Source organism: Pseudomonas sp. GW823-FHT04A03 (genome assembly GCF_058796615.1).
On sequence record NZ_JBXAIV010000003.1, the window covers coordinates 198,742 to 255,549 of the forward strand.

The window sequence follows — 56,808 nt, forward strand, 5'->3', positions numbered from 1 at the left end:
CGCCGCCACCGATCTGGCGTGGGTGCAGGGTCGGCTGATCTTCGAAAACTGCCCGCTGAATCAGGTGCTGGCCGAACTGCGTCGCTACTACCCGGGCTTCATCATCAACACCAACGAGCAGTTGGCCGACGTTGCCGTCACTGGCAATTACCGTCTCGACCAGCCGCTGGACGTGGTGCGTTCGCTCGCTCACATCACCTCGGCCAAGCTTCAGGAATTCCCGGCGCTGGTGATTTTGAACTAAATGAGAATTATTTTTACTCGATAGCCAAAGCTCGTTCGTCTCGTTATAGCCAATGCAATTGATTCGCATCTCGCGAGATCAATCAGCACCTATAAAGATTCGTGCGACACGGAGCGCTATCGATGTCCTCTCGCCTTACCCGCCAGACTTCTTCTCCTTCCCGCGTGCTGTCGCTGCTGACCGCCGCCATCCTGATGGCCGGCACCGCGCCGCTGATGGCCGCCACCGAACAGCCGACGCGCAACATTGGCGACTACTCGTTCGCCATCGCCCAGCAGCCGCTGGTGTCGGCGCTCAATGCGTTCACCGCTGTCACGGGCTGGCAGGTCGGTTTGCCGGCGGAACTGGGTCAGGACGTGTCGTCGCCGGGTGTGCGCGGTTCGCTGCCACCGGAAAAAGCCCTGGAGCGCCTGTTGGTGGGGACCAACTTGAGCTTCCGCAAACTGAGCAACAACAACGTCGTGCTGGAAAAACGCGCCAGCGGCGGCGCACTTAACCTCGATCAAGTGACCATCAGCGCCACCCGTCAGGAACAGTCGATCAACAGCGTGCCGGCCACCGTCACCGTGCAGACCCGTCAGGATCTGGATCGCAACAACGTCAACACCATCAAGGACTTGGTGCGCTATGAGCCGGGCGTGTCCGTCGGCGGCGCCGGCCAGCGCGGCGGGATCAGCGGCTACAACATTCGCGGCATCGACGGCGACCGCATCCTGACTCAGGTCGACGGTGTCGAAGTGCCGGACGGTTTCTTCAACGGCCCGTACGCCAAGACCCAGCGCAACTACGTCGACCCGGAAATCGTCAAACGCGTCGAAATCCTTCGCGGCCCGGCCTCGGTGCTGTACGGCAGCAACGCCATCGGCGGCGCCGTGAGTTACTACACCCTCGACCCGGACGACATCATCAAGCCCGGCAAAGACGTCGGTGCCCGCCTGAAAACCGGCTACAGCTCCGCCGACGAGAGCTGGTTGAAGTCCGCCACCGTCGCCGGTCGCGCCGACCAGTTCGACGGTTTGCTGCACTACAGCCAGCGCGACGGCCACGAAACCGATTCCTACGGCAGCAACAACGGCACCGGCCTTGAGCGCACCGCCGCCAACCCGGAAGACGTGAAAGCCACCAACGTGCTGGCCAAGATCGGCTGGAACTACAACGAAGGTTCGCGCCTGGGCCTGACCTACGAAAAGTACAAGGATGATCGCGACACCGATCAGAAAAGCGCCTACGGCGGCCCATACTTCAACGGTGCCCCGACGATCCCGAACAGCGTGCTGCCCGGCGGCATGTACCAGTGGCGTACCGGCAACGACACCATTACCCGCGAGCGTTTTGGCCTGGAGCACAGCTTCGAGTTGAACAGCCTGCTGGCGGACAACGTGAAATGGAGCCTCAACCACCAGACCGCCAAGACCGACCAGAGCACCGACGAGTTCTACTACCCGATCACCCGTAAAGTGCTGCGCACCCGCGACACGATCTACGAAGAGAAACAGTGGGTCTTCGACGCACAACTGGACAAGGCCTTCAGCATCGGCGCCACCGATCACGTGCTGACTTACGGCACCACCATCAAGCAGCAGAAAGTCACCGGCTCGCGCAGCGGCGACGGCACGTGCCTGGCAGTCGGTCGCGGCTGCACCGCCATCGGCGCCACCAGCGCGGCTGACGTGCTGAAAAAATCCAGCGACTTCCCGGACCCGACCATCAACACCTACAGCCTGTTCGCCCAGGATCAGATCAGCTGGAACAACTGGACCTTCTTGCCGGGCCTACGCTACGACTACACCCAGCTCAAGCCGCACATCACCCAGGAATTCCTCAACACCGTGGCCGCCGACGGCAACGGCACGGTCAGCGACGAGAACAAGACCTGGCATAAAGTCTCGCCGAAATTCGGCCTGACCTACGCCCTGACCGAAAACTACACCTGGTATGGTCAGTACGCCGAAGGCTTCCGCACCCCGACCGCGAAAGCGCTGTACGGCCGCTTCGAGAACAGCACCACCGGCTACAACGTGGCGCCGAACCCGGACCTGGAACCGGAAAAGAGCAAAAGCTATGAAACCGGCCTGCGCGGCAACTTCGAGCAAGGCTCGTTCGACGTGGCGGTCTTCTACAACAAGTACCGCGACTTCATCAACGAAGACGCCGTCACCCCGGGCTACAGCGAGCTGACGTTCCAGTCCAGCAACATCAAACACGCCACCATCAAGGGTGCCGAAGTCAAAGGTCGCCTGAACCTGGATTCCTTCGGCGCGCCGCAAGGCCTGTACACCCAGGGTTCGATCTCCTACGCCTACGGACGCAACAACGACAACGGCGAGCCGTTGAACAGCGTCAATCCGCTGACCGGCGTGTTCGGTCTGGGTTATGACCAGGACAACTACGGCGGCCTGCTGAGCTGGACCGTGGTCAAGAAAAAGGACCGCGTCGACGACAGCAACTTCAAGTCGCCGGACGGTGTGAGCAGCCAGTTCAAGTCGCCGGGCTTCGGCATTCTCGATCTGGCCGGTTATTACAAGGTCACCGACGACGTCACCGTCAGCGGCGGCATCTACAACCTGACCGACAAGAAATACTGGCTGTGGGATGACGTGCGCGGTTACGACAGCGTCGGCGAAGCATCGGTGACACAACCGGCCAACCTCGATCGCCTGACCCAGCCGGGTCGCAACTTCGCGATCAACCTGGTCTGGGATATCTGATCCGGATGACCTCACGGCGCGCATGCATTGCCGCGTCGTGAGGTTTTTTTACTGTCCGGCGCTTGCCCGTACGTCTCGTTATCAAGCGCCTCTTCTTTTCAAGGACATCTCATGAGCACCCCGGAAAAAGCCCTGCGTTCGCAACGCCTGAACCAGATCACCCACGAGCCGCACAGCAAGCTCGACGCACTGGTCAAGGCCCACGCGCCATTCGAGACCCGCGCCAATTTCGCCCGTTTCGTGGTCGCGCAGTACCTGTTCCAGTCGGAACTGGTGTCGCTGTACAACGACGCCGAACTGACCGCCATCGTCCCTGACCTGCCGGCCCGCTGCCGCGCCGAAGCGGCCAGGGCCGACCTCGCCGATCTCGACACCGAAGTGCCTGCGCCAGTCGCCGGCGCCGTTAAAAACCCGAGTAAGGCCCGCGCCCTGGGCTGGATCTTCGTCTCTGAAGGTTCCAAGCTCGGTGCTGCGTTCCTGATTAAGCGTGCGGTTGCGCTGGAGCTGAGCGAAACCTTCGGCGCCCGCCACCTGGGCGAGCCTGAGGGTGGTCGCGCTGAAGGCTGGAAGAGCTTTGTGCGTACCCTCGATTCGCTGCAATTCAGCGCTGAAGAGGAAGCCGAAGTGGAGCAAGGCGCGATTGACGCGTTCAACCGCTTCACCGTGTTGCTGGAACAGGCTTACTCGACTGAAGCCGAACCGGCCTGATTGCTGAATCCCTGTGGAAGCCTGGCTTCCACAGGGAACTGCATAAGCCTGTAAGATTCCCATCCCGCTTCATAAGCCTCTCGCTGAGCCCATGCCCCAACCCGCCTCCTCCCGACTCGCCCGCCTGCTGTTTGGTCTGCTCGCCTATGTCAGCCTTGGCATCGGTCTGATCGCCATCGTCGTGCCAGGCCTGCCGACCACCGAGTTCATCCTGCTCGCCGCCTGGGCCGCGACCCGCAGTTCGCCGCGCCTGAGTGCCTGGCTGGAAAACCATCGGCTGTTCGGCCCGATCCTGAGCAACTGGCGCAACGGCAAGATCATCGCCCGCAAGGCCAAGGTCAGCGCCACCGTCAGCATGCTGCTGTGTGCCACGCTGATGCTGGTGATGCTCGATCACGGCTGGCCGATTTATCTGGCGATTGCAGGGATGACGATGGGCAACCTGTGGATCTGGTCACGACCGGAAGCGTTGCCGAAGATTTCCTGATTTTTCCCTTGTTTTCAGGGCTTTTACCCGCGCAAACGTTTAGCCATGACCGTTCGTCGGCTTGCGCCTCATGCGCCCTCGCCCCGCGCCGATGTGCATTGAATGGCGCTGAATGGATTTGGCGAACCGGGCACTTCCCTGCCCCGTAGCCAACAGTTCATTCATTCGCGAGAACGTCCCATGTTCGACTCTCTGTCCATTCGCCTGAAAATCGTCCTGCTGTCCGGCCTGTGCCTGCTCGGCGTGGTTGCGCTGATCGTCGGCATCAACATCTACCAGACCAACCAGAACGACGAACTGGTCAGCCAGTCGAGCAGCAAGATGCTCACCGCCAGCGTGCAGGACCTGCTGCAGGCCAAGGCGGCCGAACAGGCGGTGCAAGTGCAGAAAACCTTCGGCGAAAGCCTGTTGGTGATCACCGCGCTGGCCGACCAGATAAAGGACATGCGCGTCATGGCCGCCAAGCGCTCGCTGGACGCCGGCGCCCTGCGTGAAGAGTTGAATCAGAGCCTGAAGACTGCGTTCGAGCGCAACAGCAAGGTGCTCGGCATCTGGCTGGCTTTCGAACCGAACGGGCTGGACGGCAAGGACAGCGAGTTCGTCAACGACGCCGCGCGCCAGTCCAACGAAGCCGGGCGCTTCGCCACCTACTGGAGCCGCGCCGCCGGTTCTGCGCTGAACACGATCATGGTCGAAGAGGACATGACCAAGACCACCCTCAGCCTCAGCGGCACGCCCTACAACAGCTGGTACACCTGCCCTCGCGACAACAAGCGCACCTGCCTGCTCGACCCGTACGCCGACACCGTGGGCACCAAGGAAATGCTCATGACCACCATTTCCGTGCCGCTGCTGGTGGACGGCAAGGCCATCGGCGTGGTCGGTATCGACATCGCACTCGATGCGCTGCAAGCGGCGGCCGTGGGTTCCCAACGCGAACTGTTCAACGGTGCCGGGCACATGCTGATTGTCTCCGGCAGCGGCGTGCTCGGCGCCTACAGCACCGACGCGACCAAGGTCGGCAAAGGCATCGCCGAAACCCTCGGCGCCGAAGGCAAGGACATCCTGCAACTGCTGAGCGCCGGCACGCCGAAAATTCTGGAACAGGGTGACCTGATCCGCGCCGTGTACCCGGTCGATCCAATCGGCAACTCCCGGGCCTGGGGCGTGGTCATCGACCTGCCGAAACAAGTGCTGCTGGCCGACTCGGTCAAGCTGCAAGCGGTGCTCGACGATGCGCAGGAAACCGGCACCATTACCGCCCTCGCCGTTGCAGTGATCGCCGGTCTGATCGGTCTGTTGCTGATCTGGCTCACTGCGTCTGGCGTGACTCGTCCGATCAACAGCGTCGCCGAGATGCTGAAGAACATCGCCAGCGGCGAAGGCGATCTGACCCAGCGCCTGAACTACACCAAGAAAGATGAACTGGGCGAACTGGTGAACTGGTTCAACCGCTTCCTCGACAAGCTGCAACCGACCATCGCCCAGATCAAACAGAGCATCACCGAAGCCCGTGGCACCGCCGATCAGTCGTCGGAAATCGCCCGCCAGACCAGCGAAGGCATGCAGGTGCAGTTCCGCGAGATCGATCAGGTGGCCACCGCCTCCAACGAAATGAGCGCCACCGCCCACGATGTGGCCAACAGTGCTTCGAACGCGGCCAACGCGGCGAAAGGCGCCGACCAGTCGGCCAAGGACGGGATGTCGATCATCGAACGCAGCACCCGCGACATCAATCAACTGGCCGACGAAGTCAGCAAAGCGGTGACCGAAGTCGAAGAGCTGGCGGTCAACAGCGAGCAGATCGGTTCGGTGCTGGAAGTGATCCGCAGCATCGCCGAACAGACCAACCTGCTGGCGCTGAACGCTGCGATCGAAGCGGCCCGTGCCGGTGAAAGCGGTCGTGGTTTTGCGGTGGTGGCCGACGAAGTCCGCAACCTGGCCAAGCGCACGCAGGATTCGGTGGAAGAAATCCGCGTGGTCATCGAACGCATCCAGACCGGCACCCGTGGCGTGGTCGCGACCATGCACTCGAGCCAGACCCAGGCCCACAACAACGCCGGGCAGATCCGCCAGGCCGTGGACGCCCTCGGCAAGATCAGCGACGCGGTCACCGTGATCAGCGACATGAACCTGCAGATCGCCAGCGCCGCCGAACAGCAAAGCGCCGTGGCCGAAGAGGTCAACCGCAACGTCTCGGCGATCCGCACCGTCACCGAAACCCTGACCGAACAGGCCACCGAATCGGCGGCGATCAGCAGCCAGCTGAATGCCCTGGCCAGTCAGCAGATGAAATTGATGGATCAGTTCCGCGTCTGATTTGATCTATGATCAGGCCCTCTTCCGGAGGGCCTTCGATGACTGATCTGCTCACGTCCATTCAAGCCGCACTCGGCTTGTCCCGCACGCCGATTCCGTTCACCGCCGAGGGCGCCCTGCCCTCGGCGTTTGCCGTCACCGACCTTGCCTGCGCGAGCATTGCCGCTGCCGGGCAAGCTGTCGCCGAACTCCTTCAGCAGCAAACCGGCGACTTGCCCACTGTAGAAGTCGACCGCCGCCTCGCCTCGTTCTGGTTCGCCACCTCGCTGCGACCGATCGACTGGGAAGTGCCGCCGCTGTGGGATCCGGTGGCCGGCGACTATGCAACCAGCGACGGCTGGATCCGCCTGCACACCAACGCCCCGCATCACCGCGCTGCCGCCGAAAGCGTGCTCGGCGCCTGTGCCGACCGCGCGGCGATGGCGGCGAAAGTCGTGCAATGGGCCAGTGCCGATCTGGAGCAAGCGGTAGTCGAGGCCAAGGGTTGTGCGGCTGAAATGCGCAGTTGGGAACAGTGGCAGAAACATCCGCAAGGGCTGGCGGTGAATGCCGAACCCTTGGTGCATTTCAGTGATGGGAAAGACGAAATCCATCAACCCTGGCAAGGCTCGGTGGCGCGGCCATTGGCCGGGCTCAAGGTGCTCGATCTGACTCGCATACTGGCCGGCCCGACCGCCAGCCGTTTTCTTGCAGGGCTGGGCGCCAATGTCCTGCGCATCGACCCGCCGACCTGGAACGAACCCGGCGTGGTGCCGGAAGTGACCCTCGGCAAACGTTGCGCACGACTGGATCTGCACGAGCCGGCAGATCGCGCAGTGTTCGAAAGTCTGCTCAAGGATGCCGACATTCTGCTGCACGGCTATCGCGCCGATGCCCTTGAACATCTCGGCTTCGGCGTAGAGTGTCGCCGACAACTGGCACCGGGGCTGATCGACGTTTGCCTCAACGCCTACGGCTGGAGCGGCCCGTGGCAGAACCGTCGGGGCTTCGACAGTCTGGTGCAGATGAGCAGCGGGATTGCCGAGGCCGGACAGCGCTGGAAGCAGGCGGACAAACCGACACCGCTGCCGGTGCAGGCGCTGGATCATGCGACGGGGTATCTGATGGCGGCGAGTGTGATTCGGTTGCTGGCTGAACGGTTATGCAGTGGTCGAGGTGGATCGGCACGGTTGTCGCTGTCGCGGACGGCGAAATTGTTGGTTGAGCATGGGGCCGGGACGGATGAAGCGTTGCGTCCGGAAAGTCCACAGGATCAAAGCTCGCTGGTGGAGCAGACGCCGTGGGGGCCGGCGCATCGGCTACAAGCGCCGCTGCGTATTGCTGGAACGCCGTTGGAGTGGTCTTTACCGGCGACCGAGTTGGGGTCGCATCCAGCGCAATGGTTTTGAAGGCGTGCGGATATCAATCCGCACGCCTCAAAGACGCCCACAACACCTGCGCCGCATACCCCCGAAACGGCCGCCAGGCTTCAGCCCGAACAGACAACTCCCGCGCCGTCATCCGCTCGCCTTCCAGCACCTCCAGCGCCCGCAGTAATCCCACATCGCCAGTCGGAAACCCGTCCATGTCCCGCAACTGCCGCAGCGCAATGTACTGCGCCGTCCAGTTGCCAATCCCGTTCAGCGCCAGCAACCTCCCCATCCCGGAGGCAAACAGCAACGGATCCTCCAGCGACGCCTGCGCCACCCCGCACAATGTGCGCCCGCGACTTTTCGGCATGCCCAGCGCCGCCAGATCAGCGCCCGCCAAAACCGCCGCTTCAGGAAATACGTGAGTCAGTCCTGACACTGAAGAACGCAAAGGCTCGCCATACTGCGCCACCAGTTTCCCCGCCAGCCGAATCGCCGCAACCACGGTGATCTGCTGTCCCAGCACCGCCCGAAACGCCAACTCCAAACCATCCCACGCCCCCGGCACCCGCAAGCCCGGACGCTCGGCGATGAGCCGCGCCAGCAGCGGATCCGCCGCCAGATGCCGCTGCATCGTCGGCAGATCCGCATCCAAATCGAACATCCGTCGCAAGCGCACAACAATCTCGGGAACCGCCGACGGATCCGGGAAATCCAGTTCCACCTCCAGCGCATCACCGTCACCGGGCCAGACCGAAACCGTGCCGTGAAACCCGTTCACCCCGATGCTGCGCGAATACACGCCATCGACCACCGTCTCCATTCCCGTCACCGCGCGCGCCGCGAGAAACCCGAGCATTGCCGGCCAGTCACAGGATCCGTGATAGCCGAGCCGCAATCTCACAGGGACAACACGCCGCTGTACAACCCGTAGGCCGCGAGCCCGGCGCCGGCGATGACGCAAGTGAAAATCCCCTTCTCGAGCGTGGTGAACAGCGGCTCGCCCTGCTCATGCTTGGCCTTGGCGAACAGGATCACCCCCGGCGCATACAGCAGCGCCGACAGCAACAGGTATTTCACCCCGCCGGCATACAACAGCCACACCGCGTAACACAACGCGATGCCGCCGATCAGCAGATCCTTGGTGCGTTCAGCGGAGGCATGTTCATAGGTTTCACCCCGTCCGCTGAGTAACACGGCATAGGCTGCCGACCACAGATACGGCACCAGAATCATCGACGAGGCGAGGTAAATCAGGCTGGTGTAAGTGCCGGCGGAAAACAGCGTGATCAGCAGGAAAATCTGGATCATCACGTTGGTCAGCCACAACGCATTGACCGGCACATGGTTGGCGTTTTCCTTTTTCAGGAACGCCGGCATCGTGTTGTCCTTGGCGGTGGCGAACAGGATCTCCGCGCACAGCAGCGCCCACGACAACAACGCACCGAGCAATGAAATGGCCAGGCCCACGCTGATCAGCAGCGCGCCCCATGGCCCGACAATGTGCTCCAGCACGGCGGCCAGCGACGGGTTCTGCAAGGTCGCCAGTTCCGGCTGACTCATGATCCCCAGCGACAACACATTGACCAGTACCAGCAGCGCCAGCACACCGATGAAACCGATCACCGTGGCGCGGCCAACGTCCGTGCGTTTCTCCGCCCGCGCCGAGTAAACGCTGGCGCCCTCGATACCGATGAACACGAACACGGTGACCAGCATCATGTTGCGCACCTGATCCATCACGCCGCCGAAATTCGGGTTGCTGCGGCCCCAGATATCGCGGGTAAACACGTCAGCCTTGAACGCCACGGCGGCAATGACCACAAACATGATCAGCGGAATGATCTTGGCCACGGTGGTCAACTGATTGATCAGCGCCGCTTCCTTGATCCCGCGCATCACCAGAAAGTGCACGGCCCACAGCAACACCGAAGCACAGCCAATGGCAATCGGCGTATTGCCCTGACCGAACACCGGAAAGAAGTAGCCGAGGGTGCTAAACAGCAACACGAAATACCCGACGTTCCCCAGCCAGGCGCTGATCCAGTATCCCCACGCGGAAGAAAAGCCCATGTAGTCGCCGAACCCGGCCTTGGCGTAGGCATACACGCCGGAATCCAGTTCCGGTTTGCGGTTGGCCAAGGTCTGAAACACGAAAGCCAGGGTGAGCATGCCGATCGCCGTGATGCCCCAGCCGATCAGGATGGCGCCGGCATCGGCGCGGGCCGCCATGTTCTGCGGCAGGGAAAAAATCCCCCCGCCAATCATCGACCCCACCACCAGGGCGATCAGTGCGCCAAGGCGCAGCTTTTGCGTCGGTTGCGACATTCCAGCGTCTCCAAGTTCCAGAGCGGCGAATGCCGCGAAACCGTTATGCAACCGGCTTTTAACTAAATGGATAAAGCGTAATGACGTTTATTGAATAACGCCAACTTACGCCTTTTATATATAGCCATTGGCGCTAACGCCCTAGCACGCTCAGACAGTTTTGTGCGCGAATCCTAATAAATCAATTCTGTACTGAAAACAGCGGTGAAAAATTTGCCAAAACCTGAAAAGGAACTAGCGTGATAATTCGAAAGTAATAGGATCCATTCTTAACCACTTCGGACAAAAGGCCTCTAGGACGGGCTTTCCAGACAATAGCCTTATGCCTCCAGACGTTTCATAAGTCATTCATTAACAATGGAATGTGACTATGCACTGATCTAAGTCAGCTGTTTGAAAAGCCAACAGAACTACGCTGTGAACTCTTCTCTCCTGCAATGGAGTCATGCAATGTCTGAAGCTCCCGGAAAACTACGACTAGGTGCACTGGTTGCATTGGTAGTCGGTTCAATGATCGGTGGCGGGATATTCTCTTTGCCACAAAACATGGCCGCCAGTGCCGACGTCGGCGCGGTACTGATTGGCTGGGCCATCACCGCTGTCGGCATGCTCACCCTCGCTTTCGTCTTTCAAACCCTCGCCAATCGCAAGCCTGACCTGGACGGCGGTGTCTACGCCTACGCCAAGGCCGGATTCGGCGATTACATGGGTTTCTCCTCGGCCTGGGGTTACTGGATCAGTGCCTGGCTGGGCAACGTGGGTTACTTCGTTCTGCTGTTCAGCACCCTCGGGTATTTCTTTCCGATTTTTGGGGAGGGCAACACCGTTGCAGCCGTGATCGGCGCCTCTGTCCTGCTGTGGGGCGTGCACTTCCTGGTACTGCGCGGGATCAAGGAAGCGGCGTTCATCAACCTCGTGACAACCGTCGCCAAGGTCGTGCCGCTGCTGCTGTTCGTGCTGATCGCGATCTTCGCCTTCAAACTGGACATCTTCACCGCCGACATCTGGGGCGTGAAAAACCCGGATCTGGGCAGCGTGATGAACCAGGTGCGCAACATGATGCTGGTCACCGTGTGGGTGTTCATCGGCATCGAAGGCGCGAGCATCTTCTCGGCCCGGGCGGAAAAACGTTCGGACGTCGGCAAGGCGACCGTGATCGGGTTCATCACCGTGCTGCTGTTCCTGGTGCTGGTGAACGTGCTGTCGCTGGGCATCATGACCCAGCCGGAACTGGCCAAACTACAGAATCCGTCGATGGCCGCCGTGCTGGAACACGTGGTCGGTCACTGGGGGGCGGTGCTGATCAGCGTCGGTCTGATCATCTCGCTGCTCGGGGCGCTGCTGTCGTGGGTGCTGTTGTGCGCGGAGATCATGTTCGCCGCCGCCAAGGACCACACCATGCCGGAGTTCCTGCGCAAGGAGAACGCCAACCACGTGCCGGTCAACGCCCTGTGGCTGACCAACGCGATGGTGCAGCTGTTCCTGATCATCACCCTGTTTTCGGCCAGCACTTACCTGTCGCTGATCTACCTCGCCACTTCGATGATTCTGGTGCCGTACCTGTGGTCGGCGGCCTACGCCCTGCTCCTGGCGGTGCGCGGCGAAAGCTACGAAGGCTTCGCGGCCGAACGGCGCAAGGATCTGATCATCGGCGCCATCGCCCTGATCTACGCGGTGTGGCTGCTCTACGCCGGTGGCGTGAAGTACCTGCTGCTCTCGGCCCTGCTCTATGCCCCCGGCGCGATCCTGTTCGCCAAGGCCAAGCTGGAACTCAAACAACCGGTTTTCACCAACGTCGAGAAGCTGATTTTCGCCGCAGTGGTCGTGGGCGCCCTGGTGGCAGCCTACGGACTGTATGACGGCTTCCTGACTCTGTAATTGCCCAACGTTTTCACTCTGGAGGATCACTGAAATGACCACGGAAAAAGCTAAGTACGGCGTCCATTCCGAAGCCGGCAAACTGCGCAAAGTCATGGTTTGCTCCCCAGGTCTGGCCCATCAGCGGCTGACCCCGAACAACTGCGATGAACTGCTGTTCGACGACGTGCTGTGGGTCGCCCAGGCCAAGCGCGACCACTTCGACTTCGTCACCAAAATGCGTGAGCGCGGGATCGAAGTACTGGAAATGCACAACCTGCTGACCGACATTGTCGCCATCCCCGAAGCGCTGGACTGGATCCTCGAGCGCAAGGTCACCGCCGATTCGGTGGGCCTGGGCCTGATCAACGAAGTCAAATCCTGGCTGAAAAGCCTGGAGCCGCGACACATCGCCGAGTTCCTGATCGGCGGCGTCTCCGCCGATGACCTGCCGGACAGCTTCGGTGGCAAGACCATCCAGATGTTCCGCGACTTCCTCGGCCACTCCAGCTTCATTCTGCCGCCGCTGCCGAACACCCAGTTCACCCGCGACACCACCTGCTGGATCTACGGTGGCGTGACGCTGAACCCGATGTACTGGCCGGCGCGTCGTCAGGAAACCCTGCTGGCCACCGCCATCTACAAATTCCATCCACAATTCACCAACGCCGATTTCGAGATCTGGTACGGCGACCCGGACAAGGATCACGGCAGCTCGACCCTCGAAGGGGGCGACGTCATGCCGATCGGCAACGGTGTGGTGCTGATCGGTATGGGCGAACGTTCGTCGCGTCAGGCCATCGGCCAACTGGCGCTGAACCTGTTCAAGAACAAGGCCGTGGAAAAAGTCATCGTCGCCGGCCTGCCGAAGTCTCGCGCCGCGATGCACCTCGATACAGTGTTCAGCTTCTGCGACCGCGACCTCGTCACGATCTTCCCGGAAGTGGTCAACCAGATCGTCGCCTTCACCCTGCGCCCTGACGAAAGCAAACAGGGCGGCATCGACATCCGTCGCGAAGAAGGCACGTTCCTCGACGTCGTGGCCAAAGCCCTCAACCTGCCGAAACTGCGGGTCGTCGAAACCGGCGGCAACAGCTTCGCCGCCGAACGCGAGCAATGGGATGACGGCAACAACGTGGTGGCGGTGGAGCCGGGCGTGGTCATCGGCTACGACCGCAACACCTACACCAACACCCTGCTGCGCAAGGCCGGGGTCGAGGTCATCACCATCAGCGCCGGCGAACTGGGCCGTGGCCGTGGCGGCGGCCACTGCATGACCTGCCCGATCGTGCGCGACCCAATCGACTACTAAACGACCATCTCCCCGGCCGCACTGACCCTGTCGCGGCCGGGCCGATTACCGAATCCAAGGAGAATCATCATGGCGTTCAACATTCACAACCGTAACCTGCTCAGCCTGGAACACCACACCCCACGTGAGCTGCGTTACCTGCTCGATCTGTCCCGCGACCTCAAGCGCGCCAAATACACCGGTACCGAGCAGCAACACCTGAAGGGCAACAACATCGCCCTGATCTTCGAAAAAACCTCGACCCGCACCCGTTGCGCGTTCGAAGTCGCCGCTTATGACCAGGGCGCCAACGTCACCTACATCGACCCGAACTCTTCGCAGATCGGCCACAAAGAAAGCATGAAAGACACAGCCCGCGTGCTGGGTCGCATGTACGACGCCATCGAGTACCGTGGCTTCAAGCAGGAAATCGTCGAAGAGCTGGCCAAGTTCGCTGGCGTGCCGGTGTTCAACGGCCTGACCGATGAATATCACCCGACCCAGATGATCGCCGACGTGCTGACCATGCGTGAGCACGCCGACAAGCCGATCCACGAGATCAGCTACGCCTACCTGGGCGACGCCCGCAACAACATGGGCAATTCGCTGCTGCTGGTCGGCGCCAAACTCGGCATGGACGTGCGCATCTGCGCGCCGAAAGCACTGTGGCCCCACGACGATCTGGTGGATCGCTGCAAAAAATACGCAGAGGAAAGCGGCGCCCGCATCACCCTGACCGAAGACCCGAAAGCTGCGGTCAAAGGCGTGGACTTCATCCACACCGACGTGTGGGTATCGATGGGCGAGCCGGTGGAAGCCTGGGCTGAGCGTATTCAGCAACTGCTGCCGTATCAGGTCAACGCCGAGCTGATGAAAGCCACCGGCAACCCGCGCACCAAGTTCATGCACTGCCTGCCGGCGTTCCACAACAGCGATACCAAGGTCGGCAAACAGATCGCCGAACAGTATCCGCACCTGAAAAACGGCATCGAAGTGACCGACGACGTGTTCGAGTCGCCTGCCTGCATCGCCTTCGAGCAAGCGGAAAACCGCATGCACACCATCAAGGCGATTCTGGTGTCGACTTTGGCTGATCTGTAACTGGCCTCTTGCGCTGATCGTTCCCCACATGATCGTTCCCACGCTCCTGCGTGGGAATGCATCCCGTGACGCTCTGCGTCACAGCGGACGCGGAGCGTCCGTGGCGGCATTCCCACGCGGAGCGTGGGAACGATCAACACGAAAAGGACATGCACCATGCGTATCGTCGTAGCTCTGGGCGGTAACGCCCTGCTCCGCCGTGGTGAGCCGATGACCGCTGACAACCAGCGCGCCAACATCCGCATCGCCACCGAGCAAATCGCCAAGATCCATCCCGGCAATCAACTGGTCATCGCCCACGGCAATGGCCCGCAAGTCGGCCTGCTGTCGTTGCAGGCAGCGGCCTACACCTCTGTCACCCCTTACCCGCTGGACGTGCTCGGTGCCGAAACCGAAGGCATGATCGGCTACATCATCGAACAGGAACTGGGCAACCTGCTGGACTTCGAAGTCCCGTTCGCCACCCTGCTCACCCAGGTCGAAGTCGACGCCAACGACCCGGCCTTCAAGAACCCGACCAAACCGATCGGCCCGGTCTACGACAAGGCCGAAGCGGAAAAACTCGCCGCAGAAAAAGGCTGGGCAATTGCCCCGGACGGCGACAAGTTCCGCCGCGTGGTGGCCAGTCCCCGGCCGAAACGCATCTTCGAAATCCGCCCGATCAAGTGGCTGCTGGACAAGGGCAGCATCGTGATCTGCGCCGGTGGTGGCGGCATCCCGACCATGTATGGCGCACACGGCAAGCTGCAAGGCATCGAAGCGGTGATCGACAAGGACCTGTGCTCGGCGCTGCTGGCCGAACAACTGGAAGCGGACTTGCTGGTGATCGCCACCGACGTCAACGCGGCGTACATCGACTTCAAAAAACCGACCGAGAAAGCCATCGCCCAGGCCCACCCGGACGAACTCGAACGCCTGGGCTTCGCCGCCGGCTCCATGGGGCCGAAGGTGCAGGCAGCCTGCGAATTTGCGCGCCATACTGGCAAGGTCGCGGTGATCGGTTCGCTCTCGGACATCGAAGCCATCGTCCAGGGCACCGCCGGTACGCGGGTCAGCACGGCAGCGCCGGGCATCACCTACCGATAAAAAGAAACTCCGGGGGCAGACCTCAGGTCTGCCCTTCTCCCATGCCTTGAAAGGAGAAAACCATGGCCCAGTTCGAACCCGGCCGCTTGCACATCGAGCGCCACGCGTTGACTGACGATGACGTCAATTACAACGTGCACCTCGACTATGAAGTGTTCACCGATCCTCAGAAAGGCAAAGGGATACAGTTCACCCTGCACGGCAGCATGCAGGGCAAGGACATGAAGGAAACGTTTTTCCTGCCCAAGGAAGAGGCCTACAACTTCGCCCGCGACGTGACCCGGATCGCCGAGAAATACGGAATTCCCAAGGCGCACAGCCAGATCGGCTCGGTGCACAAGCATTACGACTTGATGTTTGAAGACATCCGCAAGCAGTTGAATATGCAATCCGGGGATCCGGTCAATCCCGAGCATTTCGAGTAACCCGAACTCACCACATTCCCCCTGTGGGAGCGAGCTTGCTCGCGAAAGCGCTCTGTCAGTTCATATCTTCATTGCTGATACACCGCATTCGCGAGCAAGCTCGCTCCCACAAGGGTATGTATCCAGCGAAAGAACGCGCCCGGTTTCACCATTTCCCCGCCCCAAGGCATACTTGCCCCCCTCCGCACTCCAGAACCCAGAACCGCCCCATGCGTATCCACGTCAGCTTCATCGACCGCGTCGGCATCACCCAGGAAGTCCTGGCCCTGCTCGGTGGGCGCAATCTCAATCTGGATGCGGTGGAAATGGTCCCGCCGAACGTCTACATCGACGCCCCGACCCTCAGCCCGCAAGTGCTCGAAGAACTCAAAGATGCGTTGTTCCGGGTACGTGGCGTAGAAGCCGTGGTGGTGGTCGACATCCTCCCCGGCCAGCGTCGGCACTTGCAGCTCGACGCCTTGCTCGCGGCGATGACCGACCCGGTACTGGCACTGGACAGCGCCGGCAAGGTGCTGCTGGCCAACCCGGCGTTGATAGCCTTGTACGGTCGCGAGCCGGCGGGCGAAAGCGTCTCGGAACTGTTCAACGATCCGGGCCTGCTCGAAACCCTGCTCGAACAAGGCTTCCGACTGCCGCTGCGGGAAATCACCGTAAACGGTCAGACCCTGTTGCTCGAAGCCACGCCGATCACCGACGCCGGGGCCCTGCTGACCCTGTATCAACCGAACCGAATCGGCGAACAACTCTCGGCGCTGCACCACGACCATGCCGAAGGCTTTGATGCGCTGCTCGGCGAATCGCCGCCAATCCGCACCCTCAAGGCCCGCGCCCAACGCGTCGCGGCCCTCGATGCGCCGCTGCTGATCCAGGGCGAAACCGGCACCGGCAAGGAACTGGTGGCCCGCGCCTGCCACGCCATCAGCGCCCGGCACAGTGCGCCATTCCTCGCACTGAACTGCGCGGCCCTGCCGGAGAACCTCGCCGAGAGCGAACTGTTCGGCTACGCCCCCGGCGCCTTTACCGGCGCACAACGCGGCGGCAAACCGGGGCTGATGGAACTGGCCAACCAGGGCACGGTGTTCCTCGATGAGATCGGCGAGATGTCGCCGTACTTGCAGGCCAAACTGCTGCGATTTCTCAACGACGGCAGCTTCCGTCGGGTCGGTGGCGATCGTGAGGTGAAGGTCAACGTACGGATCCTCAGCGCCACCCACCGCGACCTGGAAAAAATGGTCAGCGAAGGCCTGTTCCGCGAAGACCTGTTCTACCGCCTCAACGTGCTCAACGTCGAAGTGCCGCCGCTGCGCGAGCGCGGTCAGGACATTCTGTTGCTGGCGCGCTATTTCATGCAGCAGGCCTGCGCGCAGATCCAGCGCCCGGTCTGCCGCCTCGCCCCGGGCACTTACCCGGCACTGCTCGGCAACCGCTGGCCAGGCAACGTGCGGCAATTGCAGAACGTGATCTTCCGCGCCGCCGCGATCTGCGAAAGCAGCCTGGTGGACATCGGCGATCTCGACATCGCCGGCACCTCGGTAGCACGCCAGACCGACACCGACGTCGACAGCCTCGAAGAAGCCGTCGAAGCCTTCGAGAAATCGCTACTGGAAAAACTCTACGTCAGCTATCCCTCGACCCGCCAACTGGCCAGCCGTCTGCAAACCTCGCACACCGCGATTGCCCATCGGCTGCGCAAGTACGGAATTCCGGGCAAAGCCTGACACCGCCCCAAAAGCGACCTCCATCTGTACTGAAAGCGCTACAGCGGAACGATATCGCTACACCCTCCTCCGATCACCGCTGTGCAAGGCTTTGATCCGGTTCAGCTTTTTTCTTCGCCCCACGCTGTAGCGATTTCGCTACAGCTAACGTATTCGCGCTTGCCCGATAATCAATCAAACCATTGATTTATAACGATATTTTTACGTTGGCCGCGTTCTTGCTAAGTAACCGCTCATAAAATCAGGGCATTGCCGCCCGAGTATTCCACCGCGTCCACCAGACGAGTCTGGCCCCTAGGAGATTCCATGAGCGAGTTGCGTTTTACTGAAGATCACGAATGGCTGCGCGCCGAAGCCGATGGTTCTGTCACCGTTGGCATCACCGCTTTCGCGCAGAACGCCCTGGGCGACGTGGTGTTCGTGCAACTGCCTGAATTGCAGGCGTACGAAAAAGGCGCCGAAGCCGCCACTGTGGAATCGGTAAAAGCCGCCAGCGGCGTTTACATGCCACTGGACGGTGAAGTCCTGGCCACCAACCCGGCCCTGGAAGACAGCCCTGAGTTGGTCAACGAAGATCCGCTGGGCGAAGGCTGGTTCTTCCGCTTCAAGCCAGCCGACGCATCGGCCGTCGCCAAGCTGCTGGATCAGGACGCCTACGACCGCCTGATCAAAGCCCAAGCCGAAGCCTGAGGAATCTGACATGACCCAAGTTAATCTCGGCACCACCAACGAATTCATCGCCCGTCACATCGGCCCACGCGCCGGTGACGAGCAAGCCATGCTCAACAGCCTCGGCTTCGACTCGCTCGAAGCCCTGAGCGCCAGCGTCATCCCGGAAAGCATCAAGGGCACCAGCGTGCTCGGCCTCGACGACGGCCTGAGCGAAGCCGATGCCCTGGCGATGATCAAAGGCATTGCCGGCAAGAACCAGCTGTTCAAGACCTACATCGGCCAGGGCTACTACAACTGCCACACGCCGTCGCCGATCCTGCGCAACCTGCTGGAAAACCCGGCCTGGTACACCGCTTACACCCCGTACCAGCCAGAAATTTCCCAAGGCCGTCTCGAAGCGCTGCTGAACTTCCAGACCCTGATCAGCGACCTCACCGGCCTGCCGATCGCCAACGCTTCCCTGCTCGACGAAGCCACCGCCGCTGCCGAAGCCATGACCTTCTGCAAACGCCTGAGCAAGAACAAGGGCAGCCACCAGTTCTTCGCCTCGATCCACAGCCACCCGCAAACCCTCGACGTGCTGCGCACCCGTGCCGAGCCACTGGGCATCGACGTGGTCGTGGGCGATGAGCGCGAGCTGACCGACGTGACGCCGTTTTTCGGCGCGCTGCTGCAATACCCGGCGAGCAACGGTGATGTGTTCGGCTACCGCGAACTGACCGAACGCTTCCACGCCGCCAACGCACTGGTCGCCGTGGCCGCTGACCTGCTGGCCCTGACCCTGCTGACCCCGCCGGGCGAGTTCGGCGCCGACGTGGCCATCGGCAGCGCCCAACGTTTCGGCGTTCCGCTGGGCTTCGGTGGCCCGCACGCGGCTTACTTCTCCACCAAAGATGCGTTCAAGCGCGACATGCCGGGCCGTCTGGTCGGTGTTTCGGTTGACCGTTTCGGCAAACCGGCCCTGCGTCTGGCGATGCAGACCCGCGAGCAACACATCCGCCGCGAGAAAGCCACGTCGAACATCTGCACCGCACAAGTGCTGCTGGCCAACATCGCCAGCATGTACGCCGTGTATCACGGCCCGAAAGGCCTGACCCAGATCGCCAACCGCGTGCATCACCTGACCGCGATCCTGGCCAAGGGCCTGGGCGCACTGGGCGTGACCGTCGAGCAAACCAGCTTCTTCGACACCCTGACCCTGGCCACCGGCGCGCAAACTGCCGCGCTGCACGACAAGGCTCGCGCCCAACAGATCAACCTGCGTGTGATCGACGCCCAGCGTCTGGGCCTGTCGGTCGACGAAACCACCACCCAGGCCGACATCGAAACCCTGTGGGGCCTGTTCGCCGACGGCAAGGCTCTGCCGGATTTCGCTGCTCTGGCTGCTGCCGCGCAAAGCACGATTCCAGCCGCACTGGTTCGTCAGTCGCCGATCCTCAGCCACCCGGTGTTCAACCGTTATCACTCGGAAACCGAGCTGATGCGCTACCTGCGCAAACTGGCGGACAAGGACCTGGCACTGGATCGCACCATGATCCCGCTGGGCTCGTGCACCATGAAACTCAACGCCGCCAGCGAAATGATCCCGGTGACCTGGGCCGAATTCGGCGCCCTGCACCCGTTCGCCCCGGCCGAGCAAAGTGCCGGTTACCAGCAACTGACCGACGAACTGGAAGCGATGCTTTGCGCCGCCACCGGTTACGACGCGATCTCGCTGCAACCGAACGCCGGTTCCCAAGGTGAGTACGCAGGTCTGCTGGCGATCCGCGCCTATCACCAGAGCCGTGGCGAAGACCGTCGCGACATCTGCCTGATCCCGTCGTCCGCCCACGGCACCAACCCGGCGACTGCCAACATGGCCGGCATGCGTGTGGTCGTGACCGCGTGCGACGCCCGTGGCAACGTGGACATCGAAGACCTGCGCGCCAAGGCCATCGAGCACCGCGAACACCTCGCGGCGCTGATGATCACTTACCCGTCGACCCACGGCGTGTTCGAAGAAGGCATCCGCGAAATCTGCGGCATCATTCATGACAACGGCGGCCAGGTGTACATCGACGGCGCCAACATGAACGCGATGGTTGGCCTCTGCGCACCGGGCAAGTTCGGCGGCGACGTCTCGCACCTGAACCTGCACAAGACTTTCTGCATTCCGCACGGCGGTGGCGGCCCGGGCGTCGGCCCGATCGGCGTGAAATCGCACCTGACCCCGTTCCTGCCGGGCCACGGTCACATGGAACGCAAGGAAGGCGCGGTCTGCGCAGCACCGTTCGGCAGCGCGAGCATTCTGCCGATCACCTGGATGTACATTCGCATGATGGGTGGCGCAGGTCTGAAGCGCGCTTCGCAGCTGGCGATCCTCAATGCCAACTACATTTCCCGTCGCCTGGAAGAGCACTACCCAGTGCTGTACACCGGCAGCAACGGTCTGGTGGCGCACGAGTGCATCCTGGATCTGCGCCCGCTGAAAGACAGCAGCGGCATCAGCGTTGATGACGTGGCCAAGCGCCTGATCGACTTCGGCTTCCACGCCCCGACCATGTCGTTCCCGGTAGCCGGCACGCTGATGATCGAGCCGACCGAAAGCGAATCCAAGGAAGAACTGGACCGCTTCTGCGACGCCATGATCCGCATCCGCGAAGAAATCCGCGCGGTGGAAAACGGCACCCTGGACAAGGACGACAACCCGCTGAAGAACGCTCCGCACACCGCTGCAGAGCTGGTCGGCGAGTGGACTCACCCGTACAGCCGCGAGCAAGCGGTGTACCCGGTGGCGTCGTTGATCGAAGGCAAGTACTGGCCGCCGGTCGGTCGCGTCGACAACGTGTTCGGCGACCGCAACCTGGTCTGCGCCTGCCCGTCGATCGAAAGCTACGCTTGACCTGTAAGGGGGCGGGTTCGCCCGCCCCCTTACATGCGTGCCTGATGTGCCTATAACAAGAAACCGGAGAACAACCATGTCGTTAAGCGTGTTCGACCTGTTCAAGATTGGCATCGGCCCCTCCAGCTCCCACACCGTCGGCCCGATGCGCGCAGCCGCGCGCTTCGTCGAAGGGCTGCGTCGGGAAAACCTGTTGTCGGCCACCACCAGCGTCAGGGTCGAGTTGTATGGATCCCTCGGCGCCACCGGCAAGGGCCACGGCAGCGACAAGGCCGTGCTGCTGGGCCTGGAAGGTGAACACCCGGACACCGTGGATACTGAAACCGTCGCCGCCCGTCTCTCGGAGATTCGTGGCAACGGGCGTTTGAACCTGCTCGGCGAACACAGCATTGCGTTCAACGAGAAAGAACACCTGGCAATGATCCGCAAGCCGTTGGCCTATCACCCCAACGGCATGATCTTCCGTGCCTTCGATGCGGCGGGATTGCAGATCCGCAGCCGCGAGTACTACTCGGTCGGCGGCGGTTTTGTGGTCGACGAAGACGCGGCCGGCGCCGACCGCATCGTCGAAGACGCCACGCCGCTGACCTTCCCGTTCAAAAGTGCCAAGGACTTGCTCGGTCACTGCGCCACCTATGGTCTGTCGATCAGCCAGGTGATGCTGACCAATGAAAGCGCCTGGCGCCCGGAAGCGGAAACCCGCGCCGGTCTGCTGAAAATCTGGCAAGTGATGCAGGACTGCGTGGCCGCCGGCTGTCGCAACGAGGGCATCCTGCCGGGCGGTTTGAAGGTCAAGCGGCGGGCGGCAGCGTTGCATCGGCAACTGTGCAAGAACCCGGAATCGTCGCTGCGCGATCCGCTGTCGGTACTGGACTGGGTCAACCTCTACGCCTTGGCCGTCAACGAAGAAAACGCCAACGGCGGGCGCGTGGTCACGGCACCGACCAACGGCGCGGCGGGGATCATCCCGGCGGTGCTGCATTACTACATGCGCTTCATTCCCGGAGCGAACGATGACGGCGTGGTGCGCTTCCTGCTCACCGCCGCGGCCATCGGCATTCTGTACAAGGAAAACGCCTCGATCTCCGGCGCCGAAGTCGGCTGTCAGGGCGAGGTCGGCGTGGCCTGCTCGATGGCGGCCGGTGCGTTGTGCGAAGTACTCGGTGGCAGCGTTCAGCAAGTGGAAAACGCCGCCGAAATCGGCATGGAACACAACCTCGGCCTGACCTGCGACCCGATTGGCGGGCTGGTGCAGGTGCCGTGCATCGAGCGCAATGCCATGGGCTCGGTCAAGGCGATCAACGCCGTGCGCATGGCCATGCGCGGAGACGGGCAGCATTTCGTCTCCCTCGACAAGGTCATCCGCACCATGCGCCAGACCGGCGCCGACATGAAAAGCAAATACAAGGAGACCGCCCGTGGCGGTCTGGCGGTCAACATTATCGAGTGCTGATCGCGCCATAAACTCGCTCTCCCTTTGGGAGAGAACACAAAACTGGCCCCCTCTCCCTCCGGGAGAGGGTTGGTGTGAATCAAGGAGTCACGCATGTCCACCGAACAACTGTCGAAAACCCCGCTGCACGCTCTGCACATCGAACTCGGCGCCCGCATGGTGCCGTTCGCCGGCTACGACATGCCGGTGCAATACCCGCTGGGCGTGATGAAAGAACACCAGCACACCCGTGAGCAGGCCGGGCTGTTCGATGTCTCGCACATGGGCCAGATCCGTCTGACCGGCGCCAATGCCGCCAAAGCCCTGGAAACCCTGGTGCCGGTGGACATCATCGACCTGCCGGTCGGCATGCAGCGCTACGCGATGTTCACCAATGAAACCGGCGGCATCCTCGATGACCTGATGGTCGCCAACCTGGGCAACGACGAACTGTTCCTGGTGGTCAACGCCGCGTGCAAGGACCAGGACCTGGCCCATCTGCAAAAACACATCGGCGATCAATGCAAGATCGAGCAGCTGTTCGAAGAACGCGCCCTGCTCGCCCTGCAAGGCCCGGCCGCCGTGACCGTGCTGGCGCGCCTGGCGCCGGAAGTGGCGAAAATGACTTTCATGCAATTCACCCGCGTGAAGCTGCTGGGCGTCGACTGCTTTGTCAGCCGTTCGGGCTACACCGGTGAAGACGGTTTCGAAATCTCGGTTCCGGCAGCCGACGCGGAAAAACTCGCCCGCGCCCTGCTGGCCGAACCGGAAGTCGCCGCCATCGGCCTCGGCGCCCGTGACTCGCTGCGCCTGGAAGCCGGCCTGTGCCTGTATGGCCACGACATGAACACCGAGACCACCCCGATCGAAGCCAGCCTGCTGTGGGCGATCTCCAAGCCTCGGCGTGCCGACGGTGCGCGTGCCGGTGGTTTCCCGGGTGCAGAACAGGTCTTCGCCCAACAGCAAAACGGCGTTCAGCGCAAACGCGTCGGCCTGCTGCCGCAAGAGCGTACGCCGGTCCGTGAAGGTGCAGAGATCGTCAACGAAGCGGGCGAAATCGTCGGCAGCGTGTGCAGCGGCGGTTTCGGCCCGACCCTGGGCGGCCCGCTGGCCATGGGTTACCTGGACAGCGCCTACGTCGCGCTCGACACGCCAGTTTGGGCGATTGTTCGTGGGAAAAAGGTGCCATTGCTTGTAAGCAAAATGCCATTTGTTCCACAACGCTACTATCGTGGTTGATTGACTGTTTCTATAAGTAACGCGATTGCGTTATGCGTGCACTAATGTGTAACGCAATCGCCATAAAACAGTGCACTCTGTTTACATTCGATTCGAATATGAACTTGGCTTATAACGTTCGAAAACAATTGAACAAGCCAATCGAATAAGCCGGACTAGTGGACCGACTAAGTGCCAGCAAGCGCAGGAAAACCGGGGCCTTCACAGGGCTTGTTTTTCCTCCCGTAGTTGGCGTAGAGTTTGTCCACTGTGTTTGCATGGGTCAGCTTGGAATCGTGACCTGGGCAGTAGCCTACAAGTTAGCTACATCCCGTTCGACGTCTTCTTACTCTCCTGCAACCAGCCCCAGTACTCTTTCATGAGAAAGAGACTGTCATCAATTTATGCGTCAAAGGAAATAAGAAATGTCCACACGTCAGAGCGGTACCGTCAAGTGGTTTAACGACGAGAAAGGTTTTGGTTTTATCACTCCAGAAAGCGGTCCGGATCTGTTCGTGCATTTCCGCGCCATTCAGGGCAACGGCTTCAAGAGCCTGAAAGAAGGCCAGAAAGTGACCTTCGTTGCAGTGCAAGGCCAGAAAGGCATGCAAGCTGACGAAGTCATCGCAGAAGCCTGATTTCTGTTACGAAAAAGCCCCTGATATTGATATCAGGGGCTTTTTTGTGGGCGCAAATCCGTAAAATGGCGCTTCACTTCCTGTCCAGAGGCTGCCATGTCGAAACACCTGCTCACTCCCCAGGGCGATTTCCCCGCCGTCGGCCTGGGCCGTCGTCTGGCAGCGATGTTCTATGACTTTCTGCTGTGCACTGCCCTGCTAATTGTGACCGGTGGCGTCTACAAGATGATTCAGGCCGCGATCATCGGTGAAGAGCGTCTGCGGGTTCTGACCGACGCCGGGCAACTGGATGGCGATCCGCTGTACTCCACGGTGTTGCTGTTGGTGCTGTTTGGCTTCTTTGCCAAATTCTGGACCCACGCAGGTCAGACCCTGGGCATGCAAGTGTGGGGCATTCGCGTGCAGAACGCTGATGGCACTGCAATCAGCCTGTGGCAGGCGTTGCTGCGGTTCATGGTGTCGATTGCATCGTGGCTCTGCCTGGGCCTGGGGTTCTTCTGGTCACTGTTCGACAAACAGAAACGCGCCTGGCATGACATCTACTCCGACACGCAGCTCGTGCGAATCCCGAAGAAAGCCAAATAATCCTGCAGATGCAAAAACGCCCCGATCCAATCGGGGCGTTTTTGTTTGTGGCTCAAGGTCAGGCGTTGCCGGCCAGCTTCAGCCGCGCTGCCTGAGTGAAATCGAGCATGCGTTTGAGCGGACGAATCGCCTGCGGGATCAGCGCCGGGTCGATGAAGATCTCGTTCGAGCCCTCCTTCAAGCACTTCAGCGTGCGCTCAAGGGTATTCATGGCCATCCACGGGCAATGTGCGCAACTGCGGCACGCCGCGCCGTTACCGGCGGTTGGCGCCTCGATGAAGACCTTGTCCGGGCACAGCTGCTGCATCTTGTAGAAGATGCCGCGATCGGTGGCGACGATCAGGGTCTTGTTCGGCAGCGATTGAGCGGCGGCAATCAGCTGACTGGTGGAACCGACGGCGTCCGCCAGCTCGATCACCGAGGTCGGCGACTCCGGATGCACCAGAATGGCGGCGTCCGGGTACAGCGCTTTCATGTCTTCCAGCTGCTTGGACTTGAACTCTTCGTGAACGATGCAGGCACCGTCCCAGAGCAGCATGTCGGCGCCGGTCTGACGCTGGATGTAGGTACCCAGGTGCTTGTCCGGGCCCCAGATAATGGTTTCGCCGTTGTCCATCAGGCTCTCGACGATTTCCAGTGCGCAACTGGAGGTCACCACCCAGTCGGCGCGGGCTTTGACGGCGGCCGAGGTGTTCGCATACACCACCACGGTGCGCTCCGGATGCTGATCGCAGAACGCCGAGAACTCGTCCACCGGGCAACCCAGATCCAGCGAGCAGGTCGCTTCCAGGGTCGGCATCAGCACGCGTTTTTCAGGGTTGAGAATCTTCGCGGTCTCGCCCATGAATTTCACGCCGGCAACCACTACGGTCTTGGCCGGATGGGCGTTGCCGAAGCGGGCCATTTCCAGGGAATCGGACACGCAACCGCCGGTTTCTTCGGCGAGGGCCTGGATGATCGGATCGCAATAAAAGTGGGCAACCAGCACCGCGTCCTGAGCCTTGAGCTCGGCGGCGATGGCGGAACGGTAATAAGCCTCTTCCTCGGCCGTCAGCGGCTTGGGCTGCTTGGCGTCGAGGTGGGCTTGTACCAGAAGGCGTTCGGAAATCTGCGTCATGTTCGCAAGACCTGCAGGCGCATTCGCGCGAAAGTCGAGTATACACCCGGCTCCGGACCGCTTGAGGGTACCGCCGGGAGAGTGAGTATTATCAGGCACGGACAGCATTGAAGCTGCGCAAGGCTACAGAATATCCCGTTGATACAAAAGATGATTCTGACCTGCGTCACGGCAGGAAGAAACGAAGGGAGGGATGCCCGAATCGCAGGCAAAAAAAAACCCGGAAATCCTCACTTTCGTGGGCCTTCCGGATTTTCTAAACCGCTAAATATGGTGGGTCGTGTGGGATTCGAACCTACGACCAATTGGTTAAAAGCCAACTGCTCTACCAACTGAGCTAACGACCCGCTGTGTGGTGGCGCGTATAATACTGATTTTTAAGGACTATTCAACACCTAATTTGAAAATAATCAAAAATAAGGTGTCGGGTCGCTGATTCCGGCCGCCGCGAAGCCTTCTGCACGCAGTCGGCAGCTGTCGCATTTGCCGCAAGCGCGGCCGTCATCGTCGGCTTGATAGCAGGAAACAGTCAGCCCGTAATCAACGCCAAGCTTCACGCCCGCCTGGACGATCTGCGCCTTGCTCAGGTTCTGCAGCGGTGCCTGGATGCGGAAACCATTGCCTTCCACACCGGCCTTGGTAGCCAGATTGGCCATGCGCTCGAACGACTCGATGAACTCGGGACGGCAATCCGGGTAACCGGAGTAATCGACCGCGTTGACGCCGATAAAGATGTCACGGGCACCGAGCACTTCAGCCCAGCCGAGAGCCAGCGACAGGAAAACCGTGTTGCGTGCGGGCACGTAAGTCACCGGGATACCTTCGCCCAGCTCTTCCGGGATATCGATGCTGGTGTCGGTCAGGGCCGAACCGCCCATGCCGTTCAGGTTCAGGCCGATCACCTTGTGCTCGACCACACCCAGATCGCGGGCAACGCGAGCAGCGGCATGCAGTTCGGCGTGGGAACGCTGACCGTAATCGAAACTCATGGTATAGCAGGCGTAACCTTCAGCGCGGGCCATGGCCACGACAGTGGCCGAGTCCAGACCACCCGACAGCAGGATTACCGCACGTTTTTCGCTAGTGTTCAGTTGTTCAGTCATCTCAGCGCCCCGGCTCATCATTCCATAGATATTTATGCAGCTGCAGTTGCAGGCGCACTGGCAGGTTATCCGCCACCACCCAGTCCGCCAGATCCCGAGCGTTCAGGTCATGGTGACTTGGGGAAAACAGCACTTCACCTGCACGTCGCTCGAGACCGTACTGGATCAGCTTCGATACCGCCCAGTCATAGTCCTCCCGCGAGCAGATGACAAACTTCACCTGATCGTTGGGCGTCAGCAGTTCGATGTTCTCGTAACGGTTGCGATGGGCTTCTTTGGAGTCTGGCGTTTTCAGGTCGACCACCCGACTGACCCGCGGATCGACCGCCGAGATGTCGAGGGCGCCGCTGGTTTCCAGCGAGACTTCGTAGCCGGCATCGCACAACTGCTTGAGCAAAGGGATGGCATTGGGTTGTGCCAACGGCTCACCGCCAGTGACGCAGACGTAGCGCGGGCGAAAGCCGGCCACTTGCTCAAGGATGTCGTCGAGGGTACGGATCGTGCCACCGCTGAACGCGTAGGCGCTGTCGCAGTATTGGCAACGCAATGGGCAACCGGTCAGGCGCACAAAAACAGTGGGCAGCCCGGCAGTCCGCGTTTCCCCCTGCAACGAGTAGAAAACTTCGGTGATTCTCAATGTGTCTTGCATAGTCGCCACGGGCGTAACAGCTAAACAGGCTGTCCGCCTCCGTCAGGCACTTCAGGCAACCCCGCCAACGCGTAGATCACCAGAAGCGTGTTTCATAAAAGGGCGTGAATTCTAACGAAAAAACCCGCGACAAGCGCGGGTTTCTTCCAAACGGGTCAAAGCTGTTACATGCGTTGCAGATCGCGCTGGGCCAACTGAGCGGCGGACGTGCCCGGATACTGGGCCACCACCTGCTGCAGAATGCCTTTGACCTTGTCGGTATGACCGAGGCGGCGCTCTACGTCAGCCAGCTTGTACAGCGAATCCGGCACTTTGGCGTGCTTGGGATACAGCTGCGAAACCTTGGCGAAAGCCTGACCTGCACCTTGCAGATCGCCTTTTGCCAGGTTCACTTCACCCAGCCAGTACTGGGCGTTGCCCGCATATTGGCTGTTCGGGTATTTACGCAGGAAAGCGGCAAACGCCTGGCTGGCCTTGTCGAAATCCTTGGCCTTGATCAGGTCGAAAGCTGCATCGTAATACAGCTTTTCCTTGGCCGGATCAGCCGGTTCGCCACCCGCGGCAGGTGCCTGGGCGGCCGCAGCGGCCCCGGCTCCAGCGGCGGCACCGGCAGCAGCACTTGCATCGCCACCGGCAGAAGAATTCTCGGGAGTCGCGGCAGGTGCAACGCCGGATCCTATGCGCCGATCAAGATCCTGGTATCGCTCCAGGGATTCCTGCTTCATGCGCGAAACTTGGTTCTGCAGTTCTTCGATCACGCCTTGCTGGCGCGACAGTTGATCCTGCATTTGTTGCAGTTGGTTGAACAGCATGCCTTGTGCCGAGGCAGGGGCCGAAGCCGCTCCCCCGGCATAGGCGCCGTTCGTACCGTAACCTGCAGGCGGATAACTGCTCCCGCTATTGTTATAACCGGAGTTGTCATCGACCACAGGAACCGCAGCCCACGCCGCAAGCGGCGCGAGGCTGAGAGCCAGAACAGTTACAGCACGACGGCACGTTCGCATATCGAATTACTTACGCAGTTCGACGCGACGGTTTTGAGCCCAGGACTGCTCGTCGTTGCCGGTAGCAACTGGACGCTCTTCGCCGTAGGAAACCAGTTCCAGCTGAGCTGGGGAAACACCTTGCAGTACCAGGTAGCGCTGAACGGCTTTCGCACGACGCTCGCCCAGTGCCATGTTGTACTCACGAGTACCACGTTCGTCGGTGTTGCCTTCCAGAACAACGCGAGCGCCGTTTGCTTTCAGGTCTTTGGCGTGAACGTCCAGAGCGCGCATGGCTTCTGGCTTCAGGTCCGAGCTGTCGTATTCGAAGTAGAAGGTGGTGATTGCGCGCAGAGCAGCTTCTTCGCTCAGGGAACCGTCAACTGCACCAGTGTTTGCGCCGTAACCAGCGTTTGGATCAACAGCGCCTTCACCGGCGTTGTCGCCGCCTTTGGACGAGCAACCTACAGCTACAGCCATGGCCAGAGCCAGCGCAGCAAATTTACCAAACTTCAGCATTTCCATCGTGAAACTCCTAATGAACCCCAGTGTGTTAAGTAAAACGTAAAGCGCCGCGTCAGTTCAGGTAAGGGGACCAGGACGGTTCTCTGACTTCGCCTTGAGCGGTAGGAAGCGGGAGCCTCACGCGTCCATTAATGGACACGAGCATCAAGACTCCCCGGCCCTGCTGGCGGGTGGCGTAGATTACCATGGTGCCGTTGGGCGCAACAGTAGGCGACTCGTCCAGAGTGCTATCAGTGAGGATTTTTACACTTCCGCGCTGCAAATCCTGGGCCGCCACCTTGAAATTGGTGAAACCGTCCTGACGATGGATCATCACCAGGGTCTTTTCATCCGCCGAAAGCTTGGGGTTGGCGTTGTAGTTGCCCACGAACGTCACACGCTCGGCACCGCCGCCACCAGCACTGGTCTTGTAGATCTGCGGCTTGCCGCCACGGTCGGAGGTGAAGTAGATGGTCGAACCATCCTTGCCCCAGTACGGTTCGGTGTTGATGCCTGGACCTGCGGTCACGCGGGTGATCTGACGGGAGCCGAGGTTCATCACGTAGATGTCCGGGTTACCATCTTTCGACAACACGAACGCCAGGCGATTGCCGTCCGGCGACCAGGCTGGCGCGCCGTTCAGGCCTTCGAAGTTGGTGATCTGTTCGCGGCGACCGGTGTCGATGTTCTGCATGAAGATGCGCGGACGCTTCTGTTCGAACGACACGTAGGCGATACGCTTGCCGTCCGGTGCGAAACGCGGCGACAGGATCGGCTCGCGCGACTGCAGCAGGGTCACGGCGCGGGCGCCGTCATAGTCCGAGCGCTGCAGGGTGTAACGGGTGTTCTTCTCGGAGAAACGCTCGGCCGTGACGTACAGCAGGCGAGTCGAGAATGCACCTTTGATGCCGGTCAGTTTTTCGAACGACTGATCGGAGATGTAGTGCGCCATGTCGCGCAGCTGTTCGGTAGTACCCGACACACTGCCGTCAGCCACTTTCTGTTCGGTGGCGACGTTGAACAGAGCCCACTGCACCTGCAGACGGCCACCGGCCGGCACGATGCTGCCGACCATCATGTATTGCGCGCCCACCGCCTTCCAGTCACGGAAGATGATTTCGCTCGGCTGGCTTGGCTGGCTGATCATGTTTTGCTTTGGAATCGGCGAGTAATAGCCCGAGTTGCGCAAATCGTTACCAATGATTTCAGCCATGTCATCCGGCAGGACGGCACCGCCCTGGAAACCGAAAGGTACGACGGCGATCGGAGTTGCCCGATCGCTGCCGCTGGTGACCAGAATGTTCTTTTCATCCGCCATCGCGATCCCTGCCATGCAGCAGATCACGACCAGCATTCCTCGAAGAAGGTTTCTCACAAGGCTAGATCCTCAGGTGTGAATGTCATCTTGAATGAACGATACGGAGCGAAATCGCTCGGCTTCATTCCCTGCATTTCCGTCAAACGTCCAATATTCTTGACCGCTGCCACTGCCGACGCATCGAACGGACCGTCGCCACTGGACTTGGCCACGCTGACCGAAGTCACCGTACCGTCCGGCAACATGCCGATCTGCAGTACAACCGTCATGCCTTTGCGTGCCGAAGGTGGACGTGCCCAGCCTTCCGCTGCCCGCGCACGAATCAGGTCATCGAAACTGCCCGCGACTTCATCGCCCTGCTCATCGGCCAAGGCCTGCTGGCGCTGCGGCGTGTCGGAAAGCAAATCTGCCAGGGCCTGAGCCTTTTTGTCTTCGGCGGATTTACGTGCCGCGTCCTGCGCTTTCTTCTTCGCAGCATCGGCAGCAGCTTTCTTCTTCGCGTCTTCGGCGACTTTCTTCTTCGCCTCTTCAGCTTCAGCTTTCTTCTTGGCGTCTTCGGCGGCTTTCTTCTTCGCGTCTTCGACGATCTTCTTCTTGGCTTCTTCAGCGGCCGCTTTCTTGGCCTCTTCTTCAGCAGCCTTCTTGGCTTCTTCTTCGGCTTTTTTCTTGGCTATATCAGCCAATTGTTTCTCTTCTGCCTTCTTGGCTTCGGCGGTTTTCTTCGCGTCTTCGGCTTTCTTGGCTTCATCAGCCTTCTTCGCCTCGTCCGCTTTCTTCGCCTCATCGGCCTTCTTGGCTTCCTCGGCCTTTTGAGCCGCTTCTTCTTTCTTTTGTTCCGCAGCCTTCACCGCTTCCTGCTCGACCTTTTTCTGCTCCATCTGCTCGACTTCAGTCTGGCGCGCGGCGGATTTCTTCGCCTCACCCGCAATCTTCTGATTGGTCTGGGTGGTTGCCTGACTTTTCGATTTCAGCTGGTACAGGGTCGCCTGGACAATCGGCTTGGCCGGCGGCAGCTCCGGGGTCAGGGCGAAACTGACGAACAGCATGCCGAACACCAGCACGTGCAAGCCAATCGCCCAGACACTAGGCCAGAAGTAGCTTTCCGAGGCGGACGGCTCTCGCTGTTGCTGCATCAGGGCGCCTCGGTGATCAAGCCAACGTTACCGACCCCGGCTTTCTGCAACCCGCCCATGGCGCCCATGACGGAGCCATAATCGACGGACTTGTCGCCACGGATGAAGACCTGGGTACGCTTGCCGCCTTCAGTGCCGGCGCGAATGATCTTGGTCACCGCGTCGGTCATCTGTGGCAGGGTCATGGCCCGGTCCTGCTGCTTCTCGGTGTCGACTTCGCTGCCAAGGTTCCAGTAATAGGTCTTGTCCGACTTGATCGAAATGGTCAGCACCTGGGTGTTGTTGTCCTGCGGCAAGGCTTCGCTGGAAACCTTGGGCAGATCCACTTTCACGCCCTGATTGAGCATCGGCGCAGTCACCATGAAGATGACCAGCAGCACCAGCATCACGTCGATGTAAGGCACTACGTTCATCTCGGCGACCGGCTTGCGCTTGTGTCGGGCTCGAGTGATTAAAGCCATCGGGAAATACCTGCTTATTCTTCGCTGGTGTGCACTTTGCGGTGCAGGATCGCCTGGAATTCATCGGCGAAGGTGTAGTAGCGGCTCAGCAAGGTTTCGCTGCGGGCAGAGAAACGGTTGTAAGCGATAACGGCCGGGATCGCGGCGAACAGACCGATCGCGGTGGCGATCAGGGCTTCGGCAATGCCGGGAGCCACGGTAGCCAGGGTTGCCTGTTGGGCGCTGGCCAGTCCACGGAAGGAGTTCATGATCCCCCAGACGGTACCGAACAGACCGATGTACGGGCTGACGGAACCCACGGTGGCGAGGAACGGCAGGCTCTGCTCGAGCTTTTCTTCTTCGCGGGAGATGGCGACGCGCATGGCACGGGCCACACCTTCCATCACCGCTTCAGGGTCGACACCTGGCTGCTGACGCAGACGGGAGAACTCCTTGAAGCCGGCACGGAAGATCTGCTCGACACCCGAATCCGGATCCGGATTGCTGCCGGCCTGACGGTAGAGTTTGGACAGGTCGATACCCGACCAGAAGCGCTCCTCGAAGCTCTCCAGGGCACGTCGACCGGCGCGCAGCAGGTTGCTGCGCTGAAAGATCATGATCCATGAGGTCACCGATGCGGCTACCAGGGTCAACATTACCAACTGCACCACGATGCTGGCATTGCTGACCAGGCTCCACATGGAGGAATGGTCGACGACGTTAGCTTCCACGCTTTATCTCCTGCTTTGAGTGTGTACCCGTGCCGACCGCGTCGGCAAAGGCCGCACGCAGGTCTTCGGGAAGGGCCCGGGGTTTCAAACTGTTAGTGCGCACACAGGCCACCAGAAACTGCCCTTCGCAGAGCAGCACATTATCCGTTGCCCGCCTGACCTGCTGTCGAAAGCGCAGGCTGGCACGGTTCAATTCGATTACATCAGCGCTTACCAGAAGCTCGTCGTCCAGTCGCGCCGGCGCGTGATAACGCGCTTCGCTGGAATGCACGACGAACAACAGGTCCTCCCCTGCCAGCGCCGACTGGGCAAAGCCCAGCTCCCGGAGCCGCTCGGTTCGAGCCCGTTCCATAAACTTGAGGTAATTAACGTAATACACGATGCCGCCCGCATCGGTGTCCTCGTAATAAACGCGACAACGATGTGCGAACGGCTCAAGCCCGTTTTGCGCGCGCATACTCTAGTGCTTACTCCTCGGGTTGCCAATCCGGCCAGGCAACTGTTTTTCATTGTTCGAAGGCTTTACCGCAAAAGTACCGTCCTGAGACAGTACAAACGCTGAATAAATCGACAATAAATGTGTATTAATCGTCCACGGCATCGAGAAACTCGTCTACCACGGGCATCTCGCCCATTCGTGTCGGAATGTTTAAACCAAAATGCAGGTACGCATGGCGGGTAACCACCCGGCCTCGCGGCGTCCGCATGATGTAACCCTGCTGAATCAGATACGGCTCGAGCACGTCCTCAATGGTGTGGCGTTCTTCGCTGATCGCCGCCGCCAGACTGTCGATACCCACCGGACCGCCATCGAACTTTTCGATCATGGTCAACAGCAGACGCCGGTCCTGATGATCGAAACCGTGCTCGTCGACATCCAGCAGGTTCAGCGCCAGATCCGCGACAGCCTTGGTGATGTGCCCCTTGGCCCGGACTTCGGCGAAATCCCGCACCCGACGCAACAGGCGGTTGGCGATTCGCGGCGTACCACGTGCACGGCGGGCAATTTCGAAAGAACCCTCCGGATCCAGCGGCAAACCGAGGATGCTCGCCGAACGGCTGACAATCGTCGCCAGGTCGGCGGTGCTGTAGAACTCCAGACGCTGGACGATACCGAAACGGTCACGCAACGGGTTGGTCAGCATGCCCGCCCGCGTCGTCGCGCCAACCAGGGTGAACGGCGGCAGATCGAGCTTGATCGAGCGCGCCGCCGGTCCTTCACCGATCATGATGTCGAGCTGGAAATCTTCCATCGCCGGGTACAGCACTTCTTCGACGATCGGCGACAGGCGATGGATTTCATCGATGAACAGCACGTCGTGCGGTTCAAGATTGGTCAACAGCGCCGCCAGATCACCCGGACGCTCCAGCACCGGGCCGGAAGTGCTCTTGATCGACACGCCCATTTCCTGAGCGATGATGTTGGCCAGCGTGGTTTTACCCAGCCCTGGCGGACCGAAGATCAGGGTGTGGTCGAGGGATTCGCTACGGCCACGGGCGGCCTGGATAAACAGTTCCATCTGCTCGCGAACGGTCGGCTGGCCGATGTATTCGGCCAGGCTGACGGGACGTATCGCCCGATCCTGGACTTCTTCGCGCTCACGCGGGCTGTGCGTGGCGGCGATCAGACGATCAGCTTCAATCACTTAAATCATTCCCTTCAGGGCGCGTCGAATCATGTCTTCGCTGCTCAGGCCTTTCTCTTTGATCGCGGAAATCGCCTTGCTCGCTTCCTGTGGCTTGTAGCCCAGGGAAATCAGCGCGCTGACCGCATCGTTCTCGGCGGTATTGATCGGCGCCGGACCGTCCGGCTGGTTCGGCACCAGTGCGAACATGGCCGGCGAGGTTTCCCAGGCCTTGAAGCGATCCTTGAGCTCGACCAGCAGACGCTCGGCGGTTTTCTTGCCCACGCCCGGCACCTTGGTCAGCGCCGAGGTGTCCTGGGACTGCACGCAGCGGATCAACTCGTCGACTTCCAGACTCGACATCAAGGCCAGGGCCAGTTTCGGCCCTACACCATTGAGACGGATCAACTCGCGAAAAAAGTCTCGCTCACGCTTGCCGGCAAAACCATAGAGTAACTGCGCGTCTTCGCGTACGACCAAATGGGTGTGCAAGGTCAGCGGTTCACCGACCGACGGCAGACGATAAAGGGTGGTCATGGGCACTTCCAGCTCATACCCGAGGCCGTTTACATCCAGAATCAGGTGCGGCGGCTGTTTCTCAGCCAGAGTGCCGCGCAAGCGTCCAATCACGTTTCAGATCCTTGAGCGTTGGCCAGCCGTGGGCTGGCGACCGACAGAACATGGATTGACGGCCGACGACCCAGGCGCGAAATCCACATTCCGTGAAATTGACTGCTGATGCTATCAGAGACGCAGGCGCCCGCCACGACTGCGTGCCGTTCCCAGGCCGTGCGGCAACAGACTGGAGCGGGTGTGGGCGTGACAAATGGCAATCGCCAGGGCATCCGAAGCGTCGATTTGCGGTTTGCTGGTCAGCTTGAGCATGTGCATGACCATCATCTGCACCTGCTCTTTATTGGCAGCGCCAGTTCCCACCACAGCCTGCTTGACCTGGGTGGCCGTGTACTCGGCGATCTCCAGGCTTTCTTCGGCGCCGGCAACGATAGCGGCTCCGCGGGCCTGCCCGAGCTTGAGCGCCGAATCGGCATTTTTCGCCATGAACACTTTTTCAATGCCCATGGTGACCGGGCCGTAGGTCTGGATGATTTCCCGCACGCCGCGATAGACGATCTGCAACCGCTCATGCAGCTCGCCGGCACCGGTGCGGATACAACCCGAGGCGACATAGATGCAGCCGCCGCGTCCGGTATCGCGAACAATGCCGTAACCGGTAATGCGCGAACCGGGGTCGATACCAAGAATTAAAGTCATAAGCCTGCTGGTTCGAAAAAACACAAAAACAAATGTGGGAGATCCCGTGCTTGAGGGTAAGCCTCAAACACGGAATCTCCCACATTGAATCGTAGTCGCTCTTAACCGAGCTGAGCGGCCACGTCTTCCGGAATGTCCGCGTTGGAGTAGACGTTCTGCACGTCGTCCAGGTCTTCCAGCATGTCGATCAGCTTGAGCACCTTCTCGGCGCCCTCCAGGTCCAGTTCGGCGCTGGTGGTCGGCTGCATGACGATTTCCGCGTCATCACCCTTGAAACCAGCGGCTTCCAGGGCATTGCGTACCGCGTAGAAACTGGTGAACGAGGTGAACACGTCGATCGAGCCGTCTTCGTGGCTGACCACGTCGTCGGCATCGGCCTCCAGCGCCGCTTCCGTCAGTGCGTCTTCGTCAACGCCCGGTGCAAAGCTGATCTGGCCCTTGCGTTCGAACAGATAGGCTACCGAGCCGTCGGTACCGAGGTTGCCGCCACACTTGCTGAACGCGTGGCGAACAGCTGCTGCGGTGCGGTTGCGGTTGTCGGTCATGCACTCGACCATCACCGCCACGCCGCCCGGGCCGTAACCTTCGTAGGTCAATTCTTCAACGTTGTCGGCTTCGGTCGCGCCGGCGCCACGGGCCACGGCACGGTCGATGATGTCCCGGCTCATGTTGGCGCCCAGCGCCTTGTCCAGTGCCAGACGCAGACGCGGGTTGGAGCCCGGATCACCGCCGCCCTGACGGGCCGCCACGGTCAGTTCGCGGATCCACTTGGTGAAGATCTTGCCTCTCTTGGCATCCTGGCGTTCTTTGCGGTGCTTGATGTTCGCCCACTTGGAATGACCTGCCATAACTCGCTCCGAATTCTCTTGAACAATGCCCGCCATGCAGGTGCATCGGCCGGCAAAAAAATCTTGTTTTCAATCACTGCAGAAAGAAAAAAGGCGCATCCGAAGATGCGCCTTCAGGCCCGTCTTACTCGGCCTTTGGCGTTTCGCGCAAACGAATGTGCAATTCGCGCAATGCCTTCGCATCCACGACACCCGGCGCCTGCGTCATCACGTCGGCAGCACTCTGGGTTTTCGGGAAGGCGATCACTTCACGGATCGACTGGGCGCCGGTCATCAGCATCACCAGACGGTCCAGACCGAAGGCCAGACCACCGTGCGGCGGCGCGCCGTATTTCAGGGCGTCGAGCAGGAAGCCGAATTTCTCTTCCTGTTCCGCTTCATTGATGCCCAGCAGACGGAACACCGCCTGTTGCATCTCTTTGCGGTGGATACGGATCGAACCGCCACCCAGCTCGGTGCCGTTCAGCACCATGTCGTAGGCACGGGACAGAGCGCCGGCCGGGTTGGCTTCCAGCTCTTCCGGCGAGCACTTCGGTGCGGTGAACGGGTGGTGCAGAGCCGAGAAGCTGCCGTCGTCGTTCTCTTCGAACATCGGGAAGTCGACGACCCACATCGGTGCCCACTCGCAGGTCAGCAGCTTCAGGTCGTGACCGAGCTTGATACGCAGTGCGCCCAGGGCTTCGCTGACGATCTTGGCCTTGTCGGCGCCGAAGAACACGATGTCGCCGTCGACTGCGCCAACGCGATCGAGGATTACGTTCAGGTTGGCTTCCGGGATGTTTTTCACGATCGGCGATTGCAGACCGTCAACACCGGCAGCACGCTCGTTGACCTTGATGTACGCCAGGCCCTTGGCACCGTAGATGCCGACGAACTTGGTGTAATCGTCGATCTGCTTGCGCGGCATGCTCGCCCCGCCTGGAACGCGCAGTGCGGCGATACGGCATTTCGGATCGTTGGCAGGGCCGCTGAAGACCTTGAAATCCACTTCTTTCAGCTGATCGGCCACGTCTACCAGTTCCAGCGGGTTACGCAGGTCTGGTTTGTCGGAGCCGTAACGGCGCATGGCTTCTTCGAAGGTCATGTGCGGGAATTCGCCGAATTCCAGATCCAGCACTTCCTTGAACAGGTTGCGGATCATGCCTTCGGTCAGGCCCATGATGTCTTTTTCGTCGAGGAAGCTGGTTTCGATGTCGATCTGAGTGAACTCAGGCTGACGGTCGGCACGCAGGTCTTCGTCGCGGAAGCACTTGGCGATCTGGTAGTAACGGTCGAAGCCGGCAACCATCAGCAGTTGCTTGAACAGCTGTGGCGATTGCGGCAGCGCGAAGAACGAACCAGCGTGGGTACGGCTCGGCACGAGGTAGTCGCGCGCGCCTTCCGGAGTGGCACGGGTCAGGATCGGCGTTTCCACGTCGAGGAAGCCGTTCTCGTCCAGGTAGCGACGGATGCTGGTGGTCATGCGCGAACGCAGACGCAGCTTCTCGGCCATTTCCGGACGACGCAGGTCCAGGAAGCGATAGCGCAGACGGGTTTCTTCGCCAACGTCGGAGAACTCGTTCAGCGGGAACGGCGGGGTTTCCGACTCGTTCAGCACTTCCAGCTCGTAGCCCAGCACTTCGATCATGCCCGACGCCATGTTGGCGTTGGTGGCACCGGCCGGACGCAGACGCACCTTGCCGGTGATCTTCACGACGTATTCGCTGCGCACGCGATCAGCGGCGGCGAAGCTCTCGGCGCGATCCGGATCGAACACTACCTGGGCCAGACCGTCACGATCACGGATATCGAGGAAAATCACCCCGCCGTGGTCGCGACGACGGTGAACCCATCCGCAAAGGGTAATTTCCTGGCCTTCCAGGCTTTCGTTCAGTTGGCCGCAATAATGGCTGCGCATCATGGTAGTGGTTCGCTTCTCGTAATTCGAAATTCGGTGGAGATCCCGCTGCACTCAAGCACTGTGCAACTAGTGGAAACTCGCGCGTGTCGTTCGACCTGGGTTTGAACCCTAGTCAGATTTGTCGCCACCGGCCAGATTCTTCTTCGCGCCGGTCTTGAAATCGGTTTCGTACCAGCCGCTGCCGCTGAGGCGAAAGCCCGGCATCGACAGCTGCTTCTTGAGTTCCGGCGCCTGGCAGGCAGGGCAATCGACCAGTGGTGCGTCGCTGATCTTTTGAATGGCTTCCAACTGATGACCACAGGAAGCACATTGGTAATCGTACATCGGCATGGGGTTGTCTCGGCAATCAGATTGCCAGCACATGCAGGGCTGTGCGGCGAAAGAGCGGGATTATATCCATTAAATGCGGCCTGTGCAGCCGGAAGACTGCACAGGCCGTCTTGTCAGTGACAACCCGCGTCGTGCATCCCCGGAGAATCCCGCAGACCATGCACCACACACACCACCCGCACCAGACCGCTGAAGTTTTTCACCCCGCCATGGCGCAGGTGAACTTCACGATCGACGCGGGACAACAGCGTGCCGACCGAACAGCAATTGTCCTCGGCCATCCGGCCCAGGATGTTCCAGTAAACCTGCTCCAGCCGCATGCAGGTCGCGAACCCGTTCAAGCGTACCGATCGGGACAGCGGCCGGATCAACTCCATGTCGAACCCGCCGAGAAACGGCTCCACGAACTTTTCCTGTTGCAAAACGACAGCAATGTCTCCTCGCCTGTCTCCACCTTCCATATCGCTGACACTCCTTTGCCATTTCTGCGCCTGTGATCAAGGCGAAATCCTGAGACCTCATTAAAAGCGCAGGTGCAAAGGCAGATCCAGATGACTTTTTGACCATTCACGTAGGATAAGCCAACGCGATACGGAGGATCATGGAGCGGCGGGGTGTCTGTTTTTTATCCTACCGTCGCGAATGATTTTTCCGGGCAAAAAAGAGAAAAGCGCACGAGCGAAGGTCCGTACGCTTTCCGTCATCAGGCCTCGAGCAGTGCGCGGAGCATCCATGCGGTTTTTTCGTGAACCTGCATGCGCTGGGTCAGCAGGTCGGCGGTCGGCTCGTCGCTGACCTTGTCCAGCAGAGGGAAGATCCCTCGCGCCGTGCGGGTTACCGCTTCCTGCCCTTCGACCAATTGCTTGATCATGTCCTCGGCACTCGGCACGCCCTCCTCTTCCTTAATAGAAGACAGGCGCGCATAGGTCGCGTACGCGCCCGGCGCCGGAAAGCCCAGCGCCCGGATGCGTTCGGCGATCGAGTCGACCGCCAGGGCCAGTTCGTTGTATTGCTCCTCGAACATCAGATGCAGGGTCCGGAACATCGGCCCGGTGACGTTCCAGTGGAAATTGTGAGTTTTCAGATACAGCACGTAGGTGTCGGACAGCAGGCGCGAGAGCCCTTCGACGATGGATTTGCGGTCTTCTTCACTGATACCGATATCGATTGCCATGCTTACCCCCTAACGGCGATTGAATTTCATCCAGCAGGTGTCGGTTCACTGTAGCAAGGCCTCCCTCGCATCGCAGCCCCCGTATCGCCCCGATAGAGGCGACAAATCGCCCCACACGCTGCCGCTGGCCGGCGTGATTTGAGTAGCCGCAGGCTTTGCTGTTAAATAGGCAGTGTGTCGCTACGCCCCGTTTTCCGGGCCTGCGCATAGGCTGATGCCGTGCACGTGTCCAACGCCTCTTATTGTTCCGAAGCGAACCGTGCGCCTTCAGCTCTTCCTTGTGAGCCGTCATAACGTGAGTCAATAAAAATGTTGAAAATCGTCCACCTGCTAATGGGCGCAGCAGCCTTGCTGCTGTCCTTCATACCCAGCCTGAAGTCCGAAGCGGTACCTTACCTGCAACAGCCCGATGCACTTTATCTGGCCTTTTTCGGCCTGCTGAACCTGATCCTTGCGCCAGTTATCCCTTACTGGAACAAAGGTCCGCGCCAGCATCTGCAAAACCTGGTCAGCGCTTTGCTGGTCCTGACCGTTGTCCTGCAAACCCTCACCCTGATCGCACCGATGCCTGTCATCGCCGGCCAGCCAGCCGTGCTGTTCAGCCTGGTGATCGCACTGGTCGCCGTGGTTCTGCACCTGGCCGTCAGCTTCTACAAATCCTCACCGGCCGCCGCCGCGCAAAGCTACGACATGAGCAACCGCGATACCGGCACCGTCAAGTGGTTCAACACCTCCAAGGGCTTCGGCTTTATCTCCCGGGATTCCGGCGATGATATTTTCGTGCACTTTCGCGCCATTCGTGGCGAAGGCCACCGCGTTCTGGTCGAAGGCCAACGCGTGGAGTTCTCGGTGATGAACCGTGACAAGGGCTTGCAGGCCGAAGACGTGATCGCCGCCTTGCCGCGTCGCTGATCCACGTCCCCCCCGCAATAAAAAAACCGCGAACAGCCTGGCTGTTCGCGGTTTTTTAATGGATGCGTTTTCACGGGAGCATGCCCGCGCACTTCTCAATAGTGTGGCGGTGGCGCATCTTCTTCGAAAGAACCGAACTGGCCCACCATCTCTTCCTGGCGCTTGAGTACCGCTGCCATCTGCAATTGCAGACGCTCGACCACTCGCTGCTGCTCCACCAGCACATCGTTCAATGCCTGAATGGTGTCATCCTGAAACGCCAGGCGACTTTCCAGCTCGGTAACACGTTGTTCGAGGCTCATCACTCAGCCCTCCAGAAAGGTGAAATCTTCGTCCAGCACCAGACGCAGGCGCTCGCGGATCGCGGCCACTTGCTCGGCACTGTAAGGCCTGGCGGGGTGCTTGCCCCAGACTGGCGCCGGCCAGGCGGCATCGTCCCGTTTGCGCACGATCACATGCATATGCAGCTGGCTGACCACATTACCCAGGGTCGCCACATTCATCTTGTCGGCATCGAAGGAATCCTTGAGCACCTCGGCCAGGGCCGTGGTTTCCTGCCACAGGCGCTGCTGGTCAGCGACATCCAACTGAAACAACTCGCTGATATCGTCGCGACGAGGCACCAGGATGAACCACGGGTAGTTGGCGTCGTTGGACAACAGTAGTCGGCACAGCGGGAAATCGCCGATGGTCAGCGTGTCCTGTTGAAGTCGTGAATCTAAAGCAAACACTGCGCGCACTCCCGGCGAAATGACCTGTTTTCAGCTTAGCGCCCCGTTGTGAATGCGGTGCGCCGAGCGACTGGACGGCAGCATACCTGCGATTGGAGTGACCTTCACGGCGAACAGCGTTGCCGCAAGAATTCCTCCACGCCCCGGGATGTGACATTTATGACTCGCGTGCACCAGGACGGAACCGGGAATGCGAGTGAACTGAGCAAAATGCCCCGCTCACACCTCAGCGCTTCCGTTCATCCAGCGACCCAACTGTATGAATTCAGTACAGCCTTTGAATTTTTTTGCACCAAAACCGCACAGTGCGTCTACGCTCAGTGCGTCGGGCATCCGCCGAATACTCACCGACGGGGTGAACCGGTAACGTTTTTGGTTGTCGCGCTGCGACATTCACGGAGCAACACCATGCGAAGGATGGCGTCAAGCCTGTTTGAAAGGCCCTCGAAGCCCCCGGTTTTATGAGGTTTTTACAGCGTCAGACGAGCACCCTGAAAAAAACCGGAACAATTCAGCGGTTTGTGCACGCTTGTTGCATTCATACCCATATGGACTATAAGCGCACCACAAGAAGTGGATGCCTTGAGCCCCATAAAAACAGTGGCAGGGTTGCCCGATGGAGATTCAAGTGTTTTGCCAAGGGACTCTTTTTTACCGATGCTCAAGCCCTGTAAAACAGCGCTGAAGTTGTCAGTCCCATTGCATTTGGACTGTAAATTTGCGACATCTACCGAGCCGATTGCGACACGCTCGTAAAGAAGCTGAAAGGTTGGATGCGCAAGTATCGCCAACATGGTCGGCGTGATATAAGTTTGCGCCGACACAAAAAGAAAGAGCCGCCCAGATAATAAAACAGGTGGGACGGCAGTACTCTTCTAAAACCAAAGGAGCAAATCACGATGCGCGTGATGAAGTGGAGCATGATCGCACTGGCAGTTGCAGCAGCAGCCAGTACTCAGATGGCTACGGCCGCACCGTTCGTAAGTGACCAGGCTGAAGCCAAAGGCTTTGTTGAAGACGCGAAAGCTGATTTGCTGATTCGCAACTATTACTTCAACCGTGACAACAAAGACCGTGCGAAGGACGTAAAAGACTGGACCCAAGGTATCTGGGGCAACTTCAGCTCCGGTTACACCCAAGGTACTGTTGGTGTCGGCGTTGATGCGTTCGGCTACCTGGCCATCAAACTGGACGGTGGTGACGGTACTTCCGGTTCGGGCAACATGAGCCGTAGCGACGTGGTCAACCCGAACAACGGCGCTCGTGATGTCAACGACAGCCAGGGCAAAGCAGGCGCAGCCATCAAGTTCCGCGTCTCCAAGACCGAGCTGAAAATCGGTGACATGCAGCCAAGCACCGCGCCAGTGTTCGCGATCGGCGGTTCCCGTATCCTCCCGCAAACTGCCAGCGGTTTCCAACTGCAGAGCAGCGAAGTCAAAGACCTCGACCTCGAGGCCGGTCACTTCTACTCGGGTTCCAGCCAGGACAAGAACGCACGTGATGGTGATCTTTTCGCCAACTATGCCGGCGTTGCAGCCAATTCCATCGACTACTTCGGTGGCAAGTACGGCATCACCGAAAACCTGAGCGCATCGCTCTACGGCGCCAAACTGGAAGACATCTGGAACCAGTACTACGCCAACGTGAACCTCACCACGCCATTCGGCGGTGACACCTCGCTGAACACCGACTTCAACATCTACCGCACCACCGACACCGGTGACGCGAAAGCCGGTGACATCAGCAACACCACGTTCTCCCTGGCCACCGCGTTGTCGTTCCTGAAAGCGCACACCATCACCCTGGCCTTCCAGAAAGTGAACGGTGACACTCCGTTCGACTACATCGGTATCGGCAAGAACAACCGTGGCGGCGACTCGATCTTCCTCGCCAACTCCATCCAGTACTCTGACTTCAACGCCCCGAACGAGAAGTCTGCCCAGATCCGTTACGATCTGAAAATGGCTGAGTACGGCGTTCCAGGTCTGAGCTTCATGACCCGTTACGTCAAAGGCTGGGACATCGACGGCACCCACACTCCAGCAGGCAGTGCCTACGCTGGTCTGTATGGCGAAGATGGCAAACACAACGAAACCAACTTCGAAGCCAAATACGTAGTTCAGTCTGGCCCGGCCAAAGACCTGTCCTTCCGTCTTCGTCAAGCCTGGCACTTCGCTAACGCCGACGAAGGTGAAGGCGACGTGAAAGAGTTCCGTCTGATCGTCGACTACCCGCTGTCGCTTTTGTAATCGCACCGAGTTAGTTGCGGTAACAAAACAAAAAGGCCCATCTTCGGATGGGCCTTTTTTATTGCCTGTCACTTGTAATAGATGCCTGACCGATAAGTCAGGCAATTAATTAGCAACCTATCATTACACCGCCGATTCCTGAACCACACGAATCACTCGTTGCGGAAAAGGAATATCAATGCCTGCAGTCTTTAAACGATCACGGGACTGTTCGTTAAACATGAACATCACATCCCAGTAATCCGCAGTTTTAACCCACACACGCAGGGAAACAGTGATCGAACTGTCACCCAATGTCGAAATAACGGCCTGCGGTGCCGGATCCTGCAGAACGCGTTCATCCTTGGCCAGATCCAGCAGCACCTGGCGGGCCTTTTGCAGATCGGCTTCGTAATCCACACCTACGTCAAACACCACTTTGCGGGTTGGCTGACGGTTGGTGTTGGTGATGATGCCGTTCGACAGGTTGCCGTTCGGAACGATGATGGTCTTGTTGTCACCGGTGCGCAGCACGGTGTGGAAGATCTGGATGCTGTCGACGGTACCCGCCACACCCTGGGCTTCGATCCAGTCACCAATGCGGAACGGACGGAAAAGCAGAATCAGCACGCCGCCGGCGAAGTTCGCCAGGCTGCCCTGCAAAGCCAGACCGATGGCCAGGCCGGCCGCACCGATCGCCGCGACGAACGAGGTGGTCTCGACGCCGATCATCGACGCCACGCTGACGATCAGCAGCACCTTGAGAATGATGTTGGCCAGGCTGCTGATGAAACCTTGCAGCGCCAGGTCGGCATTGCGCAGGGCCAGCAGGCCGCCGAGTTTTTGCGTGACCTTGTTGATCAGCCACCAGCCGATGGCCAGGGTAATCACCGCCAGCAACACACGGCTGCCGTATTCCATGATCATCGGAATCCACGCCTGGGATGCCTTAACCAGGTTGTCCACCTCAGCATTCAAATCCATCTTTTATCTCCTGATTGCCGGCTTCCCGGGCTGTAAAAAACCAGCGGCAGAAAGACCGGGCCTTAAAGGGCTCAATCGTTTCTGCCGTTGCTTGGGCCTCGGACGCTTTAAACGCCGAGAGGTTCCCGACCGAAAAGCTTAGTCGCGGAAGTTGTTGAACTGCAGTGGCATGCCGAATTCCTTGGCACGCAGGGCCGCGATGGCTTCCTGCAGGTCGTCACGCTTCTTGCCGGTCACACGCACCTGCTCGCCCTGGATGGCGGCCTGTACTTTGAGTTTGGCTTCCTTGATGTGGCCGACGATCTTCTTCGCCAGTTCCTTGTCGATGCCTTCCTTGAGGACAGCGTCCTGCTTCATCAGCTTGCCCGAGGCGAAGGAGTCTTTGACTTCGAGGCACTGTACGTCGATCTTGCGCTTGACCAGGGCCAGCTTGAGGATCTCGATCATCGCTTCCAGCTGGAAATCGGCTTCAGCGGTCAGGTGGACGGTCAGGTCCTTTTCCTTGAATTCAAAGCTGCCCTTGCCTTTCAGGTCATAACGACGATCGAGTTCCTTCACGGCGTTCTCGACCGCGTTGGTGAGTTCGTGTTTGTCCAGTTCGGATACCACGTCGAACGACGGCATGTAATCTCTCCAATAAAAAGGCGCGCTCGTACGGCACGCGGCGCGCTTGGCTTGCGGTTAAAATCGGGCTCATTATAACGGGTCTTTTCCTACCGACACGGCGAGCCTTGCATGCCAGTACCTTACCGAGTGAAAAACTGATGTCCACCCCTTGGCACGTGCTGGGTGCCGGAAGTCTCGGCACGCTCTGGGCCACGCGTCTGGCCCGGGCCGGATTGCCGGTCCGGCTGATCCTGCGCGACATCGACCGCCTGCACGACTATGCAACGGCGGGCGGCCTGACCCTCGTCGAACAAGGCGTGGCCAGCAGTTACGCGATTCCCAGCGAAACTCCGGACAGCCCCGGCCCCATCCGCCGTCTGCTGGTGGCCTGCAAGGCCTACGACGCCGAAGCGGCAGTGGCCGGGCTTGCCCACCGTCTGGCCCCGGATGCCGAACTGATTCTTTTGCAGAACGGCCTCGGCAGCCAGGAAGCAGTCGCCGCGCGAGTCCCGCAGGCCCGCTGCATCAGCGCTTCCAGCACCGAAGGCGCCTTTCGCGATGGCGACTGGCGCGTGGTATTCGCCGGCCACGGCTACACCTGGCTCGGCGACGCCGGCCATCCCGTGGCGCCGATCTGGCTGGACGATCTTGAGGCAGCGAAAATCCCCCATGAATGGAGCGCCGACATCCTCACCCGCCTGTGGCGCAAACTGGCGCTCAACTGTGCGATCAATCCGTTGACGGTGCTGCACGACTGCCGCAACGGTGGCTTGCAGCAACATCACTGCGAAGTCGCCACTCTGTGCGGTGAACTGACCGAGCTGCTCGAACGTTGCGGGCAACCGGCCGCAGCGGACAACCTGCAACAGGAAGTCGAACGGGTGATCCAGGCCACGGCAGCGAATTTCTCATCCATGTATCAGGACGTGGCCAGCCAGCGCCGCACCGAAATCAGCTATCTGCTCGGCTATGCCTGCAAGGTCGCGGAGCGTCATCAGTTGAACCTGCCGCATCTGAAGCAATTGCAACAGCGCCTGACCGCTCATCTGCACAGTCTCGGATTGCCCGTCGACTGAGCAGCGGCTACGCTGGCCACTTGTTCCTTTGCTGCGATAAACCTGATGCCATTGCGCCAGCGTCTTGAAAACCTGCCGGTCGGCCAGAAACTGCTGGCCGCTCTGCTGGTGCTGTTGACCACTGTGTTGCTGGTCGCCAACCTGACCTTTATCAGCGCCGCCTATTACATTTCCCAGGAAAGCATGGCGCCTCAGGCGTTGCAGACCATCGGCCGGCTGGTGTCGAACCCGAGTCTGGTGGCCGAAGCCTTGCAGTCGCCGCAAAGCGCCGAACGCCTGCTCAAGGAACTCGACAGCTATTCCCCGCTGCGTGCCGCCGCTTTATATGACGGCAAAGGCGAACGTCTGGCGCAGCTGCAGCACGGCGACAAACTCAAACTGCCGGAACGCTACCGGCACATCGAAGCCTGGCAACTGACCGAGTTTCGCAGCAATCAACTCATCACCCTGCCCCGCCCCGGTACTGCGCCGGGCCACCTGCTTTTGGTGGCCAGCAGCGAGCTGCCAGTCGCGTTCTACACCGGCACGCTCACGGCCAGTCTGGGGATCCTGATTTTCAGTGTGCTGCTATGGCTGGTCATCGCCCGGCAGATCAAGCGCCTGATTACCCGCCCGATCCATCAACTGGAAGAACTGTCCCGCCAGGTGACCCGCGAGGAGAACTACGCCCTGCGCGCCTCCCGGGGTAACCATGATGAGATCGGCAGCCTCGCCGAAGCATTCAACACCATGCTTTCGCGCATCGAGGCCCGGGAGCAGCAACTCAAGCGCGCCCGCGACGACTCCCAGGCGGCCTACGATCAGGCTCAGGGTCTGGCCGAAGAAACCCGCCACACCAACCGCAAGCTGGAGCTGGAAGTCCAGGTGCGCAGCAAGATCGAGAAGAAGCTCACCGGGTTCCAGAACTACCTCAACAGCATCATCGACTCCATGCCCTCGGCGCTGATCGCCCTCGACGAGCAGCTCTACGTCACGCAGTGGAACCAGGAGGCCAGCGCCCTTTCCGGTACACGGCTGGACGAAGCGCTGAACCAGCCGATCTTCCTCGCGTTCGAGCCGCTCAAACCGTTCCTGCCGCAACTCAAGCAGACCGTCGAGCAACACACGGTGGCGAAAATCGAGCGGGTGACGTGGTTCAAGGACGACGAGCCCAAGCACTACGCCCTCACCTTCTACCCGCTGATGGGCGGTGCCGGGCGCGGCGTGGTGATCCGGATCGACGACATCACCCAGCGCCTGTCATTGGAAGAAATGATGGTGCAGTCGGAGAAAATGCTGTCGGTCGGAGGCCTCGCCGCCGGCATGGCCCACGAGATCAACAACCCGCTGGGGGCGATCCTGCACAACGTGCAGAACATTCGCCGACGCCTGTCGCCAGACCTGCCGAAGAATCTCGAACAGGCCGAGCAACTGGGAATCGAGCTGGACGCAGTCAACCGCTACCTGCAAGGGCGGGAAGTCCCGCAACTGCTCGACGGCATCCAGCAGGCCGGGGCGCGGGCAGCGAAAATCGTCACCCACATGCTCAGTTTCAGCCGCCGCAGCAACCGCCAGATGGCGCCCTGCGACCTGCCGGCGCTGATCGATCAAGCAGTGGAAATCGCCGGTAACGACTTTGACCTGGCCATCGGCTTCGACTTCAAGGGCCAGGCAATCATTCGCCAGTTCGACCCGGCGCTGGGCCCGGTGCCCGGCACCGCCAACGAACTCGAGCAGGTTCTGCTCAACCTGCTGAAAAACGCCGCTCAGGCGATCCACCAGCGCGAAGATGACAGCGAGCCGGGGCGAATCACTCTGCGCACCCGACTCAATCCACCTTGGGCCGAGATTCAGGTCGAGGACAACGGCATCGGCATGAGCGAGAACGTGCGCAAGCGCACCTTCGAGCCGTTCTTCACCACCAAGGAGATCGGCCAGGGTACGGGCCTCGGGCTGTCGGTGTCGTACTTCATCATCACCAACAACCACAAAGGGCAGATGGAAGTGCAGTCGGCGCCGGGGCAAGGCACCTGCTTCACCCTGCGCCTGCCACTGGCGCAACCGGCGCCCATCGCCGCCGAAACCAATCAACTACCGAGGTAAACCATGGGCTTTCGCTTGTCGAAGATTTACACCCGCACCGGCGACAAAGGCGAAACCGGACTCGGCGACGGCCGCCGGGTGCCCAAGGATCACCCGCGCATCGAAGCCATTGGCGAGGTCGATACGCTGAACAGTCAGGTCGGCGTGCTGCTGGCCGGATTGATCGCCGAGCGCGAAACCTGCCCCGGGCTGAATGAACTAATCGACGTGTTGGCGCCTTGCCAACATCGGCTGTTCGACCTTGGCGGTGAACTGGCGATGCCGGAATATCAGGCACTCAACACAGCAGAAATCGAACGACTGGAAGCCGCGATCGATCTGTGGAACGAGGAATTGGGGCCGTTGGAAAATTTCATTCTGCCGGGCGGTTCGATGCTGATCGCCCAGGCCCATGTCTGCCGCAGCCTGGCGCGCAGTGCCGAACGTCGTTGCCAGCATTTGAATGCGATCGAGCCATTGGCCGGAGTTGGCCTGGCGTATATCAATCGCTTGTCGGATCTGTTGTTTGTGGCGGCCAGACTGATCGCACGGCGCCAGGGTGTTGCAGAAATCCTGTGGCAGCCGGCAGCAAAACCCACAGAAAAGTAGCGCCTGACAAACCGCCTTCGTCGGAACGCCGCCCGGAGCAAGCTCGCTCCCACAGTTGACCGAGTTCCGACAGACAGAATGCGGTCGAATGTGGGAGCGAGCTTGCTCGCGATGAGGCCGGCAGAATCAACAAAAACTCAGGTCTGTGGCCAGAACGCCCGAATCCCCGCCACACCCTGAGCCCCGGCATCCCACGCTTTTTCGCGTTCCGCAGGGCCGACTCCACCCAACAGAAACACCGGTTTGCTGAAGCCTTCGATCAGCGTCGAAGCCTGCTCCCAGCCCAACGGCTGTGCATCCGGGTGAGTCAGGGTCGGTTGCACCGGTGACAAGGTGACGAAGTCCACGCCCATCTGCTCGGCCAGTGCCAGTTCTTCAGCATTGTGGCAGGAAGCCGCCAACCAGCGCTCCGCCGGCAGCGGGCGCCCCGCGGCTGCGTACTTGCGCAACTGCGCCGAAGTGATGTGCCAGCCGGCGGCCGGGAAATCGCCCAGCCACTCGAACGGGCCCTTGATCATCAACTGCGCCTTGCCGGCACACAGGCCGACCGCATCTACCGCCAGATCGCGGTATTTCGGGTCATAACCATTGGGCGCACGCAGCTGGATCAGCTTGATGCCACCGGCAATCGCCTTCTGGATACCACGCAGCAACGCCGGGGTTTCCAGATCTTCCGGGGTGATCAGGTATTCAGCGGGCAGACGCGCTGCGGCGACGATCGGCTGGTTGGCCGCCGGGAATTCGTAATCCGTCAGCTCCTTGGCCGAAACCCAGGCCAATGGCTGGCCCTCGGCACCGTGGGGTTCGCCGGTGAAGCTCGAGACTTCCCAGACATCCAACAACACCTGCTTGTCCGGGTAATCATGGCGCACCTTGATCAGCGGCCGCGCGGCGCCGACGACGATGCCCAACTCTTCGTGCAGCTCCCGAGCCAGCGCGGTTTGCACCGACTCGTCGGCTTCGACCTTGCCACCGGGAAACTCCCAGAGGCCGCCCTGATGCTGGGTATCGGCACGGCGGGCGATCAGAATCTTGCCGCTGCCGTCACGAATGACGGCGGCGGCGACGTGTACACGTTTCACGACTGCAATTCCTCCAGTCCTGCCTTTTGCCAGGCCTTGAAGGCCGGCCACTGATAAACAGTTTCAACATAGGCTTCGTCTTCGGCCGGCAGCTGCACCTGATAGGTACGCAGGCGCACGGCGATCGGTGCGAAGAACGCATCGGCCAGCGACACCCGACCAAACAGGTAAGGCCCAGGCTCGGTCGCGACAGCACGGCATTCGGCCCACAGCGCGAGCATACGCTCGACATCGACCTTCACTTCCGGCGGCACCGGGTTGAGCGGCGCGTCGTGGCTCAGGTTGAACGGCATGTGATTGCGCATGGCGAAGAACCCACTGTGCATCTGCGCGCAGGCAGAGCGCGCCTGAGCACGGGCGGCGATGTCGGTCGGCCAGAGTTGTTCGGAAGGAAACTGTTCGGCCAGGTATTCGGCAATCGCCAGAGAATCGGCGATGGTGCCCCGGGCGGTTTTCAGCAACGGCACCTTGGCGGTCGGCGAGTGCGCCAGCAGCCGCTCACGGGTGTCGGGCTTGCCGAGTTTGACCAGTTCTTCGGTGTAGGGCGCGCCGGTCAGTTCAAGCGCCAGCGCCGCGCGCAGGGACCAGGAGGAAAGCAGTTTGTCGCCGATGATCAGGTGAAGGCTCATGTTCGGGTCCTTTCATGGGACAGAAGAAAAGGAGGTCCGCAGACCTCCCTCTTCGGCAGGGATCAGGTGCGGTATTCGGCGTTGATCTTCACGTACTCGTGGGACAGGTCGGTGGTCCAGATGGTTTCGCTGCAATCGCCGCGACCCAGTTCGATACGAATGGTGATTTCTTCCTGCTGCATCACTGCCGAGCCCTGGGCTTCGGTGTAGGTCGCGGCGCGGGCGCCACGGCTGGCGATGCACACTTCACCGAGGAACACGTCGATCTTGCTCACGTCCAGATCCGGCACACCGGCACGGCCGACGGCGGCGAGGATACGGCCCCAGTTCGGGTCGGAGGCGAACAGTGCAGTCTTGATCAGCGGCGAGTGGGCCACGGTGTAGCCGACGTCCAGGCATTCCTGGTGATTACCGCCGCCGTTGACTTCAACGGTCACGAACTTGGTCGCGCCTTCGCCGTCACGGACGATAGCCTGGGCGACGTCCATGCACACTTCGAACACGGCCTGTTTCAGCTTGGCGAACAGCTCGCCTTCGGCACGGGTGATTTCCGGCAGCGCAGCCTTGCCGGTGGCAATCAGCATGCAGCAATCGTTGGTCGAGGTGTCGCCGTCGATGGTGATGCGGTTGAACGACTTGTTGGCGCCGTCCAGCATCAGGTTGTGCAGCACGTCGCGGGAGACTTTGGCGTCGGTGGCGATGTAACCGAGCATGGTCGCCATGTTCGGACGGATCATGCCCGCGCCTTTGCTGATGCCGGTGACGGTGATGGTCACGCCATCATGCTGGAACTGGCGGCTGGCGCCTTTTGGCAGCGTGTCGGTGGTCATGATGCCGGTGGCGGCAGCTTCCCAGTTGTTTTCCGAGAGGTCGTCCAGTGCGGCCTGCAAGGCGCCTTCGATCTTCTCGACCGGCAGCGGCTCGCCGATCACGCCGGTGGAGTACGGCAGGATCTGGCTGGCATCCACGCCGGTCAGTTCAGCCAGTTTGGCGGTGGTGCGCTCGGCAGCAGCCAGGCCCGGTTCGCCGGTGCCGGCGTTGGCATTGCCGGTGTTGGTCAGCAGGTAGCGCACCGGGTTTTGCACGCGCTTCTTGGCCAGGATCACCGGCGCTGCACAGAAAGCGTTCAACGTGAACACGCCCGCCACGGTGGAACCTTCGGCGCAACGCATCACGACGACATCCTTGCGCCCCGGGCGCTTGATGCCGGCCGAAGCGATACCGAGTTCAAAACCGGCAACCGGGTGCAACGTTGGCAAAGGACCAAGACCAACAGCCATGAATGCGCTCCTTACTCAATGATGTCAGCACCGCCAAGCGTAGTGACGGTGGTGTAAATGGCAAAACGCCGCGACGGCTGGTGCCGGTCGCGGCGCGGGTATTTCAGCGATTGAAACGGGTTTTACTGGATCTGCCCGTGGCAATGCTTGAATTTCTTGCCCGAACCGCAGTAGCACAGTTCGTTGCGGCCCAGCTTCTGCTCGTTGCGAACCGGGGCGGCGGCGAGGGCCACATCGACCTCTTCACCGACCAATTCCGGCTGCGCTTCCAGACCAGGGGCCTCGGCGTGTTCGAACTGCATGCGGGCGGCCAGTGCTTCGGCTTCCTGACGCAGGCGTTGCTCTTCCTCGGCCGGATCTTCGCGGCGAACCTGAACGTGCGACAGCACGCGGATCGAGTCGCGCTTGATCGAATCCAGCAGCTCGGAGAACAGCGTGAAGGACTCGCGCTTGTATTCCTGCTTAGGGTTCTTCTGCGCATAACCACGCAGGTGGATGCCGTGACGCAGGTGATCCATGGTCGACAGGTGGTCTTTCCACAGGTCGTCCAGAACGCGCAGCACGATCTGCTTCTCGAACGAGCGCAGGGCTTCGGCGCCCGCCTGGTCTTCTTTTTCGTTGTACGCGGCGATCAGCTCGTTCATCAGCTTCTCGCGCAGGGTTTCTTCGTACAGGTGATCGTCTTCGTCGAGCCATTGCTGGATCGGCAGTTTCACGCCGAAGTCGCTGGCGATCGACGCTTCCAGACCGGCCACGTCCCACTGCTCTGGCAGCGATTGCGGCGGAATGTGCGCGCTGACGGTGGCGTTCAGGACGTCCTGACGGAAATCAGCGATGGTTTCGCCGATGTTGTCCGCCGCCAGCAACGTGTTACGCATGTGATAGATCACTTTACGCTGTTCGTTGTTGACGTCGTCGAACTCGAGCAGTTGCTTGCGAATGTCGAAGTTGCGGCCTTCAACCTTGCGCTGTGCCTTCTCGATGGCGTTGGTCACCATGCGGTGTTCGATCGCTTCACCGGACTGCATGCCCAGGGCCTTCATGAAGTTCTTCACCCGGTCAGAGGCGAAGATGCGCATCAGACTGTCTTCCAGCGACAGGTAGAAGCGGCTGGAACCGGCGTCGCCCTGACGGCCGGCACGGCCACGCAGCTGGTTGTCGATACGACGGGATTCGTGACGCTCGGAGGCGATCACCTGCAGACCGCCGGACTCCAGCACTTGCTGGTGACGCTTCTGCCAGTCGGCCTTGATCTGGGCGATCTGCTCAGGGGTCGGGTTTTCCAGCGACGCGACTTCAACTTCCCAGTTGCCGCCCAACAGGATGTCGGTACCACGACCGGCCATGTTGGTAGCGATGGTCAGTGCGCCCGGACGACCGGCCTGTGCAATGATTTCAGCTTCTTTTTCGTGGAACTTGGCGTTCAGAACCTTGTGTTCGATGCCTTCCTTCACGAGCAATGCGGACATGTGCTCGGAGGTTTCGATGGTCGCAGTACCCACCAGCACCGGACGGCCGGCGGCCATGCTTTCCTTGATGTCGTTGACGATCGCCGCGTATTTCTCTTCGGCGGTCAGGAACACCAGGTCGTTGTAGTCCTTACGGGCCAACGGCTTGTTGGTCGGGATCACGATGACCGGCAGGCCATAGATCTGATGGAATTCGAACGCTTCGGTGTCGGCCGTACCGGTCATGCCGGACAGTTTTTCGTACAGACGGAAGTAGTTCTGGAACGTGGTCGATGCCAGGGTCTGGCTCTCGGCCTGGATGTTCAGGTTTTCCTTGGCTTCGATGGCCTGGTGCAGGCCTTCGGACAGACGACGGCCCGGCATGGTACGGCCGGTGTGTTCGTCGACCAGTACGACCTGACCGTCCTGCACGATGTATTCGACGTTGCGGTGGAACAGCTTGTGCGCACGCAGACCGGCGTAGACGTGAGTCAGCAGGCTCAGGTTGTGCGCCGAGTACAGGCTCTCGCCCTCAGCCAGCAGACCGATGCTGGTCAGCTGGTCTTCGATGAACTGGTGACCGGCTTCGTTGAGCTCGACCTGACGGGTCTTCTCATCAACGGTGTAATGGCCTTCCTGGGTGACTTCGCCTTCGACTTCTTCGACGTGCAGCTTGAGTTTCGGGATCAGCTTGTTGATCTCGATGTACAGCTTGGAGCTGTCCTCGGCCTGACCGGAAATGATCAGCGGAGTACGCGCTTCGTCGATGAGGATGGAGTCGACTTCGTCGATCACGGCAAAGTTGAGTTCGCGCTGGAATTTCTCTTCCATGCTGAACGCCATGTTGTCGCGCAGGTAGTCGAACCCGAATTCGTTGTTGGTGCCGTAGGTGATGTCGGCGGCGTAGGCGGCACGCTTCTCTTCCGGCGGCTGGAACGGCGTCACGATGCCGACGGTCAGGCCGAGGAATTCATAAAGCGGGCGCATCCAGTTGGCGTCACGGCGGGCCAGGTAGTCGTTCACGGTCACAACGTGCACGCCCTTGCCGGACAGCGCGTTGAGGTAAACACCCAGGGTACCCACCAGCGTCTTGCCTTCACCGGTACGCATTTCGGCGATCCGGCCTTCATGCAGGGTCATGCCGCCGATCAGCTGGACGTCGAAGTGGCGCATGCCCATGACACGCTTGCCGGCTTCGCGGGCGACCGCAAAGGCTTCCGGCAACAGCTTGTCGAGGGTCTCACCCTTGGCAATGCGGTCCTTGAACTCTGCGGTCTTGGCGCGCAGTTGATCGTCCGAGAGGGCGACCATCTTCTCTTCGAAGGCATTGACGAGCTGCACCGTCTTGAGCATGCGTTTGACTTCACGCTCGTTCTTGCTTCCAAAAAGTTTCTTTAACAAAGGCGCAAACATATCGGCAGGATCTTCCACACTAAAGGGATGGAGGGCGGCCCCGTGAGTCGCCCGTGCAGCCCTCATGGCCGCATGCGAACGAGCATTCTACCCGGAAACGGTGGTGAGGAAAGTGGGGATATTCCACGATGCTGGCACTGCGCTTTGACGGGGCTCACTTAAAATAGGGGCGTTTTGCTCAACTTCAAGCCGTACAGCGAAGAAGTTAGTCGTTGATTTAATGGGCAAAGCAGGGACAAAAGCAATGGGCGAGTGAAATGGGTGCCATCTGCTACCATGGCGCCTCTGTCACTTCAGGTCCTAGATCATGGCATTTCGCCCTCTCACAGCCAGAGCGCCCGCCGTTCTGCTACGCGAAGCCAGGCCGTTGAAAGCCATCCTCGGTCATGCCCAGCGCCTGGCCCATCTGCAACGTCTGCTCGAAAGCCAGCTGCAACCCGCCGCCCGTGAACACTGCCACGTGGCCAAGTGGCGCGAGGGCGAGCTGTTGCTGATCGTCACCGACGGCCATTGGGCCACGCGCCTGCGCTATCAGCAGAAGCGCCTGCAACGGCAACTGCAGATGTTCGACGAGTTCGCCAATCTGACGCGGATCAAGTTCGCCGTGCGGCCACTGACCGTCCAGCGCGAGGCGAACGGGCCGACGATCGATCTGTCGACGGATGCGGCGGCGACCATTCAGGCCACCGCCGACGGGATCAGCGATCCGAATCTGCGGGCGGCACTGGAACGACTGGCCGCCCACGCCAAACCCAAAACCTGAGTCTTGTTGATCAGCGGCGCTTGCTGCCGCCGAGCAACGAACCCATCAGACCGCGCACCAACTGTTTACCCAGCGAATTCGCCGCCTGACGCATCGCCGACTTGAGCGCCTGCCCCGCCGCCGTCCCGAGGAACTCTCCGGCCTTGTCCGCCAGGCTTGGCTCTTCCGCGGCCGGCTTGCCCGGCGCCGCTTCAGCCTCCGGCGCCAGCCCCTTGCGCCCCATCAGAATTTCATAGGCCGACTCGCGATCGATCGGCTTGTCATAACGGCCCTTGAACGGCGAACCGGCGATCAGCATCGTGCGCTCGGTCTCGGTCAACGGCCCTATCCGCGATTGCGGCGGCGCTACCAACACCCGCTGAACCATTTCCGGTGTGCCCTTTTCCTGCAAGGTGCCGACCAGCGCTTCGCCAATCCCGAGCTCGGTGAGCACCGACAACGTGTCGAATGCCGGATTCGGCCGGAAGCCGTCCGCCACCGCCCGCAGGGATTTCTGTTCCTTGGCGGTAAACGCGCGCAGGCCGTGCTGGATCCGCAGCCCCAGTTGCGCCAGTACATCGTCCGGCAGGTCGCCCGGCGACTGGGTTACGAAATACACACCCACGCCTTTGGAACGGATCAGCCGCACCACTTGCTCCAAGCGCTCTTGCAACGCCTTGGGCGTATCGCCGAACAACAAATGCGCCTCATCAAAAAACAGCGCCAGCAGCGGTTTGTCGGCATCGCCGCGTTCCGGCAGTTGCTCGAACAGCTCGGCCAGCAGCCACAGCAGGAAGGTCGCGTAGACCTTCGGCGCCTCATGCACCAGACGA

54 protein-coding genes, 1 tRNA gene and 1 pseudogene (2 of these 56 cut by a window edge) are annotated in these 56,808 nt (G+C 60.5%); 25 read left to right on the forward strand and 31 right to left on the reverse strand.

The window, feature by feature from the left end; all coding sequences use genetic code 11:
* The 7 genes and pseudogenes from AC1Q9F_RS10710 to AC1Q9F_RS10740 form a co-directional block, all read left to right on the forward strand.
* Positions 1-244 carry the 3' portion of a FecR family protein gene (locus AC1Q9F_RS10710; protein WP_492619945.1) on the forward strand. 722 nt of this gene lie to the left of the window's left edge, so the window shows 244 of its 966 coding nt (coding positions 723-966); the start codon falls outside the window, past its left edge; it ends in the stop codon at positions 242-244.
* A gap of 122 nt (positions 245-366) precedes the next feature.
* A complete protein-coding gene (locus AC1Q9F_RS10715) occupies positions 367-2,952 on the forward strand; it encodes a TonB-dependent receptor (protein WP_492619944.1) in 2,586 nt (861 codons plus the stop codon).
* A gap of 111 nt (positions 2,953-3,063) precedes the next feature.
* Positions 3,064-3,660 carry a biliverdin-producing heme oxygenase gene (locus tag AC1Q9F_RS10720; RefSeq protein WP_007951178.1) on the forward strand — a complete coding sequence of 199 codons (597 nt, stop codon included), beginning with the start codon at positions 3,064-3,066 and terminating at the stop codon, positions 3,658-3,660.
* 91 nt (positions 3,661-3,751) lie between these two features.
* A complete protein-coding gene (locus AC1Q9F_RS10725) occupies positions 3,752-4,147 on the forward strand; it encodes a YbaN family protein (protein WP_085606588.1) in 396 nt (131 codons plus the stop codon).
* A 453-nt stretch (positions 4,148-4,600) separates the two neighbouring features.
* Positions 4,601-5,608, forward strand: a pseudogene (locus tag AC1Q9F_RS10730) (methyl-accepting chemotaxis protein); the annotation flags it as partial.
* A gap of 102 nt (positions 5,609-5,710) precedes the next feature.
* Positions 5,711-6,466, forward strand: a complete 756-nt coding sequence (locus AC1Q9F_RS10735) for a methyl-accepting chemotaxis protein (RefSeq protein ID WP_371320921.1) — start codon at positions 5,711-5,713, stop codon at positions 6,464-6,466.
* 38 nt (positions 6,467-6,504) lie between these two features.
* Complete coding sequence (locus AC1Q9F_RS10740; protein WP_492619943.1) at positions 6,505-7,854, forward strand: CoA transferase; 1,350 nt, start codon at positions 6,505-6,507, stop codon at positions 7,852-7,854.
* 13 nt (positions 7,855-7,867) lie between these two features.
* Here AC1Q9F_RS10740 and AC1Q9F_RS10745 read toward each other — a convergent pair whose 3' ends face one another.
* Together AC1Q9F_RS10745 and arcD (AC1Q9F_RS10750) are read right to left on the reverse strand one after the other, a co-directional pair.
* A complete protein-coding gene (locus tag AC1Q9F_RS10745; protein WP_492619942.1) occupies positions 7,868-8,719 on the reverse strand; it encodes a DNA-3-methyladenine glycosylase family protein in 852 nt (283 codons plus the stop codon).
* The gene (gene arcD, locus AC1Q9F_RS10750; RefSeq protein ID WP_085606593.1) at positions 8,716-10,143 is read right to left on the reverse strand and encodes an arginine-ornithine antiporter; all 1,428 of its coding nucleotides are present in this window, start codon (positions 10,141-10,143) and stop codon (positions 8,716-8,718) included. The genes AC1Q9F_RS10745 and arcD (AC1Q9F_RS10750) overlap by 4 nt, the downstream gene beginning before the upstream one ends.
* A gap of 450 nt (positions 10,144-10,593) precedes the next feature.
* Here arcD (AC1Q9F_RS10750) and arcD (AC1Q9F_RS10755) point away from each other — a divergent pair, with 450 nt between their 5' ends.
* The 12 genes from arcD (AC1Q9F_RS10755) to AC1Q9F_RS10810 all read left to right on the forward strand — a co-directional run bounded on the left by arcD (AC1Q9F_RS10755) (position 10,594) and on the right by AC1Q9F_RS10810 (position 25,047).
* Positions 10,594-12,021, forward strand: a complete 1,428-nt coding sequence (gene arcD, locus AC1Q9F_RS10755; protein ID WP_011335624.1) for an arginine-ornithine antiporter — start codon at positions 10,594-10,596, stop codon at positions 12,019-12,021.
* Positions 12,022-12,055: 34 nt separating this feature from the next.
* On the forward strand, positions 12,056-13,312 hold the full coding sequence (gene arcA / locus AC1Q9F_RS10760) for an arginine deiminase (RefSeq protein WP_179693985.1): 1,257 nt from the start codon (positions 12,056-12,058) through the stop codon (positions 13,310-13,312).
* A gap of 69 nt (positions 13,313-13,381) precedes the next feature.
* Entirely contained in the window at positions 13,382-14,392 is a 1,011-nt protein-coding gene (locus tag AC1Q9F_RS10765; protein WP_007951186.1) for an ornithine carbamoyltransferase, read from the forward strand.
* A 156-nt stretch (positions 14,393-14,548) separates the two neighbouring features.
* Positions 14,549-15,478 carry a carbamate kinase gene (arcC, locus tag AC1Q9F_RS10770; RefSeq protein ID WP_492619941.1) on the forward strand — a complete coding sequence of 310 codons (930 nt, stop codon included), beginning with the start codon at positions 14,549-14,551 and terminating at the stop codon, positions 15,476-15,478.
* 62 nt (positions 15,479-15,540) lie between these two features.
* Positions 15,541-15,903 carry a DUF5064 family protein gene (locus AC1Q9F_RS10775; RefSeq protein ID WP_207983750.1) on the forward strand — a complete coding sequence of 121 codons (363 nt, stop codon included), beginning with the start codon at positions 15,541-15,543 and terminating at the stop codon, positions 15,901-15,903.
* A 209-nt stretch (positions 15,904-16,112) separates the two neighbouring features.
* Positions 16,113-17,621, forward strand: a complete 1,509-nt coding sequence (gene gcsR / locus AC1Q9F_RS10780) for a transcriptional regulator GcsR (protein ID WP_492619940.1) — start codon at positions 16,113-16,115, stop codon at positions 17,619-17,621.
* Positions 17,622-17,927: 306 nt separating this feature from the next.
* On the forward strand, positions 17,928-18,311 hold the full coding sequence (gene gcvH, locus AC1Q9F_RS10785) for a glycine cleavage system protein GcvH (RefSeq protein ID WP_007951190.1): 384 nt from the start codon (positions 17,928-17,930) through the stop codon (positions 18,309-18,311).
* A gap of 10 nt (positions 18,312-18,321) precedes the next feature.
* Positions 18,322-21,174 (forward strand): aminomethyl-transferring glycine dehydrogenase, encoded by a 2,853-nt coding sequence (gene gcvP / locus AC1Q9F_RS10790; RefSeq protein ID WP_492619939.1) that lies wholly within the window; start codon positions 18,322-18,324, stop codon positions 21,172-21,174.
* Between the two features lie 76 nt (positions 21,175-21,250).
* On the forward strand, positions 21,251-22,627 hold the full coding sequence (locus AC1Q9F_RS10795; protein ID WP_085606607.1) for an L-serine ammonia-lyase: 1,377 nt from the start codon (positions 21,251-21,253) through the stop codon (positions 22,625-22,627).
* Positions 22,628-22,720: 93 nt separating this feature from the next.
* The gene (gene gcvT, locus AC1Q9F_RS10800) at positions 22,721-23,845 is read left to right on the forward strand and encodes a glycine cleavage system aminomethyltransferase GcvT (RefSeq protein WP_375747771.1); all 1,125 of its coding nucleotides are present in this window, start codon (positions 22,721-22,723) and stop codon (positions 23,843-23,845) included.
* Positions 23,846-24,249: 404 nt separating this feature from the next.
* Positions 24,250-24,462 carry a cold-shock protein gene (locus AC1Q9F_RS10805; RefSeq protein WP_007951194.1) on the forward strand — a complete coding sequence of 71 codons (213 nt, stop codon included), beginning with the start codon at positions 24,250-24,252 and terminating at the stop codon, positions 24,460-24,462.
* A gap of 96 nt (positions 24,463-24,558) precedes the next feature.
* Positions 24,559-25,047, forward strand: a complete 489-nt coding sequence (locus AC1Q9F_RS10810; protein WP_007951195.1) for an RDD family protein — start codon at positions 24,559-24,561, stop codon at positions 25,045-25,047.
* A 58-nt stretch (positions 25,048-25,105) separates the two neighbouring features.
* On the opposite strand, the gene nadA is transcribed toward AC1Q9F_RS10810, so the two are convergent.
* The 19 genes from nadA to AC1Q9F_RS10905 all read right to left on the reverse strand — a co-directional run bounded on the left by nadA (position 25,106) and on the right by AC1Q9F_RS10905 (position 40,174).
* The gene (gene nadA / locus AC1Q9F_RS10815; protein ID WP_492619938.1) at positions 25,106-26,164 is read right to left on the reverse strand and encodes a quinolinate synthase NadA; all 1,059 of its coding nucleotides are present in this window, start codon (positions 26,162-26,164) and stop codon (positions 25,106-25,108) included.
* A gap of 271 nt (positions 26,165-26,435) precedes the next feature.
* Positions 26,436-26,511: transfer RNA gene (locus AC1Q9F_RS10820), tRNA-Lys, on the reverse strand.
* A 63-nt stretch (positions 26,512-26,574) separates the two neighbouring features.
* The gene (queC, locus tag AC1Q9F_RS10825; RefSeq protein WP_221397994.1) at positions 26,575-27,267 is read right to left on the reverse strand and encodes a 7-cyano-7-deazaguanine synthase QueC; all 693 of its coding nucleotides are present in this window, start codon (positions 27,265-27,267) and stop codon (positions 26,575-26,577) included.
* A gap of 1 nt (position 27,268) precedes the next feature.
* Positions 27,269-27,916, reverse strand: coding sequence for a 7-carboxy-7-deazaguanine synthase QueE (queE, locus tag AC1Q9F_RS10830; protein ID WP_007951198.1), 648 nt, complete (start codon positions 27,914-27,916; stop codon positions 27,269-27,271).
* A gap of 164 nt (positions 27,917-28,080) precedes the next feature.
* The gene (gene ybgF / locus AC1Q9F_RS10835) at positions 28,081-28,920 is read right to left on the reverse strand and encodes a tol-pal system protein YbgF (RefSeq protein ID WP_011335639.1); all 840 of its coding nucleotides are present in this window, start codon (positions 28,918-28,920) and stop codon (positions 28,081-28,083) included.
* 6 nt (positions 28,921-28,926) lie between these two features.
* On the reverse strand, positions 28,927-29,424 hold the full coding sequence (gene pal, locus AC1Q9F_RS10840; protein WP_003178634.1) for a peptidoglycan-associated lipoprotein Pal: 498 nt from the start codon (positions 29,422-29,424) through the stop codon (positions 28,927-28,929).
* 52 nt (positions 29,425-29,476) lie between these two features.
* Positions 29,477-30,757 carry a Tol-Pal system beta propeller repeat protein TolB gene (gene tolB / locus AC1Q9F_RS10845; RefSeq protein ID WP_166742344.1) on the reverse strand — a complete coding sequence of 427 codons (1,281 nt, stop codon included), beginning with the start codon at positions 30,755-30,757 and terminating at the stop codon, positions 29,477-29,479.
* Positions 30,758-30,774: 17 nt separating this feature from the next.
* Entirely contained in the window at positions 30,775-31,854 is a 1,080-nt protein-coding gene (tolA, locus tag AC1Q9F_RS10850) for a cell envelope integrity protein TolA (protein WP_179693970.1), read from the reverse strand.
* Positions 31,854-32,306, reverse strand: a complete 453-nt coding sequence (gene tolR, locus AC1Q9F_RS10855; protein ID WP_162130475.1) for a protein TolR — start codon at positions 32,304-32,306, stop codon at positions 31,854-31,856. The genes tolA and tolR overlap by 1 nt, the downstream gene beginning before the upstream one ends.
* Positions 32,307-32,329: 23 nt before the next feature.
* Complete coding sequence (gene tolQ / locus AC1Q9F_RS10860; RefSeq protein WP_007912733.1) at positions 32,330-33,025, reverse strand: protein TolQ; 696 nt, start codon at positions 33,023-33,025, stop codon at positions 32,330-32,332.
* Positions 33,015-33,482, reverse strand: coding sequence for a tol-pal system-associated acyl-CoA thioesterase (gene ybgC, locus AC1Q9F_RS10865; RefSeq protein ID WP_007951203.1), 468 nt, complete (start codon positions 33,480-33,482; stop codon positions 33,015-33,017). The genes tolQ and ybgC overlap by 11 nt, the downstream gene beginning before the upstream one ends.
* Positions 33,483-33,609: 127 nt before the next feature.
* The gene (gene ruvB, locus AC1Q9F_RS10870; protein ID WP_085745203.1) at positions 33,610-34,671 is read right to left on the reverse strand and encodes a Holliday junction branch migration DNA helicase RuvB; all 1,062 of its coding nucleotides are present in this window, start codon (positions 34,669-34,671) and stop codon (positions 33,610-33,612) included.
* Positions 34,672-35,280: a Holliday junction branch migration protein RuvA gene (gene ruvA, locus AC1Q9F_RS10875; protein WP_492619937.1), complete on the reverse strand. Its 609-nt coding sequence runs from the start codon at positions 35,278-35,280 to the stop codon at positions 34,672-34,674.
* A 114-nt stretch (positions 35,281-35,394) separates the two neighbouring features.
* Positions 35,395-35,922 carry a crossover junction endodeoxyribonuclease RuvC gene (gene ruvC, locus AC1Q9F_RS10880; RefSeq protein ID WP_007951206.1) on the reverse strand — a complete coding sequence of 176 codons (528 nt, stop codon included), beginning with the start codon at positions 35,920-35,922 and terminating at the stop codon, positions 35,395-35,397.
* A gap of 101 nt (positions 35,923-36,023) precedes the next feature.
* Positions 36,024-36,770, reverse strand: a complete 747-nt coding sequence (locus tag AC1Q9F_RS10885; protein WP_003227527.1) for a YebC/PmpR family DNA-binding transcriptional regulator — start codon at positions 36,768-36,770, stop codon at positions 36,024-36,026.
* Between the two features lie 124 nt (positions 36,771-36,894).
* On the reverse strand, positions 36,895-38,670 hold the full coding sequence (aspS, locus tag AC1Q9F_RS10890) for an aspartate--tRNA ligase (RefSeq protein ID WP_007951209.1): 1,776 nt from the start codon (positions 38,668-38,670) through the stop codon (positions 36,895-36,897).
* Positions 38,671-38,778: 108 nt separating this feature from the next.
* Complete coding sequence (locus tag AC1Q9F_RS10895) at positions 38,779-39,000, reverse strand: FmdB family zinc ribbon protein (protein ID WP_007951210.1); 222 nt, start codon at positions 38,998-39,000, stop codon at positions 38,779-38,781.
* A 113-nt stretch (positions 39,001-39,113) separates the two neighbouring features.
* Positions 39,114-39,461, reverse strand: coding sequence for a ribbon-helix-helix domain-containing protein (locus AC1Q9F_RS10900; protein WP_207983761.1), 348 nt, complete (start codon positions 39,459-39,461; stop codon positions 39,114-39,116).
* A gap of 242 nt (positions 39,462-39,703) precedes the next feature.
* Positions 39,704-40,174: a Dps family protein gene (locus AC1Q9F_RS10905; protein WP_007951212.1), complete on the reverse strand. Its 471-nt coding sequence runs from the start codon at positions 40,172-40,174 to the stop codon at positions 39,704-39,706.
* 309 nt (positions 40,175-40,483) lie between these two features.
* Here AC1Q9F_RS10905 and AC1Q9F_RS10910 point away from each other — a divergent pair, with 309 nt between their 5' ends.
* Positions 40,484-41,086 carry a cold-shock protein gene (locus AC1Q9F_RS10910; protein WP_007951213.1) on the forward strand — a complete coding sequence of 201 codons (603 nt, stop codon included), beginning with the start codon at positions 40,484-40,486 and terminating at the stop codon, positions 41,084-41,086.
* 95 nt (positions 41,087-41,181) lie between these two features.
* Here the strand turns inward: AC1Q9F_RS10910 and AC1Q9F_RS10915 are convergent, their stop codons facing one another.
* The 3 genes from AC1Q9F_RS10915 to AC1Q9F_RS10925 form a co-directional block, all read right to left on the reverse strand.
* Positions 41,182-41,388: a SlyX family protein gene (locus AC1Q9F_RS10915; RefSeq protein WP_007951214.1), complete on the reverse strand. Its 207-nt coding sequence runs from the start codon at positions 41,386-41,388 to the stop codon at positions 41,182-41,184.
* Between the two features lie 3 nt (positions 41,389-41,391).
* Complete coding sequence (locus AC1Q9F_RS10920; protein ID WP_210710774.1) at positions 41,392-41,817, reverse strand: HIT family protein; 426 nt, start codon at positions 41,815-41,817, stop codon at positions 41,392-41,394.
* Positions 41,818-42,287: 470 nt separating this feature from the next.
* The gene (locus tag AC1Q9F_RS10925; RefSeq protein WP_492619936.1) at positions 42,288-42,641 is read right to left on the reverse strand and encodes a hypothetical protein; all 354 of its coding nucleotides are present in this window, start codon (positions 42,639-42,641) and stop codon (positions 42,288-42,290) included.
* Between the two features lie 75 nt (positions 42,642-42,716).
* On the opposite strand from AC1Q9F_RS10925, the gene AC1Q9F_RS10930 reads away from it, so the two are divergent.
* A complete protein-coding gene (locus AC1Q9F_RS10930; protein ID WP_492619935.1) occupies positions 42,717-44,066 on the forward strand; it encodes an OprD family porin in 1,350 nt (449 codons plus the stop codon).
* A 123-nt stretch (positions 44,067-44,189) separates the two neighbouring features.
* On the opposite strand, the gene AC1Q9F_RS10935 is transcribed toward AC1Q9F_RS10930, so the two are convergent.
* Complete coding sequence (locus AC1Q9F_RS10935; protein WP_064599011.1) at positions 44,190-45,029, reverse strand: mechanosensitive ion channel family protein; 840 nt, start codon at positions 45,027-45,029, stop codon at positions 44,190-44,192.
* A 138-nt stretch (positions 45,030-45,167) separates the two neighbouring features.
* A complete protein-coding gene (locus AC1Q9F_RS10940; RefSeq protein WP_007951218.1) occupies positions 45,168-45,653 on the reverse strand; it encodes a YajQ family cyclic di-GMP-binding protein in 486 nt (161 codons plus the stop codon).
* Positions 45,654-45,793: 140 nt separating this feature from the next.
* On the opposite strand from AC1Q9F_RS10940, the gene AC1Q9F_RS10945 reads away from it, so the two are divergent.
* Genes AC1Q9F_RS10945 through AC1Q9F_RS10955 form a run of 3 tightly spaced genes read left to right on the forward strand, consistent with a single transcriptional unit; the run spans position 45,794 to position 49,381 of the window.
* The gene (locus AC1Q9F_RS10945) at positions 45,794-46,711 is read left to right on the forward strand and encodes a putative 2-dehydropantoate 2-reductase (RefSeq protein ID WP_492619934.1); all 918 of its coding nucleotides are present in this window, start codon (positions 45,794-45,796) and stop codon (positions 46,709-46,711) included.
* A gap of 45 nt (positions 46,712-46,756) precedes the next feature.
* Positions 46,757-48,793: a sensor histidine kinase gene (locus tag AC1Q9F_RS10950; RefSeq protein WP_115078992.1), complete on the forward strand. Its 2,037-nt coding sequence runs from the start codon at positions 46,757-46,759 to the stop codon at positions 48,791-48,793.
* 3 nt (positions 48,794-48,796) lie between these two features.
* A complete protein-coding gene (locus AC1Q9F_RS10955; RefSeq protein ID WP_492619933.1) occupies positions 48,797-49,381 on the forward strand; it encodes a cob(I)yrinic acid a,c-diamide adenosyltransferase in 585 nt (194 codons plus the stop codon).
* Between the two features lie 137 nt (positions 49,382-49,518).
* Here AC1Q9F_RS10955 and AC1Q9F_RS10960 read toward each other — a convergent pair whose 3' ends face one another.
* The 4 genes from AC1Q9F_RS10960 to secA form a co-directional block, all read right to left on the reverse strand.
* Positions 49,519-50,463, reverse strand: coding sequence for a Nudix family hydrolase (locus AC1Q9F_RS10960; protein ID WP_492619932.1), 945 nt, complete (start codon positions 50,461-50,463; stop codon positions 49,519-49,521).
* Positions 50,460-51,092, reverse strand: coding sequence for a glutathione S-transferase family protein (locus AC1Q9F_RS10965; protein WP_492619931.1), 633 nt, complete (start codon positions 51,090-51,092; stop codon positions 50,460-50,462). Before AC1Q9F_RS10965 ends, AC1Q9F_RS10960 begins: the two co-directional genes overlap by 4 nt.
* A gap of 62 nt (positions 51,093-51,154) precedes the next feature.
* A complete protein-coding gene (gene argJ / locus AC1Q9F_RS10970) occupies positions 51,155-52,372 on the reverse strand; it encodes a bifunctional glutamate N-acetyltransferase/amino-acid acetyltransferase ArgJ (RefSeq protein WP_179693960.1) in 1,218 nt (405 codons plus the stop codon).
* 122 nt (positions 52,373-52,494) lie between these two features.
* The gene (gene secA / locus AC1Q9F_RS10975; protein ID WP_492619930.1) at positions 52,495-55,233 is read right to left on the reverse strand and encodes a preprotein translocase subunit SecA; all 2,739 of its coding nucleotides are present in this window, start codon (positions 55,231-55,233) and stop codon (positions 52,495-52,497) included.
* Between the two features lie 307 nt (positions 55,234-55,540).
* Here secA and AC1Q9F_RS10980 point away from each other — a divergent pair, with 307 nt between their 5' ends.
* On the forward strand, positions 55,541-55,996 hold the full coding sequence (locus AC1Q9F_RS10980; RefSeq protein WP_207983770.1) for a DUF721 domain-containing protein: 456 nt from the start codon (positions 55,541-55,543) through the stop codon (positions 55,994-55,996).
* A 10-nt stretch (positions 55,997-56,006) separates the two neighbouring features.
* Here AC1Q9F_RS10980 and AC1Q9F_RS10985 read toward each other — a convergent pair whose 3' ends face one another.
* Positions 56,007-56,808, reverse strand: partial view of a helicase HerA-like domain-containing protein gene (locus AC1Q9F_RS10985; protein ID WP_207983771.1) — the 3' portion only. It continues 686 nt past the right edge of the window; 802 of the gene's 1,488 nt are visible here — the last part of the coding sequence; its start codon lies off the right edge, out of view; the stop codon is at positions 56,007-56,009.

What these genes read in the sequence shown, in the direction of transcription:
- AC1Q9F_RS10715 (WP_492619944.1), top strand. Translation starts at nt 367, where the DNA reads ATGTCCTCTCGCCTTACCCGCCAGACTTCTTCTCCTTCCCGCGTGCTG.
- AC1Q9F_RS10720 (WP_007951178.1), top strand. Translation starts at nt 3,064, where the DNA reads ATGAGCACCCCGGAAAAAGCCCTGCGTTCGCAACGCCTGAACCAGATC.
- AC1Q9F_RS10725 (WP_085606588.1), top strand. Translation starts at nt 3,752, where the DNA reads ATGCCCCAACCCGCCTCCTCCCGACTCGCCCGCCTGCTGTTTGGTCTG.
- AC1Q9F_RS10735 (WP_371320921.1), top strand. Translation starts at nt 5,711, where the DNA reads ATGCAGGTGCAGTTCCGCGAGATCGATCAGGTGGCCACCGCCTCCAAC.
- AC1Q9F_RS10740 (WP_492619943.1), top strand. Translation starts at nt 6,505, where the DNA reads ATGACTGATCTGCTCACGTCCATTCAAGCCGCACTCGGCTTGTCCCGC.
- arcD (WP_085606593.1), bottom strand. Translation starts at nt 10,143, where the DNA reads ATGTCGCAACCGACGCAAAAGCTGCGCCTTGGCGCACTGATCGCCCTG.
- arcD (WP_011335624.1), top strand. Translation starts at nt 10,594, where the DNA reads ATGTCTGAAGCTCCCGGAAAACTACGACTAGGTGCACTGGTTGCATTG.
- arcA (WP_179693985.1), top strand. Translation starts at nt 12,056, where the DNA reads ATGACCACGGAAAAAGCTAAGTACGGCGTCCATTCCGAAGCCGGCAAA.
- AC1Q9F_RS10765 (WP_007951186.1), top strand. Translation starts at nt 13,382, where the DNA reads ATGGCGTTCAACATTCACAACCGTAACCTGCTCAGCCTGGAACACCAC.
- arcC (WP_492619941.1), top strand. Translation starts at nt 14,549, where the DNA reads ATGCGTATCGTCGTAGCTCTGGGCGGTAACGCCCTGCTCCGCCGTGGT.
- AC1Q9F_RS10775 (WP_207983750.1), top strand. Translation starts at nt 15,541, where the DNA reads ATGGCCCAGTTCGAACCCGGCCGCTTGCACATCGAGCGCCACGCGTTG.
- gcsR (WP_492619940.1), top strand. Translation starts at nt 16,113, where the DNA reads ATGCGTATCCACGTCAGCTTCATCGACCGCGTCGGCATCACCCAGGAA.
- gcvH (WP_007951190.1), top strand. Translation starts at nt 17,928, where the DNA reads ATGAGCGAGTTGCGTTTTACTGAAGATCACGAATGGCTGCGCGCCGAA.
- gcvP (WP_492619939.1), top strand. Translation starts at nt 18,322, where the DNA reads ATGACCCAAGTTAATCTCGGCACCACCAACGAATTCATCGCCCGTCAC.
- AC1Q9F_RS10795 (WP_085606607.1), top strand. Translation starts at nt 21,251, where the DNA reads ATGTCGTTAAGCGTGTTCGACCTGTTCAAGATTGGCATCGGCCCCTCC.
- gcvT (WP_375747771.1), top strand. Translation starts at nt 22,721, where the DNA reads ATGTCCACCGAACAACTGTCGAAAACCCCGCTGCACGCTCTGCACATC.
- AC1Q9F_RS10805 (WP_007951194.1), top strand. Translation starts at nt 24,250, where the DNA reads ATGTCCACACGTCAGAGCGGTACCGTCAAGTGGTTTAACGACGAGAAA.
- AC1Q9F_RS10810 (WP_007951195.1), top strand. Translation starts at nt 24,559, where the DNA reads ATGTCGAAACACCTGCTCACTCCCCAGGGCGATTTCCCCGCCGTCGGC.
- nadA (WP_492619938.1), bottom strand. Translation starts at nt 26,164, where the DNA reads ATGACGCAGATTTCCGAACGCCTTCTGGTACAAGCCCACCTCGACGCC.
- queC (WP_221397994.1), bottom strand. Translation starts at nt 27,267, where the DNA reads ATGACTGAACAACTGAACACTAGCGAAAAACGTGCGGTAATCCTGCTG.
- queE (WP_007951198.1), bottom strand. Translation starts at nt 27,916, where the DNA reads ATGCAAGACACATTGAGAATCACCGAAGTTTTCTACTCGTTGCAGGGG.
- ybgF (WP_011335639.1), bottom strand. Translation starts at nt 28,920, where the DNA reads ATGCGAACGTGCCGTCGTGCTGTAACTGTTCTGGCTCTCAGCCTCGCG.
- pal (WP_003178634.1), bottom strand. Translation starts at nt 29,424, where the DNA reads ATGGAAATGCTGAAGTTTGGTAAATTTGCTGCGCTGGCTCTGGCCATG.
- tolB (WP_166742344.1), bottom strand. Translation starts at nt 30,757, where the DNA reads ATGCTGGTCGTGATCTGCTGCATGGCAGGGATCGCGATGGCGGATGAA.
- tolA (WP_179693970.1), bottom strand. Translation starts at nt 31,854, where the DNA reads ATGCAGCAACAGCGAGAGCCGTCCGCCTCGGAAAGCTACTTCTGGCCT.
- ybgC (WP_007951203.1), bottom strand. Translation starts at nt 33,482, where the DNA reads ATGCGCGCGCAAAACGGGCTTGAGCCGTTCGCACATCGTTGTCGCGTT.
- ruvC (WP_007951206.1), bottom strand. Translation starts at nt 35,922, where the DNA reads ATGACTTTAATTCTTGGTATCGACCCCGGTTCGCGCATTACCGGTTAC.
- AC1Q9F_RS10885 (WP_003227527.1), bottom strand. Translation starts at nt 36,770, where the DNA reads ATGGCAGGTCATTCCAAGTGGGCGAACATCAAGCACCGCAAAGAACGC.
- aspS (WP_007951209.1), bottom strand. Translation starts at nt 38,670, where the DNA reads ATGATGCGCAGCCATTATTGCGGCCAACTGAACGAAAGCCTGGAAGGC.
- AC1Q9F_RS10895 (WP_007951210.1), bottom strand. Translation starts at nt 39,000, where the DNA reads ATGCCGATGTACGATTACCAATGTGCTTCCTGTGGTCATCAGTTGGAA.
- AC1Q9F_RS10900 (WP_207983761.1), bottom strand. Translation starts at nt 39,461, where the DNA reads ATGGAAGGTGGAGACAGGCGAGGAGACATTGCTGTCGTTTTGCAACAG.
- AC1Q9F_RS10905 (WP_007951212.1), bottom strand. Translation starts at nt 40,174, where the DNA reads ATGGCAATCGATATCGGTATCAGTGAAGAAGACCGCAAATCCATCGTC.
- AC1Q9F_RS10910 (WP_007951213.1), top strand. Translation starts at nt 40,484, where the DNA reads ATGTTGAAAATCGTCCACCTGCTAATGGGCGCAGCAGCCTTGCTGCTG.
- AC1Q9F_RS10915 (WP_007951214.1), bottom strand. Translation starts at nt 41,388, where the DNA reads ATGAGCCTCGAACAACGTGTTACCGAGCTGGAAAGTCGCCTGGCGTTT.
- AC1Q9F_RS10930 (WP_492619935.1), top strand. Translation starts at nt 42,717, where the DNA reads ATGCGCGTGATGAAGTGGAGCATGATCGCACTGGCAGTTGCAGCAGCA.
- AC1Q9F_RS10935 (WP_064599011.1), bottom strand. Translation starts at nt 45,029, where the DNA reads ATGGATTTGAATGCTGAGGTGGACAACCTGGTTAAGGCATCCCAGGCG.
- AC1Q9F_RS10940 (WP_007951218.1), bottom strand. Translation starts at nt 45,653, where the DNA reads ATGCCGTCGTTCGACGTGGTATCCGAACTGGACAAACACGAACTCACC.
- AC1Q9F_RS10945 (WP_492619934.1), top strand. Translation starts at nt 45,794, where the DNA reads ATGTCCACCCCTTGGCACGTGCTGGGTGCCGGAAGTCTCGGCACGCTC.
- AC1Q9F_RS10950 (WP_115078992.1), top strand. Translation starts at nt 46,757, where the DNA reads ATGCCATTGCGCCAGCGTCTTGAAAACCTGCCGGTCGGCCAGAAACTG.
- AC1Q9F_RS10955 (WP_492619933.1), top strand. Translation starts at nt 48,797, where the DNA reads ATGGGCTTTCGCTTGTCGAAGATTTACACCCGCACCGGCGACAAAGGC.
- AC1Q9F_RS10965 (WP_492619931.1), bottom strand. Translation starts at nt 51,092, where the DNA reads ATGAGCCTTCACCTGATCATCGGCGACAAACTGCTTTCCTCCTGGTCC.
- argJ (WP_179693960.1), bottom strand. Translation starts at nt 52,372, where the DNA reads ATGGCTGTTGGTCTTGGTCCTTTGCCAACGTTGCACCCGGTTGCCGGT.
- secA (WP_492619930.1), bottom strand. Translation starts at nt 55,233, where the DNA reads ATGTTTGCGCCTTTGTTAAAGAAACTTTTTGGAAGCAAGAACGAGCGT.
- AC1Q9F_RS10980 (WP_207983770.1), top strand. Translation starts at nt 55,541, where the DNA reads ATGGCATTTCGCCCTCTCACAGCCAGAGCGCCCGCCGTTCTGCTACGC.